This is a genomic window from Flavobacterium sp. HJSW_4 (assembly GCF_042436695.1).
In the GTDB taxonomy this organism is placed as follows: Bacteria; Bacteroidota; Bacteroidia; order Flavobacteriales; family Flavobacteriaceae; genus Flavobacterium.
The window spans coordinates 1-57,671 of the sequence record NZ_JBHNPP010000022.1 but is presented as its reverse complement, the minus strand read 5'-3'; the positions used below and the strand labels follow the sequence as shown (position 1 = coordinate 57,671).

Annotated in this window: 49 protein-coding genes and 1 tRNA gene (1 of these 50 running past the window's edge); 31 read left to right on the top strand and 19 right to left on the bottom strand. The window is 33.2% G+C overall.

The features are described 5' to 3' along the window. Positions 1-601: the 5' portion of a hypothetical protein gene (locus ACE01P_RS18375; protein ID WP_379700403.1), read on the bottom strand. It extends 695 nt beyond the left edge of the window; 601 of the gene's 1,296 nt are visible here — the first part of the coding sequence; its start codon is at positions 599-601; the stop codon falls past the left edge of the window. A gap of 257 nt (positions 602-858) precedes the next feature. On the opposite strand from ACE01P_RS18375, the gene ACE01P_RS18370 reads away from it, so the two are divergent. Beyond that, positions 859-1,920, top strand: coding sequence for a WD40/YVTN/BNR-like repeat-containing protein (locus tag ACE01P_RS18370; protein ID WP_379700402.1), 1,062 nt, complete (start codon positions 859-861; stop codon positions 1,918-1,920). 71 nt (positions 1,921-1,991) lie between these two features. On the opposite strand, the gene ACE01P_RS18365 is transcribed toward ACE01P_RS18370, so the two are convergent. The 4 genes from ACE01P_RS18365 to ACE01P_RS18350 form a co-directional block, all read right to left on the bottom strand. Continuing rightward, positions 1,992-2,450: a sensor of ECF-type sigma factor gene (locus tag ACE01P_RS18365; RefSeq protein ID WP_379700400.1), complete on the bottom strand. Its 459-nt coding sequence runs from the start codon at positions 2,448-2,450 to the stop codon at positions 1,992-1,994. 31 nt (positions 2,451-2,481) lie between these two features. After that, positions 2,482-2,901 carry a hypothetical protein gene (locus ACE01P_RS18360; RefSeq protein WP_379700398.1) on the bottom strand — a complete coding sequence of 140 codons (420 nt, stop codon included), beginning with the start codon at positions 2,899-2,901 and terminating at the stop codon, positions 2,482-2,484. Positions 2,902-2,934: 33 nt separating this feature from the next. Continuing rightward, positions 2,935-3,477 carry an RNA polymerase sigma factor gene (locus ACE01P_RS18355; RefSeq protein ID WP_379700396.1) on the bottom strand — a complete coding sequence of 181 codons (543 nt, stop codon included), beginning with the start codon at positions 3,475-3,477 and terminating at the stop codon, positions 2,935-2,937. 79 nt (positions 3,478-3,556) lie between these two features. Beyond that, positions 3,557-4,744: a transcriptional regulator gene (locus ACE01P_RS18350; RefSeq protein WP_379700394.1), complete on the bottom strand. Its 1,188-nt coding sequence runs from the start codon at positions 4,742-4,744 to the stop codon at positions 3,557-3,559. A 417-nt stretch (positions 4,745-5,161) separates the two neighbouring features. Between ACE01P_RS18350 and ACE01P_RS18345 the strand changes: the two genes are divergently transcribed. After that, positions 5,162-5,542 carry a nucleoside triphosphate pyrophosphohydrolase family protein gene (locus ACE01P_RS18345; protein WP_286968840.1) on the top strand — a complete coding sequence of 127 codons (381 nt, stop codon included), beginning with the start codon at positions 5,162-5,164 and terminating at the stop codon, positions 5,540-5,542. A 225-nt stretch (positions 5,543-5,767) separates the two neighbouring features. Here ACE01P_RS18345 and ACE01P_RS18340 read toward each other — a convergent pair whose 3' ends face one another. Continuing rightward, the gene (locus tag ACE01P_RS18340) at positions 5,768-6,838 is read right to left on the bottom strand and encodes a branched-chain amino acid aminotransferase (protein WP_379700392.1); all 1,071 of its coding nucleotides are present in this window, start codon (positions 6,836-6,838) and stop codon (positions 5,768-5,770) included. Positions 6,839-7,146: 308 nt separating this feature from the next. Here ACE01P_RS18340 and mnmD point away from each other — a divergent pair, with 308 nt between their 5' ends. Together mnmD and ACE01P_RS18330 are read left to right on the top strand one after the other, a co-directional pair. Then, entirely contained in the window at positions 7,147-7,809 is a 663-nt protein-coding gene (gene mnmD, locus ACE01P_RS18335; RefSeq protein WP_379700391.1) for a tRNA (5-methylaminomethyl-2-thiouridine)(34)-methyltransferase MnmD, read from the top strand. Positions 7,810-7,976: 167 nt separating this feature from the next. Continuing rightward, positions 7,977-8,174: a hypothetical protein gene (locus tag ACE01P_RS18330; protein WP_111379022.1), complete on the top strand. Its 198-nt coding sequence runs from the start codon at positions 7,977-7,979 to the stop codon at positions 8,172-8,174. A 27-nt stretch (positions 8,175-8,201) separates the two neighbouring features. Here ACE01P_RS18330 and ACE01P_RS18325 read toward each other — a convergent pair whose 3' ends face one another. Beyond that, on the bottom strand, positions 8,202-9,149 hold the full coding sequence (locus ACE01P_RS18325) for a LysR substrate-binding domain-containing protein (RefSeq protein WP_379700389.1): 948 nt from the start codon (positions 9,147-9,149) through the stop codon (positions 8,202-8,204). Between the two features lie 107 nt (positions 9,150-9,256). Between ACE01P_RS18325 and ACE01P_RS18320 the strand changes: the two genes are divergently transcribed. The 4 genes from ACE01P_RS18320 to can all read left to right on the top strand — a co-directional run bounded on the left by ACE01P_RS18320 (position 9,257) and on the right by can (position 12,619). Further along, the gene (locus ACE01P_RS18320; RefSeq protein WP_111288607.1) at positions 9,257-9,736 is read left to right on the top strand and encodes a Dps family protein; all 480 of its coding nucleotides are present in this window, start codon (positions 9,257-9,259) and stop codon (positions 9,734-9,736) included. 121 nt (positions 9,737-9,857) lie between these two features. Continuing rightward, the gene (locus ACE01P_RS18315; RefSeq protein WP_379700387.1) at positions 9,858-10,139 is read left to right on the top strand and encodes a hypothetical protein; all 282 of its coding nucleotides are present in this window, start codon (positions 9,858-9,860) and stop codon (positions 10,137-10,139) included. Between the two features lie 83 nt (positions 10,140-10,222). Beyond that, positions 10,223-11,869: a SulP family inorganic anion transporter gene (locus ACE01P_RS18310; RefSeq protein WP_379700385.1), complete on the top strand. Its 1,647-nt coding sequence runs from the start codon at positions 10,223-10,225 to the stop codon at positions 11,867-11,869. 114 nt (positions 11,870-11,983) lie between these two features. After that, on the top strand, positions 11,984-12,619 hold the full coding sequence (gene can / locus ACE01P_RS18305) for a carbonate dehydratase (RefSeq protein WP_379700383.1): 636 nt from the start codon (positions 11,984-11,986) through the stop codon (positions 12,617-12,619). Positions 12,620-12,660: 41 nt separating this feature from the next. On the opposite strand, the gene ACE01P_RS18300 is transcribed toward can, so the two are convergent. Continuing rightward, positions 12,661-13,863 carry an LETM1-related biofilm-associated protein gene (locus ACE01P_RS18300; RefSeq protein ID WP_379700382.1) on the bottom strand — a complete coding sequence of 401 codons (1,203 nt, stop codon included), beginning with the start codon at positions 13,861-13,863 and terminating at the stop codon, positions 12,661-12,663. Between the two features lie 109 nt (positions 13,864-13,972). Further along, a complete protein-coding gene (locus ACE01P_RS18295; protein WP_379700380.1) occupies positions 13,973-14,500 on the bottom strand; it encodes a superoxide dismutase family protein in 528 nt (175 codons plus the stop codon). Positions 14,501-14,713: 213 nt separating this feature from the next. Between ACE01P_RS18295 and ACE01P_RS18290 the strand changes: the two genes are divergently transcribed. The 4 genes from ACE01P_RS18290 to ACE01P_RS18275 all read left to right on the top strand — a co-directional run bounded on the left by ACE01P_RS18290 (position 14,714) and on the right by ACE01P_RS18275 (position 17,195). Beyond that, positions 14,714-15,142, top strand: a complete 429-nt coding sequence (locus ACE01P_RS18290) for an META domain-containing protein (RefSeq protein WP_379700378.1) — start codon at positions 14,714-14,716, stop codon at positions 15,140-15,142. Between the two features lie 4 nt (positions 15,143-15,146). Further along, complete coding sequence (locus ACE01P_RS18285; protein WP_379700376.1) at positions 15,147-15,665, top strand: DUF4251 domain-containing protein; 519 nt, start codon at positions 15,147-15,149, stop codon at positions 15,663-15,665. Positions 15,666-15,709: 44 nt separating this feature from the next. Next, a complete protein-coding gene (locus tag ACE01P_RS18280; RefSeq protein WP_379700374.1) occupies positions 15,710-16,627 on the top strand; it encodes a transporter in 918 nt (305 codons plus the stop codon). Between the two features lie 82 nt (positions 16,628-16,709). Next, a complete protein-coding gene (locus ACE01P_RS18275; protein ID WP_379700372.1) occupies positions 16,710-17,195 on the top strand; it encodes a hypothetical protein in 486 nt (161 codons plus the stop codon). 48 nt (positions 17,196-17,243) lie between these two features. Here ACE01P_RS18275 and ACE01P_RS18270 read toward each other — a convergent pair whose 3' ends face one another. The 7 genes from ACE01P_RS18270 to ACE01P_RS18240 form a co-directional block, all read right to left on the bottom strand. After that, a complete protein-coding gene (locus ACE01P_RS18270) occupies positions 17,244-18,338 on the bottom strand; it encodes a glycoside hydrolase family 18 protein (protein WP_379700370.1) in 1,095 nt (364 codons plus the stop codon). Between the two features lie 229 nt (positions 18,339-18,567). Continuing rightward, on the bottom strand, positions 18,568-20,373 hold the full coding sequence (locus ACE01P_RS18265; protein WP_379700369.1) for an acyl-CoA dehydrogenase family protein: 1,806 nt from the start codon (positions 20,371-20,373) through the stop codon (positions 18,568-18,570). Positions 20,374-20,546: 173 nt separating this feature from the next. Beyond that, on the bottom strand, positions 20,547-21,728 hold the full coding sequence (locus ACE01P_RS18260; protein ID WP_207295242.1) for an acetyl-CoA C-acyltransferase: 1,182 nt from the start codon (positions 21,726-21,728) through the stop codon (positions 20,547-20,549). 4 nt (positions 21,729-21,732) lie between these two features. Next, positions 21,733-24,123 carry a 3-hydroxyacyl-CoA dehydrogenase NAD-binding domain-containing protein gene (locus ACE01P_RS18255; RefSeq protein ID WP_379700366.1) on the bottom strand — a complete coding sequence of 797 codons (2,391 nt, stop codon included), beginning with the start codon at positions 24,121-24,123 and terminating at the stop codon, positions 21,733-21,735. 57 nt (positions 24,124-24,180) lie between these two features. Continuing rightward, on the bottom strand, positions 24,181-24,639 hold the full coding sequence (locus tag ACE01P_RS18250) for a MarR family winged helix-turn-helix transcriptional regulator (protein ID WP_379700364.1): 459 nt from the start codon (positions 24,637-24,639) through the stop codon (positions 24,181-24,183). A 208-nt stretch (positions 24,640-24,847) separates the two neighbouring features. Then, positions 24,848-25,897, bottom strand: a complete 1,050-nt coding sequence (locus tag ACE01P_RS18245) for a helix-turn-helix transcriptional regulator (RefSeq protein WP_379700362.1) — start codon at positions 25,895-25,897, stop codon at positions 24,848-24,850. A 204-nt stretch (positions 25,898-26,101) separates the two neighbouring features. Continuing rightward, positions 26,102-26,725: a hypothetical protein gene (locus ACE01P_RS18240; RefSeq protein ID WP_379700360.1), complete on the bottom strand. Its 624-nt coding sequence runs from the start codon at positions 26,723-26,725 to the stop codon at positions 26,102-26,104. A 280-nt stretch (positions 26,726-27,005) separates the two neighbouring features. On the opposite strand from ACE01P_RS18240, the gene ACE01P_RS18235 reads away from it, so the two are divergent. From ACE01P_RS18235 to ACE01P_RS18145, 19 genes are all read left to right on the top strand, one after another. Further along, positions 27,006-27,122, top strand: a tRNA-OTHER gene (locus ACE01P_RS18235). Between the two features lie 236 nt (positions 27,123-27,358). Then, positions 27,359-29,599: a hypothetical protein gene (locus tag ACE01P_RS18230; RefSeq protein WP_379700358.1), complete on the top strand. Its 2,241-nt coding sequence runs from the start codon at positions 27,359-27,361 to the stop codon at positions 29,597-29,599. Between the two features lie 220 nt (positions 29,600-29,819). Beyond that, positions 29,820-30,590, top strand: coding sequence for a hypothetical protein (locus ACE01P_RS18225; protein WP_379700357.1), 771 nt, complete (start codon positions 29,820-29,822; stop codon positions 30,588-30,590). Between the two features lie 3 nt (positions 30,591-30,593). After that, the gene (locus ACE01P_RS18220) at positions 30,594-31,322 is read left to right on the top strand and encodes a hypothetical protein (RefSeq protein ID WP_379700356.1); all 729 of its coding nucleotides are present in this window, start codon (positions 30,594-30,596) and stop codon (positions 31,320-31,322) included. A gap of 55 nt (positions 31,323-31,377) precedes the next feature. Further along, entirely contained in the window at positions 31,378-32,394 is a 1,017-nt protein-coding gene (locus tag ACE01P_RS18215) for an RNA ligase (RefSeq protein WP_379700355.1), read from the top strand. A 1-nt stretch (position 32,395) separates the two neighbouring features. Beyond that, a complete protein-coding gene (locus ACE01P_RS18210) occupies positions 32,396-33,268 on the top strand; it encodes an AAA family ATPase (protein WP_379700353.1) in 873 nt (290 codons plus the stop codon). Positions 33,269-33,676: 408 nt separating this feature from the next. Further along, positions 33,677-34,474 (top strand): TatD family hydrolase, encoded by a 798-nt coding sequence (locus ACE01P_RS18205; RefSeq protein ID WP_379700352.1) that lies wholly within the window; start codon positions 33,677-33,679, stop codon positions 34,472-34,474. 12 nt (positions 34,475-34,486) lie between these two features. Continuing rightward, the gene (locus tag ACE01P_RS18200) at positions 34,487-35,044 is read left to right on the top strand and encodes a hypothetical protein (protein WP_379700350.1); all 558 of its coding nucleotides are present in this window, start codon (positions 34,487-34,489) and stop codon (positions 35,042-35,044) included. Between the two features lie 38 nt (positions 35,045-35,082). Beyond that, positions 35,083-35,799, top strand: a complete 717-nt coding sequence (locus ACE01P_RS18195) for a DUF434 domain-containing protein (RefSeq protein WP_379700349.1) — start codon at positions 35,083-35,085, stop codon at positions 35,797-35,799. Between the two features lie 2 nt (positions 35,800-35,801). Beyond that, positions 35,802-36,485: a hypothetical protein gene (locus ACE01P_RS18190; RefSeq protein WP_379700347.1), complete on the top strand. Its 684-nt coding sequence runs from the start codon at positions 35,802-35,804 to the stop codon at positions 36,483-36,485. A gap of 103 nt (positions 36,486-36,588) precedes the next feature. After that, positions 36,589-37,335 (top strand): DNA polymerase beta superfamily protein, encoded by a 747-nt coding sequence (locus tag ACE01P_RS18185; protein WP_379700346.1) that lies wholly within the window; start codon positions 36,589-36,591, stop codon positions 37,333-37,335. 7 nt (positions 37,336-37,342) lie between these two features. Then, positions 37,343-39,340 carry an AAA family ATPase gene (locus ACE01P_RS18180; protein WP_379700344.1) on the top strand — a complete coding sequence of 666 codons (1,998 nt, stop codon included), beginning with the start codon at positions 37,343-37,345 and terminating at the stop codon, positions 39,338-39,340. Then, positions 39,337-40,395, top strand: a complete 1,059-nt coding sequence (locus ACE01P_RS18175) for a DNA polymerase beta superfamily protein (protein WP_379700342.1) — start codon at positions 39,337-39,339, stop codon at positions 40,393-40,395. Before ACE01P_RS18180 ends, ACE01P_RS18175 begins: the two co-directional genes overlap by 4 nt. Before the next feature lie 271 nt (positions 40,396-40,666). Continuing rightward, positions 40,667-40,945 carry a hypothetical protein gene (locus ACE01P_RS18170; protein ID WP_379700340.1) on the top strand — a complete coding sequence of 93 codons (279 nt, stop codon included), beginning with the start codon at positions 40,667-40,669 and terminating at the stop codon, positions 40,943-40,945. A gap of 157 nt (positions 40,946-41,102) precedes the next feature. Beyond that, positions 41,103-41,537, top strand: a complete 435-nt coding sequence (locus ACE01P_RS18165; protein WP_379700339.1) for a hypothetical protein — start codon at positions 41,103-41,105, stop codon at positions 41,535-41,537. A gap of 136 nt (positions 41,538-41,673) precedes the next feature. Further along, positions 41,674-46,740, top strand: a complete 5,067-nt coding sequence (locus ACE01P_RS18160; RefSeq protein WP_379700337.1) for a DUF4132 domain-containing protein — start codon at positions 41,674-41,676, stop codon at positions 46,738-46,740. Positions 46,741-46,884: 144 nt separating this feature from the next. Continuing rightward, entirely contained in the window at positions 46,885-49,989 is a 3,105-nt protein-coding gene (locus ACE01P_RS18155; RefSeq protein ID WP_379700335.1) for a DUF6493 family protein, read from the top strand. 5 nt (positions 49,990-49,994) lie between these two features. Further along, positions 49,995-51,323 carry an SWIM zinc finger family protein gene (locus ACE01P_RS18150; RefSeq protein WP_379700333.1) on the top strand — a complete coding sequence of 443 codons (1,329 nt, stop codon included), beginning with the start codon at positions 49,995-49,997 and terminating at the stop codon, positions 51,321-51,323. Positions 51,324-51,357: 34 nt separating this feature from the next. Continuing rightward, on the top strand, positions 51,358-52,236 hold the full coding sequence (locus tag ACE01P_RS18145) for a hypothetical protein (RefSeq protein WP_379700331.1): 879 nt from the start codon (positions 51,358-51,360) through the stop codon (positions 52,234-52,236). Between the two features lie 85 nt (positions 52,237-52,321). On the opposite strand, the gene ACE01P_RS18140 is transcribed toward ACE01P_RS18145, so the two are convergent. The 3 genes from ACE01P_RS18140 to ACE01P_RS18130 form a co-directional block, all read right to left on the bottom strand. Next, complete coding sequence (locus tag ACE01P_RS18140) at positions 52,322-53,968, bottom strand: SWIM zinc finger family protein (protein WP_379700330.1); 1,647 nt, start codon at positions 53,966-53,968, stop codon at positions 52,322-52,324. Positions 53,969-53,971: 3 nt separating this feature from the next. Beyond that, the gene (locus ACE01P_RS18135; RefSeq protein WP_379700328.1) at positions 53,972-57,259 is read right to left on the bottom strand and encodes a WGR domain-containing protein; all 3,288 of its coding nucleotides are present in this window, start codon (positions 57,257-57,259) and stop codon (positions 53,972-53,974) included. Positions 57,260-57,277: 18 nt separating this feature from the next. Further along, a partial coding sequence (locus ACE01P_RS18130; protein WP_379700326.1) for a hypothetical protein occupies positions 57,278-57,671 on the bottom strand: 394 nt, incomplete at its 5' end.

Here is a 57,671-nt window from a genome sequence, read left to right as displayed (position 1 = left end):
TAACATAGTTGTAATGGTTATTTACATTAATGTAAACATTTACATTGTTTCTATATCTGTAAACTGGGTAAGGATTCCACGCTCTGTAATAAGTTGGATAATAACCCCAATACCAAGTTGAACAGTATGGTCTGTAATTTGTAACCCAGAAAGAAGTATAGATAACAGGAACTACGCTATAAACAGGCTCATAAATATAATTTGCTCCATATAAATAACTGTTACCTACAACCTGAACGCTTACTTTGTTGTAATTGTCTCTCTCAATATCGATAGTTGCAATGTCTTGGTAAACATCACGATCTAAAACCGCTTGAATAATAACAACGTGCGTTCTGTTTTCAACACTCTCAATAACACGAAGATAATCTACTTCGTTATCGCCATTAAGATCTAAGTTTGAAATTTGATATTTAGGATCATTTAAACGTCTTTCAAAATCTTGAAGGTTCGCTGATTCTCCAAACATCGAAGCAACAGCTCTTAAATCTAAGTTATCGCTTATATCTGAGTTTTTTGCATAAACAGTAGTCTGACCTTGTACAGCGCAAGAACTAATTCCTAATGCAAATAGGGCTAATAAAAGTATTTTCGCTTTCATGATAAAATCATATTGAAGATTAATATTCTGAGATATCCAATTACTGTGCCACAAAATTTAAATGCTTTAATGTGGTTTTTAAAACACTGTAGGATAGTGATTTACATTGTTTTGTTTTTTAATTTAGTTGAATTTATAATCTCGTCTTGTGTAAAGAACTGGAAATGAAATGTTAAATAATCTTCTCGAAAAAAATAGAAAATTAATTTTCCATGTTGGAATTAATTGTATTTTAGCAACACCCTAAATTTATTTATATGAGAAAAGTAACGCTGTTTTTTTGCATGTTTGTTTTGTTTGTATCCTTTAAAACATTCACAAATAAGAATAAAGCAAATTTTGAAAATGGTTTTATAGCAATTCAGGTTGATACTTTGTTTCAGGAGAAAATTAGCATTCGTGCCATCGTAATCGATAAAAACAAAGTTTGGTACGGAGGTGATAATTCTCGTTTTGGGAGTTTTGATTTAGAAAAAAAAGAAAAATTCGAAGAGCATATTTATAGAGATACTTTAAAATTAGAATTTAGAAGTATTGCTCAGAACTCAAAAAATATATTTCTTTTAAGTGTTGGAAATCCTGCATTATTATATCAGGTTTCTAAGAAAACCAATAAAGCAAAATTGGTTTACAAAGAAGTTCATCCAAAAGTGTTTTATGATAGCATGCAGTTTTGGAATGATAAAGAAGGAATTGCAATTGGAGACCCAACTGAAGATGCATTTTCGGTTATTATTACAAGAGATGGTGGAGAAACATGGACAAAAGTGTTGTCTCATAAACTTCCAACAAATGCTCAAGGCGAAGCAGCTTTTGCAGCAAGTAATTCAAATGTAGTAATTAAAGGAAATGATACTTGGATCGTTTCTGGCGGAAAAAGATCTCGTGTCTTTTATTCTGGCGATAAAGGTAAAACATGGAAAGCGGTAGAAACTCCAATCGTGCAAGGAAAAGAAATGACGGGTATTTTTACAGCCGATTTCTACGATTCTAAACATGGTTTTGCGGCAGGAGGAGATTATGAATCGCCAATGCTAAAAACAGATAATAAAATCGTAACTAAAGACGGAGGAAAAACTTGGGAATTAGTTGGTCAGAACCAAGGTTTTGGATATGCTTCTTGCGTTCAATATGTGCCTGGCGGTGGCGGAAAAGAATTGGTTTGTGTAGGTTCTGGCGGAATTCAATATTCTCAAAATGGCGGAGAAACTTGGACAATGATGTCAAAAGACGATAAACTTTTTACCATTCGTTTTATCAATAGAAATACTGCAATTGCGGCTGGTTATAATAAAATGATTCGCATTCACTTTAGATAAAAAAATAAGAACCCTAAATAATAAAGTAAGTATTATTATATAGGGTTCTTATCGCTGTTGTTTCTTTAAGCTTAATCTTTATTGCCTTTGTCGCGATATTGTTGCAATAATTTTCGATTAAAATCGTCTTCAGATTTTTTTAGCAACAATATTTTCTTTGCGGGAAGTACTTTTTTCAGATTGCTCATGTATTTTTCGCGAAGCTGATATATTTCCTTATCTGTGCTTTCTATTTGAGATAATAAAGTCGCAGCTTCTTTATCTGAAAGGTTTTTAAGACTGTCATCTTTTAGCTGTTTCAGATAAGTTTTCATTTTCAAATACTTTAATTCATATTGCTTGTCATCATAAGCATTATAAATAGGCCAGAATTTTTCTGCTTCGGTTGAAGTTAATTCTAATTCTGTTGTTAAAAACGACACTTTAAAAGCTTTAATTTTTTCTCGCTTTTCATCAATTTTTCCATTTTGTGCAAAAATTGAAAAAGTTGTCAGAAAGAGCAATAGCGGTAAAATGTTTTTTATTTTCATTGTTAAGCTAAGTTGTTGAGTTAAGTTTGATTTAATTTTGTTCTGAAATTAAGTGTTCTATGTTTGGACTTGCAGCTAAAATGTCTTCTAGTGTTTCGTCTTCTAGAGTAACATCGTTGCCTAATTTTTCAATATCACTGTCGTCTAAGGTTTGGATTAAATCGTATTGGCTGATATTAGAGTGATATGATAAGTAATTTTCTAAAGTAGCTTCATCAAGTTCGTTTGAATTGGCTTTGTAATTGTTTACAATCGGAATTAATAATGCAAAAACAATTACTGCTGCGGCCGCTAGTGTAAATGTTTTTTTGCGTTTGTAAAAAGGAATTACTTTAACTTCTTTTTCGTTTAATTGCTGTAAAACCTTTCCTGAAAAATCATCAAAATAATTGTCTGGAGCTTTAAAGCCAGATTTTATTTTGGGTTCGTTTTCTAATTTAAATGTTTTCATAATACTTATAAGATAGTTTTAGTTACAAAAGGTTTAATTTGATGTAACATATAATTCAATTTTTTTTACTGCGTGATGATAAGATGCTTTTAAGGCTCCAACAGATGTTCCTAAGATTTCTGCGATTTCTTCATATTTTAATTCTTCAAAATATTTCATTTTGAAAACCAATTGCTGTTTTTCTGGAAGCGTCACAATTGCCTTTTGAAGTTTGATCTGAATTTCGTCTCCATCAAAATAAAGATCGGCTTTTAAATTATCGATCGTTTTGTTTTGAAGGTCTTCAGATGAAATACCGCTTAATTTTGCTTTTTGCGATAAAAAAGTCAAAGCTTCGTTTGTGGCAATACGATACATCCAGGAAAAAAGTTTACTTTCTCCTTTAAAGTTTTTAAGATTTTGAAAGACTTTTACAAAAGTGTTCTGTAAAACATCGTCTGCATCATCATGATTCAAAACAATGTTTCGAATATGAGAATACAAAGGCCTCTGATAATCAGACAAGAGTTTTTGAAACGCAGTATTTTGCGTTTCATGACTTAATAATTGTTTTATAAATTCTTTCTCGTCTATCAAACTTTTTGTTTTGTAAACTTTCTTTAATAGAAGTAAGACAGAATTTAACGCAAAAGGTTTAATGCGCCTTTGAAATTATTTAAAATTCTGAATCTTCTTCTTTTGCAGGTGTTTGCGTTGGAGCAGGTGCAGGAGCAGCTGGTTTGCGTTTTACGGGCTCTGTACGTGGCTGTTCTGTACGAGGTTCGCTTGTTGTTTCGCCAGTGTTTTCTGGAGCATAAACAGGCTCAGGAGTAACAGGAATTACTTTTGGTTTTATCGGAAAATAAATTTCAGTTACCAATTTAGATGAAGCTTTTACATCCAATTTGCTCAACGTCAAGATTTCAAGATGTGACCAGCTTAAATCTGGAATGATCTTTTCATTGTTGATGTAAGCAGTTGTCTTAGCAATTGCTTCATTTCTATGAGAGTAATCTCCGTTAAGAGTTGTTTTTACAGCATCAAAACCATTTAATTTTCCAGATAAAATATCACTTCCGGCACTAGTTGAAATCTCTCTATTAATAGGTAAACAAATGGAAATTTTAGCCAAACCAGTTTTAGTGTCATAGGTATGATAAATAATGAATGGTTTTCCAATTGCAGATAAACCATTTGTTTCACTAAACTGAATAAGTTTCGGAATTACAATTCTAGCATTTTTACTTACTTTGGCAATCTCGCTTGTAAAAGTCTGTTTGATGTAAGGAGTTTCTGTTTTCTTAACAACGCCATCTACTTTAACTGCATAAGTTTTGGTTTCGTAATCTAAGTTTTTGTCAATATTTGCTAAACTTTTTTCGTAGATCGTTCCAATAACGCGGTCAGAACCTCCGTGTAAAGCAGTGTAGATTTTAAATAGAAAGCTCATAGTTCCTTTTCCTTTCCAAGTAACTTTTGTTTTTCCGTTTAAAGTATCTTTTAAAGTCCAATTTACATCTGCTTCAGTGCCGTCAAATTGCATTTTTTGGTCAATGCTTTCTCCATCTTTTGTTTTAAGAATGATAGAATTTCCTTTTCCGTCAGCACCATCCCAATAAAATGTAGCGCCATTTCCACTAGTTTTATTAGCGTAGGTCATTTTTATAGAAGGATCTTCAACAGACCATGATTCAAAATCTTCGTAATTTCTAAAGTCGTTTAAGTAGTTATAAACCGTTGTGCGTGGAGAATTGATAACTTTACTTCTTTCTACAGAAAAATCGCCTCTCTGAGTAGCAACAAAAACAGTAAGAGCGACAAAACTTAATAAGGCGAAAAGAAATAAATACTTTAGAATTTTCATGGCAGATTGTTTGGTTTCGGTAAAGTTATAAATTTTATGTGAGTGTTACTAATAACCCATAATTATTAGGTTTTATTTTATTGTAACGAGAATAATTTATCGTTTTAAAAATATTTTAATGACAAACAAAAGAGCGATGAAAAGCAGAAAGGCAAGCAGTACTTTGTAATTTCCTTTGTAAAAGACTCTGTGTAATTTTAAATCTTTTCGATAAGCAAATATCATAATGATTACAAAAGCGATAAAAAAACAGATTCCAAATTGTATTTGACCTTGACTGAACATAGTTATAAAAATTTTTAGCAAATTTAGAGATTTGTAAACGATTTGCTGCTAAATTGCCTTTTCATTTCGTTCAATAAATTTTCAGATTTATGAGAAAGTGACTTAAATTAGCAAAAAAAAGAAAACTACTATATGAAAAAACAACTTGATGCCGTAACAGAATTTCACACTGCTTTTAGAATTGGCCACAGCACTACACCAAAGGCCGATGTAGGAGCAGAGAAAAAATTACTTCGTTATAATTTAATGAAAGAAGAAAACGAGGAATATTATGAAGCGGTTCAGAATAATGATTTAGTTGAAATTGCAGACGCTCTTGGAGATATGATGTACATCTTATGCGGAACAATTATCGAGCACGGACTTCAAGATAAAATTGAAGCTGTTTTTGATGAAATTCAACGTAGTAATATGAGTAAATTAGGAGAAGATGGTCAGCCAATTTACCGCGAAGACGGAAAAGTAATGAAAGGGCCAAATTACTTTAAGCCTGATTTTTCAAAATTATTATAAAAAATATTTAAACACATAGAAACATAGTCTCAGGAGTGAGCAAAAGGCGTTTCACTTGTATTAGTACACATAGCTATGTGTTAAGAAACGTGTTTCTTTTTAGCTCTCTTTCTTACATTGCGAGATCTATGACTCTATGTGTTTAAAATTAATTTTTAATATTAAAAAAATAAAAAACCCGATAAAACTTAATTTATCGGGTTTCTTTTGTAATATGGTTTTGGATTATTGAACTTTAACTGTCCATCCGTAAGTATCTTCAGAAAGTTTGTTTTGAAGACTTGTCAGTTTTTCTTTTAAGAAAGAAGCATAAGAATTTTCAATAGGAGTCATTTCGAAGTATTCATCTTTATAAGAGAATCCTTTGATAACGCTAATAACTGCTGCGGTTCCTGCTCCGAAGATTTCTTTCAAAGATCCGTTTTTAGCTGCTTCAACCAATTCAGTAACAATTACTGGACGAACTTCTACATTTAATCCTTCTTTTTCAGCCATTGCGATCAAACTTTTTCTAGTTACACCATCTAAAATTCTTTCGCTTGTTGGAGCTGTCAATAAAGTATCGTTGATTCTGAAGAAAACGTTCATTGTTCCAGCTTCTTCTAGTTTTGTGTGCGTTGCATCATCTGTCCAGATAACTTGTTGGAAACCATCTTTGTTTGCCAAGTTAGTTGGGTAAAATTGAGCAGCGTAGTTTCCAGCAGCTTTTGCAGCTCCAATTCCACCATTTGCAGCTCTACTGAAATGCTCAGCAATGATAACTTTTACTTCGCCTCCGTAATATGCTTTTGCAGGAGAAAGTAAAATCATAAATTTATATTCATCAGAAGGATTTGCGATAACTCCAGGACCTGTAGCAATCATAAAAGGACGGATGTACATACTTGCACCGTTTCCTCTTTGAATCCATTCTTGATCAATTTTCAATAATTCATTTAAACCATCCATAAAAATAGATTCTGGAACTTCTGGCATAGCCATACGGACAGCAGAATTATTAAAACGTTTGTAGTTTTCATCTGGTCTAAACAACCAAATATCACTGTTTTCGTCTTTATAAGCTTTCATTCCCTCAAAAATCGCTTGTCCGTAATGGAAGACTTTTGAAGATGGATCCATCAAAATTGGAGCATAAGGCTTAATGACAGGATTTTGCCATTGCCCGTTTTTAAAATCGCATTCGAATAAATGGTCTGTAAATACAGCACCAAAACTTAAGTTGTCAAAATCTACTTCGTTGATCTTTGTAGAAGTAGCTTTAATGATTTCAATTTTGCTCGTTTGAGTTGTACTCATAGTTATGTAAGTTTTTTGTGAGATATTTTTCACTATCAGAAAACTAAAGTGATGATATCGTGTAAAATAGAATATATTGAATGCAAAATTACGTAAAAATCTCTAAAACATTTAGTGAAAATTCATTATTTAATGGTTTTGACTGAGATTTATTTATCCTATAATAAACTCAAATATTTAATTGATTTTTATAAAGAATTTATGAAAAAAGTATCGTTTTTTAAGGCTTTACGCATTTGTTTTGACTAAATTTGAATATTAAAATGGCTTGAAAATCAATAAAAAGCCATTATTAAATTCTTAAAAAGGTGAAAAGAGAAATAATTAAAACGCTAGATGGTTCAACTACAATTCGTTTACCAGAATGGGACGAATGCTACCATTCTAAGCACGGAGCAATTCAGGAAGCGAAACATGTTTTTATAAAAAATGGACTTTCTTTATTTGAGAATCCTATAAGTATATTAGAAATAGGTTTTGGTACAGGGTTAAATGCTTTTATCACTTTTTTAGAATCTGAGAGAAAGAAGCAGACAATTGATTATGTTGGAGTAGAAGCGTATCCTGTAGATGCAGAAGAGATTTTGGAAATGAATTACGCCGAAGAATTGGAAGCATCGGAATTTTATAACATTTTTGAAAAAATGCATAAATCAAAATGGGACGAAAAAATAGAAATTTGCGATCAGTTCTCCTTAACCAAAAGAAAACAATTTTTTCATGAAATAAACGATTTTGAAATTTTTGATTTGATTTATTTTGACGCCTTTGGTTATCGAGTGCAACCAGAACTTTGGAGTACCGAAATTTTTCAGAAAATGTACAACAGTCTAAAGCCAAATGGAGTTCTTGTTACATACGCAGCTCGAGGAGTTGTTAAAAGAAGCATGATCGAAGTCGGATTTACTGTAGAAAAATTGGCAGGGCCTCCAGGGAAGAGAGAAATGTTTAGAGCCTTTAAAAACACTTAGAAATGAGTTATTTAGAATAATTCTACATTGATTTATATGTTTTAAGAAAACGTATTCGTTGCTAAAGTTTTTAAAATAATAAGTTAAAAATAGTAATTATGTTAGTTATTTGTTTAAATTTGGCTCGAGTTTAAAAAATAGATAACCCCCGAAAATCTTATTTTATTATGTCAAAAATGATGTTTGATTACACGAAATCAATACTTGAAAGAGTTAGTTTCGATCCGGTACTTTTCTGTAAAGAATTAGAGAAAGCTATCAAAACACTGTTACCTTACGAAATGGAGCAATTGCAAGAATGGTTACTTAATTTCGTAGTCGGAAAACCAGAATTAAAACCAAGTCTACAGCTAATTAAAGTATAAAAGAAAGGAGCCAAATTGGCTCCTTTTTTATTGCGCTTTCTTTTGTAACGGACTAATGATTTGAACATTCTGAAAAACAATTGCGCCTTTTACAACACCTGCAATTGTAGATCTAAGTGCGTCAATGATTTGCATTTTTAATTCGCTCTTTGGGTAAATTAAACTTACCTCTCGAGCAGGTTTTGGCTCCTTAAAATTACGGAGCTTCAGTTTGTCGGATTCTTTTAAGTCTAAAGTGTGCAAGTACGGAAGTAACGTTGTGCCAAGGCCTTCGTCTGCCAATTTAATTAAGGTTTCAAAACTACCGCTTTGAATCTGGAAATTAGTTTGATCGGCGTCTGAGACATTTTTGCACAAATTCAAAATTCCATCTCTAAAGCAATGTCCGTCTTGTAATAATAGAATTTCGTTCAGATTTAAGTCGGCAACTTCAATTTCTTCTTTTTGAAAACTTGCATGATGCTCAGGAATATACGCTACGAATGGCTCAAAATACAAAACAATTTCTTTGATTTTTTCGTCTTCAAGCGGAGTTGCAGCAATTGCAGCATCCAAATGTCCGTTTTTCAGTTTTAGAATAATTTCCTCTGTATTCAACTCTTCAATTAAGAGTTTTACTTTCGGATATTTTTTAATGAAATTATTCAAAAACATTGGTAGAAGCGTAGGCATAATCGTTGGAATAATTCCTAAACGAAATTCACCTCCAATAAAACCTTTCTGTTGTTCTACAATATCTTTTATACGATCGGCTTCGTTTACGATATTCTTTGCCTGATTTACAATTTTTTGTCCAATATCAGTAAGCTGGATCGGTTTTTTACTTCTGTCGAAAATTAAAATGTTAAGCTCTTCTTCGATTTTTTGTATTTGCATACTTAAAGTCGGCTGTGTTACGAAGCATTTTTCAGCAGCAAGCGTGAAGTTTTTATGCTCAGCAACCGCTAACACATATTGCAATTGAGTTATAGTCATGTTGATAGTAATTTGTGATGCAAAAATAAGAAAATATAATTTTTATTTATGTTTATTTTGGTAAAGTTACTCTAAATTTGTAGTAAATTAGTGTAAAAAATCAGATTATGAAGACAAATATTTTAGGACTCCCTGTAAAAGAATCAGAATTATTAGTAAAAGAACTGAATGTATTATTGTCAAATTTTCAAGTATATTATCAAAACTTGAGAGGAATTCACTGGAACATTCGCGGAAAGCGTTTCTTTGATTTACATGTAAAATTCGAAGAATTATATACAGACGCGCAATTAAAAATAGATATGATAGCTGAAAGAGTTTTGACAATTGGAGGAACACCTTTGCATACTTTTGAAGACTATATTAAAAACAATAAATTAACAGTTGGGAAAAATATTTCTAACGATGAAAAAGCGGTTCAATTAATTGTTCATTCTCTATCTGATTTATTAAAAATCGAAAGAGAAATATTGAACAAATCTGACGAAATCAATGATGAAGGAACCAATTCTATGATGAGTGATTTCATTTCTGAACAAGAAAAAACGATTTGGATGATGAATGCTTGGTTAGAAGAAACTTTGTAAATAATTGTTTTTTAAAGAATTAAAAGCAGAATGGAATGAAAATTGCATTCTGCTTTTTTATTTTTGTTAAATTTCTATCAAATCTCTTTGATTTTATTTGTTTAACGCTATTTTTGTTTCGATGAAATATATAGCTCGCATATTATTATTCATATTTATTGCCTTCTTATCGACCCCAACAATTGTTCAGGCGTTAAAGAAAGGGAATAATACGGCTATATCTTTTAGTATCGCTGAAGAAGAAGTGCATAAAGAACTTAAAAATGTTATGCATCCAACTATTCTTGAGCACGAAGTTTTGATTCCGGTTTGCATCGAGAAAAAAACAATCATTTCTGAAAACATTGTCAAATTAGACAACATATCTCCGAGCATCTTCGCTCCACCGCCTAACGTAGCATAATACTTCCGATTATTTTGAACTTTAGCCTCATTTCTGCCGAGATGTGGTAAATCTTTAATGAATAATTTTTTTAGTATTATATTATGACAAAAAAAATCAATCTTTTTGCCAACCTTAAATCTGATTTTGCTTCAGGTTTAGTGGTTTTCTTGGTGGCTCTTCCGTTGTGTTTAGGTATTGCAATGGCTTCTGGAGCACCATTATTTTCTGGAATTATCGCTGGTGTTGTGGGTGGTATCGTTGTAGGATACTTAAGCCAATCGCACATTAGTGTATCAGGTCCAGCTGCTGGGTTAACAGCTATCATTTTAACCGCAATTACCGATTTAGGAGCTTTCGATGTATTTTTAATGTCTGTTTTTATTGCTGGATTAATTCAATTAGCATTAGGATTTTTAAAAGCTGGAAGTATATCAAACTATTTTCCGACAAACGTAATTGAGGGAATGTTAGCGGGTATCGGAATTATTATCATTTTAAAACAAATACCGCACGCTTTTGGTTATGATGCAGATTTCGAAGGAGATCAGGCTTTTATTCAAAATGATGGAAGCAATTCATTTTCATTTCTGTTTGATCTTTTAAATCATATTCATTTAGGGGCTGTAGTAGTTTCTGCAGTTTCATTGGTGATTTTATTGGCTTGGGATAAAGTTTCTTTCTTAAAAAGAATAAAACTAGTTCCTGGAGCTTTGGTTGCTGTTATTGCGGGAGTTGTTTTGAACGAAATATTTGTCTCAACAGGAAGCACTTTGGCAATTGCGAAAGAACATTTGGTTTCTTTGCCAGTTCCAAAATCTTTTGATGACTTTAAATCAATTATAATTACACCTGACTTCACTGCTGTTACAAATCCGCAAGTTTGGGTGGTTGCTATTACGATTGCCATTGTCGCTTCTATTGAAACGCTTTTATGTATTGAAGCTACAGATAGAATGGATGTGCAAAAACGTTACACTAACACTAATGTAGAGCTTAGAGCGCAAGGTGTTGGTAACATTATAAGCTCTCTTTTAGGAGGTTTGCCAATGACTTCTGTAGTAGTAAGATCTTCTGCAAATAACAATGCAGGAGCAAAATCTAAAATGTCTGCTATCATTCATGGTGTGCTTTTATTGATAAGTGTATTAGCGGTACCAGTAATTTTAAACAAAATTCCGTTGGCTACATTGGCAACCGTTTTAATTTTGGTCGGATATAAATTAGCAAAACCAGCAGCCTTTATGCATTTCTGGAAAAAGGGGAAATACCAGTTTGTCCCTTTCATTGCAACTTTGGTCTTTGTCGTTGCGACAGATTTGCTAAAAGGTGTTGCGCTGGGAATTGTTATTAGTATCATTTTCGTTTTAAGAGGAAACTTAAAAAGAGCTTACAACTTCAAAAAAGAAGAATATGAAGATGGAGACATTATTCATATCGATTTAGCGCAAGAGGTTTCGTTCTTGAATAAAGCGGCGATTAAACAAACGTTAGCTGAAATTCCAGAAAACTCTAAAGTTATCATTAATGCTCATGATACAGAATACATTTCACATGATGTTTTAGATTTAATTCGTGAATTTAAAGAAACTAGAGCAATAGACGAAAATATAAAAGTGAAGCTTAAAGGTTTTAAAGAAGCATACGAATTAGAAAATACACCCGAAAACCATAATCATGTTACAATAGAACATTATTATGATGTGGCTAAAAGGGAAGTGGTTCAAAAAGAAGTTGTTAGAGGAGAATAATTAAAAATAGGTATTTTTAAAGCCCTAGAAATGTCAAATTTTAGGTAACTTTACATTCAAGTTCTTTTTTGAGACATTCCTAGAATTAGAAATTACCACACAAAAAATAAAGAAATGAGAAAATTTTATGAGCAGTTATTAGAAAATAATAAAAAATGGGTTGAGACTTCATTAGCAAAAGACCCTAATTATTTTGCTGATTTGGCAAAAGGGCAACAGCCACCTTTGTTATGGATTGGATGTTCTGACAGCCGTGTTCCTGCAAACGAAATTGTTGGTGCAAAACCAGGTGAAGTTTTTGTTCACAGAAACATCGCTAATATGGTTGTTCACTCTGATATGAACATGCTGAGTGTACTGGATTATGCAGTAAATGTTTTGAAAATAAAACATATTATTGTTTGCGGACACTACGGATGCGGAGGTGTAAAAGCGGCAATGGGGAATCAGTCAGTTGGAATTATTGATAACTGGATTCGTCACATTAAAGATGAGTACCGTTTGCACGACAAATACTTGAATTCAATTGAAGACGAAACAGAACGTTTTAATGCTTTTGTTGAAATCAATGCTAAAGAGCAAGTTTATAATTTAGCTAAAACATCAATTGTTCAAGGAGCTTGGAAAAATGGTCAAGACCTCATGCTTCACGGCTGGGTTTACGGATTAAATTCTGGTTTCGTTACAGACTTAAATGTTACAATCAGTTCGAATGCTGAACTTGACAGTGTTTATCAATTAGATCTTTAATAGTAAGGAATAGAAATCGCCCTCAAAAAGGGCGATTTTTTTTATTCGTTTTCGTCTAAATTCTCATTAAATGCTGAAGGCAACATTGTCGGAATAAACTTGATTAATATCGGTAATAATAAACTTCCGCCTGGAAGTAAGAATATGGTTAGCGAAGGAATGGTTTTACAGATATCCAAAAGCTGTTTTTTTACCTTTTTCTTTTCTTTCGCATCCAAATCTCGCGTTGTCGAATAGGCGAGAAGTACCATTAATTCTTTACTCTGAACTATTTCTTTAATTAATCTGTTTTTATTTCTAATGATTAATTTGACCACACTATGAGTCATTTGATCATAAAAATGTTTAACAGGATTCGAATAATTAAAGTACGGAATCTTTTTTTTGTGAGTCGTAATAAAAGTATTGGTAGTGTCCATGCTTTTTGTCACAAAATCGTCAGAAACTCCCATTGTTGAACCTAAAGCATAGAGAAAATAAGATTCTTCATTTTCTACAACTCCGTCACTCCATAAAGCCATTCCGGCCATATCGATTAAATAATATTGTTCAAGTCTGTTTGTGAAATATTCCAGATTTAAAGTTTCTAAAGTCTCAACGGTAACTTTTGAAAATTTAGAATAACGTATAGAAGCTTCAAAAAGTTTGATTAAAAGATCATCGTGCTGCGATTTTGATGTTTTGGTTTTTAAAGCCAAACCAACAATTCCCAGTACAGTTTCTTCGATTCTTTTTAAATATTTTTCAGGGATTTCGCCATGCTCCAAATATTGTCTAAAAGCCAGAACATCAATAAACAATAGAGCATTGGTTACCAAATGCGAAAAATTTTTACTAATGATGCTGTCATTGGTCTGAACTCTCTGATCAATAATGTTTTCAAGAGACAGGGAAGGAGTGTCTTTAGGCAATAAAATTTTAAACAAATTAAATCCTTCAGGATTCATTTGCTTGTAAAACTTTAAAACTTCAGAAATAAAATGTATAGGTTCCGAATTTCTTTTCTCTAAACAAAAAACATGATAGAGTGTATTTAGTAGGGCTACTTTAGAAATTTCGGTTTTAAACCAGCCTTTTATCGGAATCGGAATTTGAGAATCTATAGCAATTATATGTCCATAGATAAATCCCGTTTCTCTCACTTTATAGTAAAACGAATCTACAGTTTCAAAAGGTATAGCTTCTGAAAACTTCTGTTCACTAAAAAACTTGTCGATCCAGCCTGGTGCTGATGGGTTAATCATTGACTTAATTTTGCTGATGCAAAGCTATGTCTTTTTCTTGTTTTAGAATTCATTTTAAAATGAAATAACCGCTAGATTTTGTTAAAAATAGCGGTTATTCAAATTTTTCTTATTTAATGATTCCTGCGCAAGCAACTCTTCCTCCTGCATTTCCTGTTGGTTGAGTTGTAAAATCATCAGTTCCTGCGTGTACGATTAAGCCTTTTCCTAGAACATCTTTGTTAGCATCTCCACAACCAATACACCATTCGTCAGTGGTTAAAGTGATAGATCCGTTACCTTTTGCGTCAGCAGTAAAGTTTCCGATATCACCTTTGTGATATTCTGCAACTCCCCATTTTCCATGTTTTTTGAAAGTCGGATTCCAGTGTCCTCCAGCAGAACTTCCGTCTGCAGAGCTACAATCTGCTTTTTCATGAATGTGGATCGCGTGAACTCCTGGCTCTAATCCTGTTATTTTTGCTGTGAAAGTTACTTTGCCATTTTTTTCTACAAAAGTAGCAGTTCCGGCAACTTTACTGTTGCTTTTTGGCTCTAATGCAACAGTCAGAGTTTTAGCATCATTTGATTTGTTATTTGTTTTACAACCAACGATTAAGGCTGTAATTATAGCGAAAGAAACAATTAGTTTTTTCATATCTACGGGCATTTTTAATTAAAGATTAAGTAAATTTAACATAAAATAACGGAATTGATTGACTCTAAAAGTTAAAAAAAAGTCAAACTATACTTTATAATTTGATATTGATTGAGTTAAAAACCGAAAATATTGTTTAAATTCGTATAGGTTTTTAACGAAAAAATTCTGAAAACCATTTATCTAATTCGCTCACATTTAAGTCTTAATGTTATGATGAAAAAGATTTTTACCCTCGTTTTTTTTAGTTCGTTTTTAATTTCTTGCAAATGCGCAAAAACCGATGCAGTTTTTAAACTGGACGGAACTTGGGAGCTGAATTATATTTCTGGTCCGCGAATTACTTTTGATGGATTATATCCAAATAAAAAACCAACTATAAAATTTGATACTAAAGCAAATCAGGTTTCTGGTAATGCGAGCTGTAATTCATACACAGGAAAATTGGTTGTTGATGGCAATAAAATAGATTTTACCCAACCAATGGCAGTAACTAAAATGATGTGCTTGGACGGATTGCAAGGTGAACAAACTTATTTGAGCACATTGCAAAAGATAACTTCTTACGATATTACAGATGATGGTAAGACTTTAAACTTTATTTCTGGAGATATTGCCATGATGCGTTTTACTAAAAAATGATGCCATGAAAACCACATTATCGATTTTGCTGTTGCTGATAAATGTTGTAGGTTTTTCAGTTTCTGCACAAGAAAAAACAAAAAAAGAGCTCAAACAAGAAAGAGAATTAAAAAAACAGAATGAAATCAAAGCGCTTATTGATTCTCAGAATTTTGTTTTTGAAGCTCAAAAAGCAACGCCTCAAGGCGGCAGATTACTTCAGTTGGACTATAATACTTATTTCTTAAAGTTTAAAGCTGATAGTACAACTTGCGATCTCCCTTTCTTTGGACGAGCTTACAATATTGGATATAATGGTGATGGCGGAATAAAATTTGAGGGCAAGCCTGAAAATGTTAAAGTCGAAACCAAAAAGAATAGTACAATTCTCAAAGCGACAGTAAAGGGTAAGAGTGATGTATATGATTTACTGTTTTCTATTTATTATAATGGAAGTACAACGCTTTCTGTTTCTAGTAATAACAGGGCTCCAATTAATTACGATGGAATAATATATGCTCCAAAAACAGCGGAGAAAAAATAGCATAATTCATTTTAGCAAACTTGTCACAAATTCGTCTGAATAATATGGTAAGAAAGTTTTTTTGGTTATTAAAGTGGCAGTTTTCGGTTTTGTTTTTCTCCTTTGGTACGTTCGCCATGTTTGGTCAGGATTTGGAGCCTCGAGCTTATGCTAATGTTCCCAAAGATCTGAATGTAATTGCGGCTGGATATGTTTTTATGAATGGAAATGTACTCACAGATCCGTCTTTGCCTATCGCCGATTTTACGCTTCGAAGTCATAATTTGGCTGTAAACTATGTTAGAACATTTGGTTTGTACGATAAACTGGCTCGTATTCAGGTAGCGCTTCCTTATTCTTTTATGGATGGCGAAGTAACGCGTACAAGCGGAGATATTCTAACAGGATCGAGAACTGGTTTTGCAGATATGAAAATTAGACTTGGTATTAATCTTTTGGGATCTCCCGCTTTGGATAAATCAGAATTTAGATCCTTTCAGCAGAAAACAATTCTTGGAGTAAGTTTGGTTACTTCTGTTCCAACAGGAAGATATTACGAAGATAAACAAGTTAATATTGGCACAAACCGTTGGGGATTTAAACCAGAAATTGGCGTTTCCAAATTATTTAAGCATGTTTACGCTGAAGCGTACGCTGGGGTTTGGTTTTATACCGATAATAATGATTACATGGGGAAAAAATTAGAACAGAAATCTACATATAGTTTGCAAGCTCATGCCAGTTATTATTTTAAAAATCAGATGTGGCTGGGTTTTAATACCACTTGGTTTTTTGGAGGAAAAACAATTATTGATGGCGTTCCTGATGACAGTCAGATTGATAATTGGAGAGTAGGAGGAACTTTTTCTACTCCAATCGCTAAAGGCCAGTCGATCAGATTACAATATCATATCGGGGCGTATACCAACAACGGACTAAATTATTATGCTTTATCAGCGGTTTATCAATATTCCTTTTTTTAGAAATTGATTGTAAGGTAATATGTTTAAAATCAGAATATTTGGAATGCATATATTTTTAAAAAACAAATTTAAAATTAAAACTATGAAAAAATTAGGTCTTATTCTTATCATGGCGGCAGCCTCGTTTTCATCTTATGCACAGTCTTCATATAAAGAAGATTTAGAAGTAGTACAAAGTATTTACGGAAAAACTAAAAGTGATCTTGTAAAACAATACATGAATTTATCTGACGCGCAAGCAACAGCTTTTACAAAAGTTTATGATGATTATGAAGTGTCACGCAAAGCTTTGGGACAGACAAAGTTTAAATTAATAAATGATTATGCAGCGAATTATGAAACTTTAACAGATGCGAAAGCTGATGAATTAGCAAAAGCTACTTTGAAAAATCATATTGATTATGAGAAACTTTACTCTAAAACGTATAATCAGGCGAAAAAAGCAATTGGTTCAATAAATGCCGCAAAATTTATTCAGCTTGAGGTTTATCTTCAAACCATAATTAGAAGTGAAATTTTAGAAGCAATTCCGTTTATTGGCGAAATGGATAAGACTAAAGTGATGTAAAATAATACTTAGCAATAAAAAAGGGAATCAATTTGATTCCCTTCATTATTATTTTTCTGTTTTAACTTTGTAAATTTCATTTACCATTCCGTCACGGAAACTGTCTAAAGTAAGTTCCCAGAACATAATTCCACCTAATTTTTTAGCTTTTGCATATTCTGCTTTTGCTTTAATAGATTTTAAATCATCTGATGTTGCAAAAGTTTTTGTGCCAGCATTGTACCAATATGGAGCTTGCGCTTTTTCATCATAAAAATATTTCCAGCCATTTGCTTCGGTATAAGTTGTAGCAAAGTTTTTAAAATCAACTCCTTGAATGTGTTCACCGGCTTGGTATAATCCGTTATTGACGTTTTCTACATTTTTCCATGTTCTAGAATAAAATGCACCACCAATAACTAATTTTTCAGCAGGAACACCAGCTTTCAATAAAAACTCAACAGCTCTATCTGTAGATTCTTCTTTAGGATTTGTGCTGTAAATAGGAGTGTGGTGTCCCGTAACTTTAGAATATCCGTTTACTAAATCATAGCTCATGATATTGATTCTGTTAACTAATGGAGTAACTGCTTTCCAGTCGATAGACTCGTCTAAGTATTTTTGGAATCCTCCAGCAGCAAAACTTAACTCATATTTTTTGCCTAATGTCGAACGAAGGATTTTTATTAATTCAGTAAAGTTTGGTTTGTCAACTGCTTGATACAAATGTCCAGGAAGTCCTTCAATTGCAGGATATTCCCAATCTAAATCTAATCCGTCAACTTTATAAGAATCACTTAATTCTTTTACTGATGTTGCAAATTTTAAGCGTCCTTCAGCTGTAGAAAAAGCTTCAGAACAAGGTTCGCAACCGCCCCAACCTCCAAGCGATAAAATAATTTTAAGCTGCGGATTTTTCGCTTTAAGCGAAACTAAATGCTTAATAGTATTAGAATCTTTATCTGAATCAACAGTTAATTTTCCGTCTTTTAAGTGACAAAAACTGAAGATGATTTGGTTTAATTTGCTAACTTCATATTTGTCAATGAGTTCTGAATCGCCAGTATAATAGGCAATAATATCCATTTTTTTATTTTTTTGCGCGAAAGTTGAAGTGATACCAAAGCACAATAAAAAGGATGCGATTAGAGTAATTTGTTTCATTATTTTGTTTTTTATAGTTTTTAGAATTGTTAAATATACTGTAATACATTTGATATTTAACTATGCTATAAGTCTCAGAAGGCTAATTTTAACGAATATTTTGCAAATAGTTGCAAAATAATTGCGTCTTGTAAGTGATGTCTTTCAGAGATGAAATCAAAAAATAAACCCGCACAGTTTCGGACTTGTGCGGGTTTAAACAAATTAAAAGCTAAAAACTATTTTGAGATTAGAAGCAGTATGAATTTTCTGCAACTAATTTTTCTGCAATTTTTTCTCTCAATGCCACAACATTTGGCAAGTTTGTATATTTAGTGAAACGTTTAAGTCCCATTAACATCATACGTTGTTCGTCTCCTTCAGAGAATGAAGCAATTCCTTCTTTTCCTCTTAAGTTTACAATATCTACAGCTTTGTACAAGTATAATTTTGCCATTGCAATTTGCTCTTGTACTTTATCTTCACCTTGAGATTTTGCTAATTTCTCTGTTCTCAAGATTGTACTTTCTGCCATGTAGATTTCGATTAAGATATCAGCAGCAGCCATTAATAACTGTTGGTGAGAATCTAAATCTGGACCGTATTTTTGAACAGCACTTCCTGCAACCATTAAGAAAACTTTTTTCAAGTTAGCCACGATTACTTTTTCTTCTGAGAATAATTCAGAGAAATCTGGAGTATCAAAAGATGGAATTCCCATTAATTCTTCTTGAACTTTCATTGCTGGCCCAAGTAAATCAACGTGTCCTTTCATTGCTTTTTTGATCAACATACCTACAGAAAGCATTCTGTTGATTTCGTTTGTACCTTCGTAGATACGCGCGATACGAGCATCTCTCCAAGCACTTTCCATCGGAGTATCTTCAGAGAATCCCATTCCACCAAAAACTTGAATTCCTTCGTCAGAACAGTTTTGAACGTCTTCAGAAACGGCAACTTTCAAGATAGAACATTCGATAGCGTATTCTTCAACACCTTTTAATTCTGCTTCTTGGTGAGAAGTTCCTTCCGCTTCACGAGCAGCGATTCTGTCTTCGATGTCTTTTGCAGCACGGTAAGAAGCACTTTCTCCAGCGTAAGCGTTAGTTGCCATTTCAGCCAATTTAGAACGGATAGCTCCAAAAGATGAAATAGAAGTATTGAACTGAATTCTTTCGTTAGCATATTTTACAGCGCCAGAAGTAACTCTTCTTTGTGCATCTAAACAAGCTGCTGCCAATTTAATACGTCCAACATTTAAAGCATTCATAGCGATTTTGAAACCGTTTCCTCTTTCAGATAGCATGTTTTCAACCGGAACTTTTGTTTCGTTGAAGAAAACCTGACGAGTAGAAGAAGCACGGATTCCTAATTTATGCTCTTCTTCATTCATAGAAATTCCGTTTGAAGGATCGTTTTCTACGATGAAACCTGTAATATTTTTATCATCTCCAATACGAGCAAAAACGATGAAAACGCTACAGAAACCTGCATTCGAAATCCACATTTTTTGACCTGTGATAGAGTAGTATTTTCCGTCATCAGATAAAACTGCTTTAGTTTTTCCTGAGTTAGCATCAGATCCTGCGCCTGGCTCAGTTAAACAATAAGCACCAAACCATTCTCCAGAAGCTAATTTTGGAACGTATTTTTTCTTTTGTTCCTCAGTTCCGTAAAGTGTAATTGGCATAGTTCCAATTCCGGTATGAGCACCAAAAGCTGTAGAGAAAGATCCAGTTGCTCCAGAAATGTAGTCGCAAACTAACATTGTAGAAACGAATCCCATTCCTAATCCGCCGTATTCTTCTGGAACCGCAACTCCTAAAAGTCCCAATTCACCTGCTTTACGCATTGAAGATTCTGTATAAGCGTAATCTTTCTTTTCAAAACGATCTTTATGCGCCCATAATTCTTTGTCTACGAACTCTTTTACAGAGTCACGCATCATTAACTGTTCTTCTGAGAAATCTTCTGGAGTAAAGATATCTTCACATTTTGTTTCTTTAACCAAAAACTGACCACCACGAGTCACGTTTTTTTCGATTGTATCTGCCATGATTATGTTTTTTTATATATTTTGTTTTTGCTCAATTTTTGTCATTTCGACGAAGGAGAAATCTCCGCGACGATTATCCGCATAGTATTCCAATCTTTGTCGAGCCACTTACGGAGATTTCTCCTTCGTCGAAATGACAAATTGAACGTATATACTTTACTTAATAATACTTCTTACAATACTTCGTAGATTCCAGCAGAACCTTGTCCAGTACCTACGCACATGCTTACAATTCCGTACTTATTACCACGACGTTTCATTTCATCAAATAACTGAACTGAAAGTTTTGCGCCTGTACAGCCTAGAGGGTGTCCTAACGAAATTGCTCCACCGTTTACGTTTACGATATCCGGATTTAAACCTAATTCGCGAGTTACTGCTAAAGCTTGTGATGCAAAAGCCTCGTTTAATTCAATTAATTCGATATCGTTCAAAGTTAAACCAGCTTGTTTCAACGCTTTCGGAATTGCTTTTACAGGTCCGATACCCATAATTCTTGGCTCAACACCAGAAGAAGCAAAGTTTACCAAACGTGCAATTGGCTCAAGGTTTAATTCTTTTACCATGTCTTCGCTCATAATTAAAACGAAAGCAGCACCGTCACTCATTTGAGAAGAGTTACCAGCAGTTACACTTCCGTCAGCAGCAAAAACGGGTCTTAAACCTGCTAAAGCTTCTTTAGAAGTTCCAGCTCTTGGTCCTTCATCTTTATTCACTACGTATGATTTCGTTTCTTTTTTGCCATTTTCATTGATGAAAGTTTGCTCAACAGTAATTGGAACGATTTGTTTATCGAATTTTCCTTCTGCTTGCGCTTTTAAAGCTTTCATGTGAGAATTGTAAGCAAACTCATCCTGATCTTCTCTAGAAACGTTGTATTGTTTAGCAACCGCCTCCGCAGTTAAACCCATTCCCCAGTAGTAATCTTCGTGACCTGCAGCCGCAACTTTATAATCTGGAGTTGGTTTGTAACCTCCCATTGGAATATAACTCATACTTTCTGCACCACCAGCAATGATACAATCTGCCATTCCAGATTGGATTTTAGCAGTCGCCATTCCGATAGTTTCTAATCCAGATGCGCAGTAACGGTTTACTGTAACTCCAGGAACGTCTTCTACTTTTAATCCCATTAAAGAGATTAAACGACCAACGTTAAGTCCTTGTTCTGCTTCTGGCATTGCATTTCCAACCATAACGTCGTCAATACGTTTTTTGTCAAAATCAGGCAGTTCATTCATCATAAACTGAATGGTTTCAGCAGCTAATTCATCAGGTCTTTTAAATCTAAAAACACCTTTTGGAGCTTTTCCAACTGCTGTTCTATATGCTTTTACTATATATGCTGTTTTCATTTGATTAATTTCTTAGAGGTTTCCCTTTAGTTAACATGTATTGAATTCTCTCCAAAGTTTTTCTTTCTGTACAAAGAGATAAGAAAGCCTCTCTTTCAATATCTAATAAATATTGTTCAGATACTAAAGTTGCTTCAGATAAATCACCACCAGCCATTACGTAAGCCAGTTTGTTAGCGATTTTCTTGTCGTGTTCAGAAATGTATTTTCCAGCTTCCATTTGATCCGTTCCAACCAAGAACATACCCAAAGCTTGTTTTCCTAAAACTTTAATATCATTTCTTCTAATTGGCTGCGTGTAACCCGCTTCTGCCATTAATAAGGCATGTTTCTTAGCTTCAGCAATCTGACGATCTTTGTTTACTACGATAATATCTTTACCGTGTTGTAAAAGTCCAGTATCAAAAGCTTCGTAACCAGAAGTTGAAACTTTTGCCATAGCGATAGTCAAGAAATACTCTTGAAGGACGTTCAATTCCACATCGTTTTTGCGGAATAAATCCGAAGCTCTTAAAGTCAATTCTTTAGAACCACCACCACCAGGGATAACTCCAACACCAAATTCAACTAATCCCATGTATGTTTCTGCAGCAGCTACAACTTTATCAGCGTGTAAACTCATTTCGCATCCACCACCAAAAGTCATTCCGTGAGGTGCAACGATTACTGGAATTGAAGAATAACGAACACGCATCATCGTATCTTGGAACAATTTAATTGCCATATTCAATTCGTCGTATTCCTGCTCAACTGCCATCATGAAAATCATTCCAATATTAGCTCCAACAGAGAAATTCGCAGCTTGGTTTCCAATAACAAGACCTTGGTGTTCTTTTTCAGCTAATTCAATCGCTTTATTGATTGCAGAAAGAACATCGCCGCCAATCGTATTCATTTTAGATTGAAACTCTAAGTTTAAGATTCCGTCTCCTAAATCTTGGATAATAGCTCCACTGTTGCTCCAAACTTTTTTGCTTTCGCGGATGTTGTTCAGAATAATAAATGAATCTTGTCCAGGAACTTTTACTTGAGATTTTGTTGGAAGGTTGTAGAAGAAAGTTGCTCCTTCTTTTACAGTATAGAAACTGTCGCTTCCAGATGCCAACATTTCGTTTACCCATGCAGCAGGCTCTAAACCTTCTGCTTTCATGATTTCGATTCCTTTTGCAACACCGATAGCATCCCAGATTTCGAATGGACCATTTTCCCATCCAAAACCAGCTTTCATAGCGTCGTCAATTTTGTATAATTCGTCTGAAATTTCAGGAATTCTGTTTGAAACATAAGCAAACATTCCAGCGAAACTCTTACGGTAGAATTCTCCCGCTTTGTCTGTTCCTTTTACTAAAACTTTAAAACGATTAATAGGTTTGTCGATAGTTTTAGTTAATTCTAAAGTTGCAAAATTTGCTTTTTTTGCAGCGCGGTATTCTAATGTATCTAAGTCAAGAGAAAGAATATCTTTATCTACTTTTTTGTAGAAACCTTGTCCAGTTTTGCTTCCTAACCAATTATTTTCCATCATTTTGTTGATGAAATCAGGAAGTTTGAACAATTCGTGTTGTTCGTCAGTTGGGCAGTTTTCGTAAATACCGTTGGCAACGTGTACCAAAGTATCCAAACCAACAACGTCAACAGTACGGAAAGTAGCCGATTTTGGACGACCAATTACTGGTCCTGTCAACTTATCAACTTCTTCAATCGTTAATCCCATTTCTTTAACTAAATGGAACAAACTCTGAATTCCGTAAATACCAATTCTGTTTCCAATAAATGCTGGAGTATCTTTAGCAACAACCGAAGTTTTTCCTAAGAATTTAGAACCGTATTCGTTTAAGAAATCCAATACTTCATTTGAAGTTTTTGGACCAGGAATAATTTCAAATAATTTTAAGTAACGCGCAGGGTTAAAAAAGTGTGTTCCGCAGAAGTGTTGTTGGAAATCTTCGCTTCTTCCTTCGCTCATAAAATGAATTGGAATACCAGAAGTATTAGAAGTAACTAAAGTTCCCGGTTTGCGGAATTTCTCGATTTGTTCAAAAACCAATTTCTTGATATCCAAACGCTCCACTACCACCTCGATAATCCAGTCAACATTAGCAATTTTTGCCATGTCATCAGTAGTATTTCCAGTTGTAATTCTGCTTGCGAATTTCTGGCTGTAAATAGGAGATGGTTTTGATTTTAATGAATTCGCCAAATGCTCGTTTACCACACGGTTGCGAACGGCTTTACTTTCAAGCGTTAATCCTTTTTTAGCTTCAGCTTCTGTCAACTCGCGAGGAACGATGTCAAGCAGTAAAACTTCAACACCAATGTTGGCAAAATGACAAGCTATACCTGAACCCATAATTCCGGATCCAATTACAGCAACTTTTTTAATTGTGCGTTTCATAATTTGTTACTTGTTTGTTTTTTGCAGTTTTCGAATTATTTCTTGTCTCGCGAAATGCTATTCGTTTTCTGCGTTTTCTGTTTGATTAAATATGTTTTTGTCGTGAATCAATTCATTAATGATTTCCGAAACTTCGATAAAATGACTCAGCTTTTCGTCTGAAACATGTTTTCTAACGGTTTCATTAAACTTCAGGACAGTATTTTTAGATAATTCTCTTTTTTCTTTTCCAAAATCCGTCAGATAGATTAAAACACCTCTTCCGTCGCTTGGGTTCTTTTTTCGCACAATCAAACCTTTGTCTTCCATCGATTTTAATGTCCTTGTTAAGCTTGTGGCTTCCATTCCCATTCTTGGCCCTAAAGCGGTCGATGGAGTTCCTTCTTCCTTGTCAATACTTAACAGAGCAAATCCCGTTGCCATTGTAGCATCGTATTTTGCAGCCTCTTCATTATACATTCTTGAAACAGCCTGCCATGTTGCTCTCAAAATATAATCTATCGTTTTGTCTTTCATAGGTAACTATATCGATTTCAAATATAATCAAAAAATACTATGCATGCATATTATTTTTTCATAAATTTTTGGTTAGTTAAAAAATAACCCTGATTTATAGGGTTTTGTGATGGTTTTGATTTGAAATATACTATTCTTTTTTTAGATTTTAACAATTTATGTATTGTAAAAATCTTTTTCTGGTATTTATTTTGGCTTTAATTTTGGATTATTCAAAAAACGATGTATTATTTTCAGTTGTTTCTGGAGTGTCATATCTCGAAATTGCTCGTTGTAAAATCTTTTTCATACGATTTCTCAGACTTTCGGGACGTAAAATTTCAATAGAATCTCCGAAACCTAACAATAGCCTTTCCATTTCATAATTAGGAGAAATATACAAATGGACAATAATGCTTCCGTCTTCGTTTTCCTTAATTACACGTTGAGAGGAATGCAGCGGTTTTGTAATCACGTAGGGCGCATTTGAAGCATCAATCCAAAGTTCGATGCGTCGCGGCTGTAAACCAGAATTGACGGTTACACCTATAATATCTTTGTAATAAGATTCGGCATCAAAATCTTCTTCTATATAAGGAAGGTTAAAATCGTAATCAATAGAAACGATTCTGTCCAAAGCTAAATTGGTAATGGGCTGAGATGCTTTTTTCTTTCCAATTAAAAACCAGCGGTTGTTGAATTCCTTCAATATAAAAGGATGAAAATGAAATTTCGTTTCTTCTTGAGATTTAAAAGATTTATAAGTAATTATCAGAACCATTTTTTTGATAATCGCTTGATAGATTTCATCTAAATAATGAAGTCCTTTCAGCTTTTCGTTTTTATCTAAATAAATGACAGGTTTGGTATGTGATTTTTCAGAATAGATTTTATCTTCCAATCGTTGTAAAATATCAGATACATCATTAAATAAAGAGAAATCTTTGAATTGTTTCAACATCGAAACAGTTTCTGTCAAAACATTCATATCGGTTTCCGTCAGCGGAATATCGGTTATCGAAAAATCGTCGTCTTCATATTTATAATACTTTTTATCGTAAACGACAATTGGAGCATTATAACCCAACTTTTCACTTCGCATTAGCTGAATATCCATTTGAATTGTTCGTTTACTAATAGGAATATCTCGGCCTTCATATTCAGACAAAGCTTCAGAACAACATTCGATTAAATCTTCAAGTGTCCATTGTCTGTATTTATTCTGAAGACATTTGTCGATTATCTTGTATCGAATTAAGGCGTTTTTGTTTTGTGACATACTGTGTGTGGTTTTTGCTCGCAAAGTCGCGAAGGCGCAAAGTTTTTTTTAATAAAGATTATTGAGATTGTTTCACGCAGATTAAAAATGATTTAGGCAGATTCAACAGATTATTTGAAAAAAATAAAAATCTTTTTAAATCTGCTCAAATCTGTAGAATCTGCGTGAAATAAAAAAACTTTGCGTCTTAGCGGCTTTGCGAGATTATTTTTTGCTTTCTAAATAACTTATCTCTTCTTCAATATTTCGTCTGGCGCGATCTTCATACAAATTCCGAAATTCATTGGTTTGAAAAATAAATTCATATTCCAGAAAATGTTTTAATGCTTTGGCTCTTCCAGGTTTGTATAGAAAATCAGGATAAATGCGATATTCTTTTCTGATTTGTTCAAAATAGATTTTGTAATCGTCCCAATCTTTGGCAAGGATTTTCAAATCAAAATCAATTAACCAATTAATATCTTCGTTTGTGTTATGTGCGTGAAGCTGTGTTGCGCAGATGGCATCAAAAACTAATTGCTTATTTAAAAGGTGTTTTTCATCTAAAATCGATAAAGCAAACTCGGCACTTTTCAATTCATTATCTTTTTTTGAAGCTGAATAGACAAAATCATGATAAAAAATAGAAAATAATATTTCGTTCGGATTTTGAAGACGATAGCGATAGGTTTCAAAACTCTCAATCATTTCTTTTAAATGCGTCAGATTATGATAATGCCTTGATTTCTTGGAATATGCTTTTTCTAAATCAGTCCAGTTTTGCTGAATTTCATTAGCTGAGAAACCAATGTTTAGAAGTAAATCGGTGTAGATTTTATTCAAATTCATCTTGTTTTTTACTCAAATTTAAAATTTCTTTTTTACTGCGCAAAATAATTGCGTAGTGGTTTTGAAATCTTTGCTCAAGAAATAAAACAAATAGTATTTCTTTAAAATGAAACAAAAATTTTACTACGCAGAATAATTGCGCACTAGTTTAGAAATCTTTGTTCAGAAATAAAAACAAACGTTCATAGAAATAAAAAATTGAAAAAAATAGGTCAAGTTTGAGTTACTTCGAAACACTTTCCACGTACTACTTAGACAATTACCTTTTTATTCAATATTTGAAGCAGTAGCTCAGCGGTAGAGCAGGTAGTTTTGAAATTATCCTTAAAAGGTCAATCTAAACTTACTTCGTACACTTCTAATGTCCATGTCGTGGGTTCGAATCCCATCTGCTTCACTATTAATGGTCAATTAAAACTTACGTCTAGAAAATTGGTACTCCGGTTCGAGTCCGGCAAGTTTTAAAATCATCATTAATAAAAACGAGGGTCAAGATTAACTTACTTCTACCAATCCGATATTTTGTTAGTTAATCCATTACACTCGAATTTAAGGTCAAGTGCTTCTTACTTCAAACACTCTTTTAGGTAGAACTCAGAAGCACAATTATCTAAATTTTAAAAATTAAAAAAAATGAAAACAAAAGAATTATTAAAAATCAGTTTACGTCAAAATGCTATTTTCATTCCATCAGAAATGATTGCGAGTGATAACAAGAATTTGTCAGGAATAACATCGGTTTTCGCAGCCAATATTTCAAAATTGGGTTATACATTTTCTGAAACGTTACTGCATGCTTTAAATAACGTTAGCCCAAATTATAAAATCGAGGTTTTAGAAGTGCTAAGAGAAGTTTTAGGAACAGATAAAAACTGGACGCCATTGGTGAAAGAATGGAATGTACCAACAAATGAATCTGTTATCGATCATATTATCACGTTTTTTGGAAATGTTTTCCAAACTAAAAACGGAACAGCTTTAGAATGCGGACATACAATTCCAGATAACACTTTTCCATTAGAAAGATATAACGGTTGTCCTTTCTGCGGTACTCCGTTTGAATTTGGTAAACTGGAAAAAATCGGTCAAGGAAGCAAATTGAAAGTCCTTGAATTGTGGAATGAAAAAGATTTAGAGAACTTCTATATCTCGTTATTACAGTCAAAAACTGCTTTAGACGCTACTCAGGTAGATAGTTTAAAAATGGCGATGAAATATTTGGCTTTGCCTAAAACAGAAGTTGCAATGAAGGAAACTTTAATGCTGGTGATCGATCTTTTGATTGAAAACGGTAATGAAGATTTGGCTTCGCAGTTTTTGAAAACGCCAACAGATATTTTGCGTTATTTATGGTATAAAAATACTGGAATGTTGCAGATTATCGAACCAAAAACGATTATCAAAAGAGCGACTAAAAACGGTCAGCATTTTCATAATTCATTAGATACAAGCGCGCAAGCAAGAATTGCATCTAAAAAAGATTTGAAACTAAAATATTCTCGAAAAGAATGTTTGATGGTGGCAAATTGGTTAAATAACATGAATTTGGATGTGGAAGCAATGTGCGAAATCATGCATCCAAAAAGAGGAATGTGGGTTCGTTTTATCCGAGCGTTACGTTTGGCAGAATACAGCAAAAGAAAAGGATTCGAGAAATTGAATTTTTTAATGGATGTATTCTACAACCAAGTGTACGATGTTTGGCAAAGCAAAGTGAATTCGTCAAGATTGAAATTTGACGCCGATAAAACATTTGGATTGTTGAAACAACGTCCAGGTTTGTTTGCTCGTTCGTTATTTTCGAATATGCTTTGGTTTGGAGCCGACGAAACAATCGCTCATTTCGAAGAAGTTATCGATAAAGTTCCAGCGAGATTGGTGTTTACGTTAAACATGTATGCGCAAAATTATTTCGATGTTAACATGCAGAGAAGTGTGAAACCTTTGGGTGGAACAAACAAACGTGTAGGATCAAATCAGTTGTTGAAGTTGTACGATGATAATCAGTTGGGAACAATGAAAAATCAAATCGAAGACTTGACTATTTTGGCGATGAAAAAACGATTTGCGTCGGTTTCAAATTCAAATAAGACAATTTATATCGATCCGCAATTGTTTAATATGCCGGTTTCTATTGGAGATAGAAGCGATACCGTTCAAGATTTACCAGTTGCTTTAATGGGAACACGTTTCCCAGTTGAAGGAAACGAAGTGCGATTGTTTATGCAATGGGGTGCAGCTTTGCCAGCGCAACATTTAGATATGGATTTGAGCTGTCATATCGCATACGAAGACCGTTCAGATATTTGTTCTTTCAGCCGATTGACAACTACAGGTTGTCAGCATAGTGGTGATATCAGAAGTATTCCGAATAAAATTGGAACTGCTGAATATATCAATATCAACATCGACGAATTAGCGAAAGCGAAAGCGAAATTTGTGACTTTTACTTGTAATGCGTACAGCAACGGAAGTATTACGCCAAATTTGGTTGTAGGTTGGATGAATAGCAAACATCCGATGAAAATTTCGGAGAAAACTGGTGTTGCGTACGATCCGTCGTGTGTAGATCATCAGGTTCGTGTGACGCAAAATGTTGCCAAAGGTTTGGTTTTTGGAGTGTTGGATGTAGCCAAAAGAGAAATCGTTTGGTTGGAGATGACTTTCGGAGGTCAGGTTGTGGGTGGTTTGGATTTCAAAGGAGTTCAGGCGTTATTGGCAAAATTGAACAGCAAATTGAATATTGGTAATTTATTACAATTAAAAGCGGAAGCTCAAGGTTTAACAATTACTGAAAATGAAATCGCTGATGAGGTGTACACAGCGCAATGGGCGATGAACCCAGCGGTGGTGACGCAATTGTTGATTGACTAGATAAAGGGACAGAGGCTCAAAGGAGCAAAGGTTCAGAGGTTATTTTCACGCAGATTTAAAAAGATTTCAGCAGATTAGCGCAGATTATTTATTAAAAAAATCTTTTTAGATCTGCTCAAATCAGCAAAATCTGCGTGAAATAAAATTTACAAAAATAATTACGCAGAAAAAACTTTGAATCTATGAACCTATGAACCTTTGTCCCTTAAAAAACAAAAATATGAAAACAACTTTTCCTTACCCGTATTATGTTTATGGTTCTGATGATTCTACAGATTTAGATGTAATTATCGTTATTTCAAAAGAAGAAATGCCTGAAAAACAAGAGGACAGAAAAAATAAAGTATTGGCACTTTTGAGAGAATATGATTTGAATTGGAATGCAACTTTTGCGGTAATTGAAAACGGAAGAATTTCAGATACAATTTTTACTAAATCATGGATTGATTCACTTAATAATGCATTGCTAGAAACGTATTCATTACATCAACAAAAGCATGAATTATTAGTAACAGAAAAACATCTTCGAAATAAAACTTTAGCCATTTATAAAGCAGTTCGTACTGTTTTGACAATGCTAACCAGAACGGAATATAGAACTCAGATTCGTCCAATTTTAAAAGGGATTCATGATTTTAATTTAAAACTAGAAGCGCTTAAGAATATAGATTTTGTTTCGATTTCTCAGTTCAATCAGAAGAATACTGATGATATTGATATTTGGAAAATCATTGCTTTTTATGTTGGACAAAATATTGCTTTAATTGAAAATGATATTGAAATATATACCAAGAAAAAATTAGTACATCATTTCAAAGAATTGGAACCTTTTATTTATAGAAAAGCAATTCTAGAGGAGGATAAAAAAGTATTGCAAAATTATATCAGCCATTGGTTGTCGCTGATTCATAATTTTGGACCGTTTCAATCAGAAAATGGTTTTTTGACTTGTAAAAATGAATGCATAGATATGTTGAATGAAAAGTTTTAAGAAATGAAATTACCCATTTATCAAATATTCGGTTCTGAAAATTCCCTCGATCTCGATTTGGTTTTCTTTATTGAAGAAATGCCCGAAACGATAGCAGAAAAACTTTCATTATCTAAAGAATTTAGCCAATCCGTAATTTCGTTTTTCCCTGAAAAGGAAATCAATGCTAATCTTGCTGTGCAACGAAATGGTCATTTGGTTGAGGTTTACAAAGGAACAACAGACGAATTGAATAATGCATTGTTTTATACGTATCAAAATCATCATCAGAAATTCGGCAATCAAATTACAAAACTTTTGGTTAGAGATGTTGATTTGAAATTTTTGAGAAGCGCCCGAATGATTTTATCTTTTTTGAGCAAAACAGAATATCGTTCAATGATAAAAAGTGCTTTAAAAGGAGATTTAGACGAAAAGATTGAGGCATTAGAAAAAATCGATTTGGAACAACTTTCCTCTTTTGGAAAAAACACGAATCTTTTGGATATTCAAAAATCGATTGCATTTCAGTTAGGACAAGCAATTTCACTTCATGAAGGGAAAGAATTGTACACCAAAAATGAAATCGCAAATGCATTTCCAGATTTGAAAAAATATCTTTCTAGAGAAGAAAATACAGATTTTGAGAATCTGCAAAAATGGCTTTTCAGTTTTATAACGATTCTCAAAAACAGAAGCTCCAAAATGAAAAATAAATCGGAGTATAAATATGAAGATGAAAATAAAATTTAACTGCGCAGAATGATTGCGCAGTTATTTTTGAATATTTGTTCAAAGAAAAGAACTAATGAATACAATCTTATTAAAAGAAATGATTTCGCAGAATTATGTCAAGGTAAACAAACACCCTGAACACGATTTGTATATTTACAACTATACTCAAAATGCACAATTTGAGAGAGTTTGGAACGAAATTACAATTGGCTGTCGAGGAATTATCTTAGATGGAAATAATAATGTTATAGCAAGACCTTTTCCTAAATTTTTTAATTTGGGTGAAATGGAAAATCAAGTTCTTCCTGATACCACTTTTGAAGTTTTTGATAAAATGGACGGTTCGTTAGGGATTTTGTATTGGATGAATGGCGTTCCTTTTATTGCAAGCCGCGGTTCATTTTCAAGCGATCAATCGGATAAAGGAAATGAAATGCTTCACGGAAAATATAAAGATTCGTGGGCATTGCTGGACAAATCGAAAACCTATTTGTTTGAAATTATTTATCCAGAAAACCGAATAGTTTTAGATTATGGAGTAGCGGAAGAATTGGTTTTGCTTGCCATTGTTGATACGCTTTCAGGTGAAGAATTTCCTCTTGAAGATATTGGGTTTCCGATAGTTCAGAAGTTTGACGGAGTAAAAGATATCAAAACTTTATCGGCATTAAATCAGAATAATAAAGAAGGTTTTGTGATTAAATACGCCAATAATTTTCGGGTAAAAATTAAATTTGAAGAATATCTTCGTTTGCACCGAATCATTACTCAGGTTTCTAATTTGAATATTTGGGAATATTTAAAAACAAATCAGTCATTTGAAGAAATTCTGGAACGTGTTCCTGATGAATTTTTTGCTTGGGTGAAACAAACCAAAACAGATTTAGAAAATGATTATAAAGCAATCGAAAATCAATGTAAATTAGATTTCAAAGAATTGGAATCTCGTAAAGAAACCGCATTGTATTTTCAGACTTGCAAATATCCAGGTGTTTTGTTTTCTATGCTTGATGATAAAAAACATTCAGAAGTTATTTGGAGAATGATTCGTCCAAAATTTGAAAAACCTTTTAATAGAGAAGAAGAATAAAATGAGAAAAGTAATTTTAATGAAAGGATTGCCGGGAAGCGGAAAATCTACTTTAGCAAAAAAGATAATTGCAGAAAATCCGGAAACTTACAAAAGAATCAACAGAGACGACCTGCGTGCCATGTTTGATAACGGAATTACGACTCAAAGCAATGAGAAATTCGTTAAAAAAGTGCGTGATTTATTAATTGTAAAATCTCTTGAAGAAGGAAAAAGTATTGTAATTGATGATACCAATTTGTCTGAAACGAACCTTAGACGTGTTTCGCAATTGGTTCAAGAATACAATGTAAAATTTAACGAAAAAGTTGAGGTTGAAGTGATCGAAGTCAATACAGATTTGGCTGTTTGTATAGAAAGAGATGCCTTGAGAGAAAAGCCAGTGGGAGAAAAAGTAATCAGAAAAATGCACCGTCAGTTTTTTAAAGATTCTCCTGAATATTGTACTCAAAATTCAGATTTGCCAAAAGCAATTATCTGCGATCTTGACGGAACATTGGCTTTGATGAACGGAAGAAATCCGTTTGATGCAAGCAAATGCGATGAAGACGAAATCAATAATCCAGTGGCAAATGTGTTGAGAAATTACAAGAAACTAGGATATGAAATTTTGTTGGTTTCTGGTAGAGAAGACCGATACAAAGAACCAACATTGCGTTTCCTTCAAAAACATGAAATCGAGTATGACGATCTGATCATGCGTAAAACTAAAGACAGCCGAAAAGATTCCATCATCAAAACCGAAATCTATAACGAATTTATAAAAGATAAATATTTCGTAGAATTTGTGTTAGACGATAGAAACCAAGTGGTAGATACTTGGAGAAATGATCTGAAACTGCCTTGCTTCCAAGTGTATTACGGAGATTTTTAGTTTTTGAGGTTCAAAGGGGCAGAGGTTCAAAGGGGCAAAGGTTTTTTCTCATCTTATGTCATTTCGACGTTAGGAGAAATCTCCGCAAGTAGCTCCGCAACGCATGTCCAATTCTTTGTAGAGTTTCTCACGGAGATTTCTCCTCCGTCGAAATGACAAACTTTGCGCAAACTTTGTTTCACGCTCCCGATAGCTATCGGGATTAAAAAGATTTAAGCAGATCGTCACAGATTAGTTAAAAAAAAATCTAATTAAATCTGCTAGAATCTGCCGAATCTGCGTGAAATAAAAAACTTTGCGAGAACAAAATAAAGCCCTAGCGGCAAAAAAAATAAAAAATAACAATAAGGCTCAAAGAGAAGAAACCTTTGTCCCTCTGAACCTTTGAGCCTTTGTAACTTAAAAAAAATGACATATATAGATATCGGAATTAATTTGACCAACAAACAATTCCAAAACGACATAGACGATGTTGTACAAGACGCAGTAGACGCAGACGTATCACAAATGATACTCACAGGTACGAGCGTACGAAATAGCGATGAATCGGCTAAAATTGCGCGACAATACCCAGGCGTGTTGTATGCAACGGCAGGAATTCACCCGCATGATGCGAAGAGTTTTGATGCGCAGAGCATTTCGAAACTGAAGAATTTATTACAGCAGAAACACGTAGTTTCTGTTGGCGAATGCGGACTCGATTTTGATCGTGATTTTTCGCCCCGAAACAAACAGGAAGAATGTTATAGAGCGCAGTTAGAATTGGCGATTGAAGTTCAGAAACCTTTGTTTTTGCATGAGAGAGCCGCTTTTAGTTCTTTTATGAATATCACAAAAGACTATCTGCCGAAACTGCCGAAAGGCGTTGTGCATTGTTTTACAGGAACGCTGCAAGAAGCTAAAACCTATCTCGATAACGGATTTTATCTGGGTTTTACGGGAGCGATTTCAGATGCCAAACGTTTCGGTCATTTAAAAGAAGTCATTCAGTACGTACCGCTCGACCGAATGATGATTGAAACCGATGCGCCTTTTATGCTTCCTAAAAACGTCCCGAACAGCCTTTTGAAGAAATACCACGAACGACGATGCGAGCCGTCTTTTCTGCCGTATGTAGCGGGAACAATCGCACAGTTTAAAGGTATTGCTTTGGATAAAGTTGCAGAGGAAACGACGAGGAATGCTAAAGTTTTTTTTGGGATTTAAAATTCTAAAAGTTTGTATAGATTTACAGAAAAAGCAGTAATGGAACAAGGAAATGAAGATTTTAAAATACTCACGGATTATATATTGTCAATTAAATTTATGCAAGGATTTGATTTTATTGACTTTATTGATTTTGATTCAATTGAAGATTGGGCAATACAATTAATCAATTTAGGATGTGAGAATGAAGCTCTTTATACCTTAGCTGCTTTTTATAAGCCTATTAATCCTGATGAAATTATGCCTTATTTAAAGCGTACTTTTTTAGAATTGAATTTAAAAGAAAAGGAAGGAGATGAAGCGGAAATATGTTATGCACGATATCATCTTGCTAAAGTTGTAAAGGGAGAAGATGTGAAGACAAATTTATATTATGCTATTCCATTCTGTGATGGAGATGGTAGAAAATCACATCCAGAAACGGAACTTAATTTTGGAGTTCTTAGTGAAATTTGGCTTGATATGAAATATGATTCTGACTATTGGTATAGAGGAGTTAATATTAGCAATATTGAACAAAAAGTTATTGAAAAAGCTAAATGGTGGTTAAAAAATAATCCTATAAATTAAAATATTTAAGACTCAATTGAAATAGAAAAGTTTTATCAATGACAAATCCCAAAAACCGAGGAAAAGAAGCAAGCGACGACGCTTTGTTTGGAACTGAGAAAATGCAGTTCAAACTAAAAGAAGCCGTAACCGATATGCATTATTTTTTAAGCCGAGGTTATGGCGAAAAATCGACATTAGTTTTAGTTGGAAACCGTTATCGTTTAAATGCGCGTCAGCAGCAGGCGGTTCGCGGAATGAGCGCTTCTCAAGAACAGATTGATAATCGAAAATCAAAAGAAATTGAAAGTCAGGATCTGGAAGGAAAAGAGATTTGTTTTGACAGATTTAATGTTCTCATTTTACTTGAAAGTATTTTGTCAAACGCTTATGTTTTTAAAGGACAAGACGGTTTTATCCGTGATTTGTCGAGTGTGTATGGAACTTATAAAAAAGTAAAACAGACTTCTGAGGCCATTGAATTGATAGGGGATTTTTTTAGAAACGAAAAAATTAAAAAGGCACTTTGGTTATTTGACAAACCCGTTTCAAACAGCGGAAAATTAAAGCAAATGATAGAAGAAATTGCCTTCGAGAATAATTTCAATTGGGAAGTACAATTAGTAAACAACCCCGATAAAGCAATTGCCGAAAGTAATTACATAGCGGTAACTTCAGACGCTTGGATTTTGGATAACGCTTATGCTAATTTCAATTTAATGAAATACATACTGTCGCAAATGAGTGTAAAAGAAACTGTAATTTGCCTTGAATAAAAATGAAACACAATCTCTTTAACGAAATTAAATCGGTAATTCCAGATCTTGATAAAGAATGGAAAGAAAAATATGCTTTGTTTTTGACAGATGAAAATCTAAGGCTTTTTTCAGAAAACTTGATTTTATTTCATAATCAGAAAGCAGAAATTTCGAGACTTCCTTATTTTAAAGATGAAATTGTAGTTTCGTTGCAAGATGCTGTTTTTTATTTTAAAGCTGTTTTAGAAGATTTAGGAAACGATTCAAACCACTTTCGTCAAAGTTTAATTCAGACATTTCAAGAAACGCCATTTGAAAACGTATTGCTTATTTTAGGACAACGTTTAACTTCGGCTAGCCAGCGTGATGAAAACGGAATTCCACCAGCGAAAGAAATTCTTTTAGAAAGCTGTTTTGAACCTTTCAATAAAGAAATTTCAATTGCAGCAAGAGCTTGGGAAAAACATGTTGGTAGAAAAAAGGACAGTATTTTTGGAGAAATAAAAGGAAATACAATCCAGAAAAAAGAGAAAGTTGAAGAACTGATTTATTACATTATAAGTTACAAAACATGGTGGAATATTTTCTATCATTATAAACATGGTTTGGTGTACGAAATAAGAGTGCAAAATGGCCAAGGATTAAGATGGTCTGCAGATGGAAAAAAGTTCATTGGGTTTTTAGAAGATTTTCTGGAAGAGTAATTTTTAAATAATTAATGCCTTTATGGCAAAAAAATGTTAGCTTTTAAATCAGTGGTTTGTACTTGGTTTGAAGGCTTCTTGATTAAATATATTTGGTGCAATCATGAAAGAAAAAATACTTGAAAAATTAAAAGAAATAGAGAAACAAAAAGATATAGAAATACTTTTTGCTGCTGAATCAGGAAGTCGTGCATGGGGATTTGCTTCTCCTGATAGCGACTATGATATTCGTTTTATATACAAACACAAACTTGATTATTATTTGTCTCTTTGGGAAAAACCAGATGTAATAGAATTCATGACCGAAGAAGATTTTGATGGTTCTGGTTGGGATTTACGAAAATCCGTAAGATTATTAGCAAAATCAAGTGCATCTTTGATAGAATGGTTGTATTCGCCAATTGTATATTATGAAAATGAAGATTTTGTAAAACAAATGCGTGAGATAGCTAAAGAATGTTTTTCGCCTATAGCGGTTTTACACCACTATTTGGGGACAACGAAGAATTTTATGGAAGTCTGCGAAATGGAAGAAGTGAAACTAAAAAGTTATTTCTATGCTTTGCGTACTGCATTAGCTGGAAAATGGATTATAGAAAACAGAACTTTTCCACCTGTAGCTTTTGCTGATTTATTGCCAATTGCACCAAAAAATATACAGGAAAAAATACTGGAATTGCAAGAAATAAAAGCTACTCACGACGAAAAATATCTGCATCCAAAAGAAAATTTGATAACTGATTTTTTATTGGAAACAGTAAAATTTAACCATGAAAACGCAAGTAATTTATTAGGTGGGAAGAAGTTGAGTGAGGAGTTAGATTTGTTTTTTAGGGAGATAATAAAATAAAAAAAATATGAAAGGTTCTTTTGATTTAATTATAGAAGATACAAAAAAAAATAGAGATTATTTTTTAGGTGAAGAAGAAAAATTTATGTCCTTCCTTCCAAAGTTTAGTACAATTAATATAATAGTTGGAGCAAATAATAGTGGTAAAAGTAGATTCATTAGGAATTTAATGACTTTTAAAAATTTTAATGCTGTTGATGATCTTTTGAAAATTAGAGAATTTGTTCCTGTTTATAATATGGAGGTAGAGGAAACGAATGTAAAAATTTACAATAGAATATCAAGGAATCAGCAAAGAGCAGTTAATACGTATTATGCAGAATCAGAGTCTTATAAGAGAAATGTAAAAACTCTGCTTGCTAACAAATTAAAAAATTTAGAAATGACTTCATTAGACAATTTTGTGACAGTTGTAAATGGGAACATTTCAAATCTTCAAAATCTAAAACATCTTGGTGTAGAAAATGATTATTTATGCAATTTTAATGAAATCGATGGAAATTTTCATAAAGAATATAAAAATTTTAAAAGTTATTATATTCCTACTTTAAGATCCGCTCATTCCATATTTAATTTTGAGCCAGATTTAAATAAATATTCTAAGATTGAAGATGACGTTTATTTACATACTTATTTAAAGAATTATAAAATAAGTAATGATGTTGAAATATTTACTGGTTTACATTTATATAGAGAAATTCTAAATGCAAGAAATTCTAAAAGAGAAACAAGAAATAAATTTGAAAAATTTCAAGACTTTGTTGGAGAGAATTTCTTTGATGGAAAAAAAATAGATATTGTTGCAGAATTTAAGAAAGAATATAATCTTGATGGAAAAAATGATAATGAAATAATAAGTATTGATATTGAAGGTGAAATAAAATCGAGGGATCTTTGTGATTTGGGAGATGGAATTCAAGCATTAATAATTTTAATGTATAAGATTTTTATGGCTGAAGATAATTCATTTATGTATATTGATGAACCTGAATTAAATCTTCATCCAGGAATGCAAAGGTTATTTTTAGAGCAAATTACAAATAACAAGGATTTAAAAAAGAAAAATCTAACTTATATTATAACAACACATTCTAATCATTTTTTAGATTTGACAATTGAAAAAGAAGATGTTTCTATTTATTCATTTTCTCAAAAAAAATCAGATATCGGTGAGACACAATTTATAATTAAAAATGTAAATAGAGGAGATAACAAATTGCTTAAGGAATTGGGTGTGAATAATTCATCTGTTTTCATGGCAAATTGTAGTATTTGGGTTGAAGGAATATCAGATAGGAATTATATAAAAGCATTTTTAAAATCATACTGTGATTCAATTGGAAAATCATATCCCAAAGAGGATATAGATTTTGCATTTTTTGAATATGCAGGTTCTAATATTGATCATTATATTTTCGAAGACGAAATAGAAAATGAAAAAAAAGAATTCGTTATTAATGATATTAAAGCTCTATCCCTTAGTAACAAGATATTTTTACTAGCAGATTCAGATGCAGTAACAAGAACGAAAAATAAACAAAAGTTTGAAAGATTAGAAGCTTTAAAAAATGCCGAATCGGATAATTTTAGACCTAAAATTATTTGGGATGTTAGAGAAATTGAAAATCTGCTTACCAATGACATTTGGAAAAAGGTTTTGATTAATTTCTGTAATGAAAAATTAGTAAATCAATACGAAATTGAAATTCAAAATAAAATAGAATTAGCACTAGCGAAAATTGATGCTAATAAATTTAAAAAAAAATATATAGGTAATTTTTTATATAATTTGAGAGAAGAAATTAGCAAGAAAGGAAATGTTTATATTCTTAATAAATCATTTTATGAAACTAAAAAAAATGGTACTTATGGTACTATTATAGATAAAAGAGGATTAAGTGAAAAAGTATTAGAAGCAGATTTTCCTTGGATCGTTTTTTCTAAAAATAAAGAAATTAAAAACTTAACAATTGAAATTTACGATTTCATCACCAAAAAAACATGACCATCCAAAACCTAAAATCCCAAAAACTAATTCTTTTCGAAGTTATTTCGGGAAGCAGGTCTTTTGGTTTAAATACACCAACTTCTGATACTGATATAAAAGGTGTGTATTACTTACCAAAAGAAAAATTCTTTGGGTTAGATTATATTCCACAAGTTAGTAATGAAACCAATGATGAGGTGTATTATGAAATTGGTCGTTTTGTAGAACTATTGCTCAAAAACAATCCAAATATTTTGGAGATTTTGGCTTCGCCAGAAGATTGTATTTTGTACAAACATCCGTTGATGGAGCAGTTAAAAATTGAAGATTTCTTGTCGAAACTCTGTAAAGATTCTTTTGCGGGTTATGCTGTAACGCAAATTAAAAAGGCGAGAGGTTTAAATAAGAAAATCGTAAATCCGTTGCCAAAGGAAAAGAAAAGTCTTCTGGATTTTTGTTACGTTTTGAAAGATTATAAAACAGTTTCGGTTTCAGAATTTTTAGACGAAAATAATTTGAAGCAAGAACATATTGGTTTGGTTGATTTGCCAAATTCAAAAGGAATGTTTGCAATGTTTTATGATCAAGAAAAAACATTGGGTTATAAAGGAATTATTAAAAAGGAAAACTCAAATGAAGTTTCACTCTCATCGATTCCAAAAAACGAAAAACTAATCGGTTATTTATCTTGCAATCAAGATGGTTATTCAAAATATTGTAAAGAATATACAGAATATTGGGATTGGATTGAAAAGCGAAATGAAGATCGTTATAATACCAACCAAAAGCATGGAAAAAATTACGATAGTAAAAATATGATGCATACTATCAGACTTTTGCAAACGGCTGAACAAATTCTTTCAACGGGAAAGTTAAATATTAGAGTTTCAAATCGGGAGGAGTTATTAGACATAAAAGCAGGAAACAGAGAATATGATGACTTACTCGAAATGGCAGATAATTTAATTGCTTCAATAGAAAATCATTATCAAAGAACAATTCTTCCTGAAAAACCAGATGAACAGAAAGCAATTCAAACTTTGATTGAAATTAGAGAAGAATTATACCGCTAATAATAATTTCTATCTTTGTTTTTCCTTTTGATTTAGAATTATATTTCGAAAAATTAAAAAGTAGGTTTTTTCTTTCTTTTTGAAATAAAAAATATATCTTTGTTATCGACAAAACATTTATCGGTAACAGAGAACTTTGAAACTTTATAAGTTAACATAAGCGAAGCCCTCATTCACGTTGCTGGAGCTAGTGATAGCCCTAATCTCATTCGATAGAATGTTTTGTCACAACCGAAGATGAGGGTTTCGTGCGTTTAATATTTTCAGAAAAATGACAAAAGAAAATCAAAAACCAACACATCGTGATGTAGTGCCATCCGTGATTAATTTCCTTTCAGACGAAATGTTTGATGGAGATTACAAAGAACAGCCAATGTATTTGCAGGAAATCTTCGAGCTCCTCATGCATACAGAATTTGGCGATGATATTTTGTTAAGGCAAAAAATGCTAAGCTGTTTACGAACAAGCAGAAATCTGGCAGAAACTTTAGCTCCGTTTTCAGACAATCAAATTCATAAGGCTTGCGCCAGTTTAAAAATAAACCAATAAAAACCCAAACCCTGCCAATACCAATTGGTGGGGTATTTTTTTGCAATCAAATTGTACTTTTAATTCGCGAAATTTTTTAACACTTAAAAGATGTTCTTTTAAGGAAAACTTGCTGTAAAATTCTTATTTTACAGCTTCAAAATAAAAGCCAGTAAAGATGAATATAAGCATCTCAGTTAAACAATTAGGAAAAAAACATCCGCTTCTTCAGGAGAAGAATATCGCTTTGGCGATAGAAAATCCTGTCATTACCACACAAAAACTCATAGAATCGATTGTTGATCATCAGGTACAATTGTTCCGTTCTGCTTCATTTGAGTTTGAAGACGAAGACAAAATCCATCTTCCAAAAGAAAATTATTTGCCCATTCTTACCGATACCGGAAAAGTGGGTTTCGGCGCGCTTTACAATCACAATCAAGTAGATTTGGCCAAAGCGCAGGAAAATGCCATTCAAGCTTTCGAAGACGGAATGTACGCGGTTTTCTATGGAGACGATCAGCTAGAAACGCTAACCGAACAAATTGATTTATCTCAAAATAAAAACCTCACTTTTATCAGGCTGACTTTCTTAGCGGGAAGTTATTGGTAGTCAATATCAAATGTCAATGATAAATAATATCAATTTCAAAAATCAATTAAAAATTAGTTGAGGTACTGTGGATATGTGCTTATTTCAGCAACACAGAACTCATAAATTATAATTCATAACTCATAATTTCACAATCATGACGATAGAAGATCTTTTAAAAAGTAAAGTAATTGAAAATCCAATTAAGAGATTTAAAAAAGAACTGGAAGAAATTGTAAACAGCAATCTGGTTACGAAATTATTTTCTGGAACAAAACTAAAAAAAGAAGTGGCGGAGTTTGGTCTAGAACTCTTAAAACTTCAAGACAATTATTATAGCACTTATATTACTCTAGGTTCTGAAGCGGCAGAAAAGTTTGCAACTTTGGTCAAAGAGAATATGTGGGAAGATAAAGAGTATTACGCGCTTTTGCTTTTCTTTTTTGGCGAAGAAAATGCTGTGTACGTAAAAGAAGCTTGGAGCAGATTGCCTCAAAAAATGTATCAGAATGGTTATACGCGAAGAGCATTTAGAGCACCCAATCATAAAAGTTATTTGCTTGTAAATCAGATTAATTTTCTGCGTTCTTTGTTAAACGGACCTTATAAATACCATTATCAAAACAGCAGTACTTTATATTATAATTTAAGTATCGAAGACGAAATTCGTTACGATAGCGAGATTTCAAATACCATTAATAAATTCATGGTTTGGTCTGCCGCTTTAGATTCTGGCAAAGAAGGACTTTATCAATTATTTGAAGATATTATTTTCAATAAAGATGCTCACGGAAAAGTGTCTAGAAATATCATCAAAGCACTTTTAAACAGCGAAAAACAACAAAACTGGGAGTTGGTAGAAAAACTGCTTCTTGCAGCTCAGCGTCAGGAAGGTTTGCGCCAGACTATTTTAGAAGCTTTAGACGAAACAAGTATCGGAGCTTTGCAATACATGATTAAAGTTTTGATCGACAATAAACTAACTCGTTTTTCATCAGTTGTCAGAGCGATTGATACGTGGACAGGTTTGGGTTGGGATTCTGAAAAAGAAACGGTTGTTCGTAATATCATCGAGTTGGCTTCGGGTTATTTTACCAAACCAGAAACGATTCCGACTGGCATTAAAAGCAAAAACAACAACGAAGTTTATATGGCACTTTGGGTTCAAGGTGTTTTAGATGTGGAGAAAGCAGTTCCGTATCTGCATGAATTATTAGAAAAAGGTTCGGCTGAAAAGAAATCTTTGGCATTAAAATTTGCTGGAGAAACTCACGATCCTTATATCGAAATGCCACTTTATTTTAAGGCATTAGAAGATGAAAATCTACAAGTTTTAGCATTCGCAGTTCCGAGAATGAATTCTTTGTTGGAAGCCAATACAAAATCGAAGTTTTATATTGAAAATGCAGATTACCCGAACTTCTTTGATAAAGTTTACAATCTGGCGCAAAGCATTACCGAGAAAGAAAAATCTTTTGAAGGAAAAGTATTTTCATGGCTGAATGCGAAGTTTGAAAGAGATACGCTTTATGCCGCAGCGATTAATTTGGTTGGCGATAACAACGAAAGATTAGAAGCGGTTTTACAGCATTTTGAAGGTTTTTCGATCAATTTAAGAGAGAAACTGACGAGAAATTTATTAGGAGGTTTTTACAGTTATTCATACTATAGCAATCAAAACAATCAAACCAAAACAGAGCCGACTGAATTTCAGAGAAATTTTGCCTTACGTATTTTAAAAGATAGGGGAGAATCTCTTGTGGCTTCGGCGGTTAATGTTTTAAAAGATTTGAGTTTAACGGAAGACGAATTGGCGATTTTTCAGGAATTATTTAAACGTAAAAATTCTAATTTAAAGAAAAATCTAACGGCAATTTTGATCAAGCAAGAAGATCAAAAAGTAATCAATTTCGTTGATCAGACTGTAGAAAAAGGCGATTTAGAACAACGTATGTCTATGTTGGATGTTATGTTGCAGCTTCAAAAAAATAATAAACTGACAGATAAAGTTAATGATTGGGTTCAAGATTATCTGAAAAGACCAAAAATTACCGAGAAAGAAACCAAGTTTATTGAGCAGTTAGAACCTTCAAAAAAGCAAGATCTTTTAAGCGCAGAAAACGGTTACGGATTTTTTACGCCAAACGAAATTTCGGCTTACGAACTTCCAAAACCAAAAGCAGATTCTCTGTATGCAAAATCGATAAAAGAACAGCAATACGGTTTCTCAAAATCGATAACGCATATTAAAGACGAAATTGCGAAGCTTTATAAATTGTTTGAAGAAAATAGAAATTACGAATACGAAATTGAAAACTACGATAACAGCAGATCGACTGTTTTATTGGGGAATTCTTTTAGAGAATTAAAAAATCTGAAAGACGAAAAGAATTCAGAATTGGCGGCTACCAATTATCCGTTGTATGAAGTTTGGGAAGAATGGTTTACAAAATCTGGTCTTGCCAATAGAGATTTGTTTTTGATCACAATGATAAACAATTGCGATCGAAAAATCTGGAGAGATTTTCTAGAAAAGCATGTTTTTTACTTTAAAGAATTATTGCCTCACCCAAACAAAAGAGGTTACGATTGGGATAATCCGATCTTGAATATTCTAAATGCGTTAAAGATAAAATATGCTTTTGAAGAGAAAACAGATTTCTTAATTGACGCTTGCAGCACTTTGTACGCAGATCTTCCAGATTCTGTAAAAGAGTTTGAATATGTGCCAGGTAAAAATGAGTACTATTACAATAATAATAACGGAAACGGCTGGCAGAATCAAGGTTTCTTTGATATTTATTTGAATAAAATCGAGATGCTTAATTTAACAGATGAACAAAATGCTAAGGTTTGGCATTTGTACAGATGGAGACAATTGAACGGATTGGATAAAAATAGATCTTTTTCTAAACCGCCAATTCACTTGTTTTGCATTGCGTTTGAGCAAAAATTAATTACCGAAGGCGAATTGTACGAAGGTATTTTAGAAAGCGAAAGAATTTCTGTTTTAACAAGCGAAACCAAACATTATAGACATTTCGGAAGCGAAGATTTAATTAAAAAGTTTCCGTTCCTAGTTCCGATGATTGATAAAATCAGAGAAACGTTTTTGGATGTTGAGGTGAAACGAGGAGATTCTAATACGACGGTAACACATTTGGTACAAAGTTTCCAGAAGATTTTTGGTGCCAACCGCTTAGTCGAATTGATTACGGCACTTGGAAAAGCAAGTTTATACAAAGGTTATATTTATTCTTGGAGTTACACTGATTTAACGAAACAGAAATTATTTAGTTTCTTATTGAAAAGATGTTATCCGTTAGCGACAGATACGCAAGAAAGTTTTAATGCTTTAATTAAAAAAGCCAAAATCTCTGAAGAAAGATTGATTCAGACTGCGATTTACGCGCCGCAATGGCAAAAGTTCATCAGCAGTTATTTGGATTGGAATGGATTGGATGAAGGAATCTGGTGGTTTCATGCGCATACTAAAACAGCATCTTACAATGCTGCAAATTCAGAATTAGAAAGTGAAGCAGCGAGATTTTCAACTTTAGATTTACAAGATTTTAAAGATGGAGCTGTCGATAAAGATTGGTTTACATCGGCTTACAAAAAATTAGGAAGAGCAAAATGGGAACTTTTATACGAATCTTCGAAATACGTAACAGACGGAAACGGTCACAGACGTGCGAGATTGTACGCTGATACGATTACAGGAGATTTGAAAATTAGAGAAGTTACTGCGAAAGTAAAAGACAAACGTGACCAAGACTACTTAAGAGTTTACGGCTTGGTTCCGTTGAGTAAAGCAAGTCCAGAAAAAGATATTTTGGCGCGTTACGAATATTTGCAACAGTTTAAAAAGGAAAGTAAAGAATTCGGTTCGATGAAACAGGCGAGCGAAGCTTTGGCGATTCGTGTTGCGTTAGAAAATTTAGCAAGAAATGCAGGTTATCCAGATCCAGTTCGTTTGACTTGGGCAATGGAAACAAAGCAAGTTCAGAATATTTTATCAAAAGAAACCGAAGTGGTTTTAGACGATGTTACGATTAATTTGGTCATCAATAATGAAGGAAAAGCTGATTTGGTTACGTATAAAGCAGGAAAAGAATTAAAATCGATTCCGCCAAAATACAAAAAAGACAAAGGCATTCTGGAATTAACAAACTACAGAAAAACCATGCGCGAACAATGGACGCGTTCGAGAAAAGGTTTAGAAGAAAGTATGATTCGTGGCGACGAGTTTTTATTCGCAGAAATGCAAAACCTTTTTGAACATCCAATTATTTCGAAACATCTGGAGAAATTAGTTTTTATTTCGAATGACGATAAAATTGGTTTTTATGTCGATGGAAGTTTGGTGACTGGTTTAGGAGAAATGATTTCGTTAAACGAAAAACAAACTTTTAGAATTGCGCACTGTTTTGATTTGCATAAAAATAATGTTTGGGTTGATTACCAGAAATATTGTTTTGACAACAAACTGCAACAGCCATTCAAACAAGTTTTCAGAGAATTGTATGTTCCAACGCCAGACGAATTGAAAGAGAAATCTATTTCAAGACGTTACGCAGGACATCAAGTGCAGCCGAACCAAACTTTGGCTTTATTGAAAACAAGAGGTTGGAAAGTTGATTACGAAGAAGGATTGCAGAAAGTTTTCCATAAAGAAGGCTATCAGGTAAAAATGTATGCGATGGCCGATTGGTTTTCGCCAGCAGACGTTGAAAGTCCGACTTTAGAAACGATCGAATTCCATTCTTTAAAAGATTATAAAAACATTTCTTTTGAAGATATCAATCCGAGGATTTTCTCAGAAGTAATGCGCGATATTGATTTGGTGGTAAGCGTTGCCCATGTTGGTGGCGTAGATCCAGAAGCAAGTCATTCTTCTATCGAAATGAGAGGTGTTTTATTGAGAGAAACATTGAGATTGTTTAAAGTGAAAAATGTTGAAATCAAAGAAAATCATGCGATCATAAAAGGAAAACTAGCCGATTACAGCGTGCATTTAGGAAGTGCGGTTGTGCATCAGCTTCCTGGTAAATATTTATCGGTTCTGCCAATTCATTCGCAGCACAGAGGACGTTTGTTCCTTCCATTTGCAGATGAAGATCCGAAATCGGCTGAGGTAATGTCTAAAGTTTTATTGTTTGCTAAAGACGATGAAATTCAAGATCCAACGATTTTGAGCCAGATTGATAAGACGTATGCATAAAACCAAATATTACGTTTCCCACGGTTGAAACCGTGGGCAATGTTTTTTTTTAAACCGTTAAAATTTGCGCTTTCGCGAAAGCGAATCCGAAAAATCTGCGTCTAAATTTTACGCGTTTTAAACCTGTCCCACAAAAAGAAAAGAATGAAAAAAACTTTAAAATATATCGATGGAAATTCAGATAAATTCTGGGAAATCAATGTAACAGGATTTGAATTTACAGTTACTTACGGCAAAAATGGAACATCAGGAACTTCGCAAACCAAAAGTTTCAGTACCGATGAAGAATGCATGAAAATGGCCGAAAAACTAGTGAGCGAAAAACTGAAAAAAGGATATTCTGAAAGCGGAGAAGTTACTGTAACTGCAAAACCAAAAACGGCTAAAGGTGCAAGCGCTGCAGCTGTTTTACAGGAATACGACGATATTATAAAAGGAAAAGATATTAAACTTTTACTGCCATTTTTAAAAGAAAATTCAAAAGGCAATATTGAAGCTTTAAAAAAACAGATCAAGAAAAATAAAAGATATTGGACTCAATACATCGATTTATCAAAAGAGCCAGAATTTCTTAAAAAGAATAAAACCGGTAATAACTGGGGATCTTCCTGGGGAACAAGAGGTGATTTTCAGCAAAAAGAAATTATCACATTAAGTGCCATCGCATTATTTGATAAAGCTGATATCAATTCATGGGATGAAGCGCTTCAATTATTAGATGAAACGAATACTAAACCTTATGTTTTAGAAACGCTTCAATGGGCAAAACCAAACTGGCTGGAAACTTTTATTCTAGAAAAAGTAAGAAGAGAAGATTGGCGAAGCTTTAATTACTATACTTTGCGTCAGTTTGAAGAACTAGGTTTGATGCAATTCAACCCAGAACTGTTTGCTTTGTGTTTGGCCAATACCAACGAGTGGCATGCTAAAATGAAATCCAGAGTTTTTATTGCAAAAGTTTTAGAAGATAAAATAACCTATCAACGAGATATTCCTGAGGTATTCAATTATGAAACAGGGCTTCACAATATTTCTTTTAGGGATAATGATAAGCAAAGCCACGATGAGTTTAGTACTTGGGCGATTATTTACAAGTCATTGTTGGATGAGAAAAAAATGGATCGTGCTTTCTTTTTTGAAAATGCGATTCAGATTCAGACCAAAGAATGGAACAATAATATCAAATCGTTTTTTAGAAAAAGAATCGAAGAATTCAATGCCACAGAAGACGAGCTGATTGTATATCAGGAAAATATATTTTCGCTTTTACACAATGCGTATCCGCCAATTACAAGTTACGGAGTCGAATTGGTTAAGAAAATATATACGCACCCAAAATTTAAAACCAAATCATTTTTAGAATGGCTGGAGCCGATGATGATGCGAAGCGACTGCAAAGCGGGAATCAAAAGTGTATTGCCAGTTTTAGAGAAAATAAGCAAAGCCAATCCGAAATTAAACAATCAGATTGCTGCAATTATAGCCGATATTTTTGTAATTGCCGATTTGACTTTACAAGAGCGCGCAAGCAAATTAGTATTGAAAATAGGTTCTGCGAAGGATAAAGTGTTGAAAGAAAAACTGTCTTCGTATGCGACTTTAATGCAAGGAAATATCAAATCGGGTTTGGCTCAGTTTATGGATGAAGATTCATTAGCTGTAGATGATGCTGGTTTTGAAGAATATCAATTCGAAACTAAAAAAGAATTGTTATTGACAGAAGAAGTGCAGTTGCCGCAAGATTGGAACGAGATTTTGTTTCAGTTTGGAAATTTCATTGCTTCAGAAGAAGTTCTCGATACCGAAATCTTAATGAATACTTATATTCAGCAAAGAGATTTATTTCCAGATGATTACAGTAAACAATTACAGCCGTACGAAAAACAGCTGAACAAACATTATTTTGAAAGTGTTCATAAGAACTACATGAAATTATTTTTGTCTCAGAAAATTGCCAACATCAACAATAAATTTGATGCGAGAAATGGCCATTATCTAAAAATAAACACGCTGACTTTAATCAAACCTTTGTTGGAAAAAGTACAGGAGAAAATCGAATCCAATTCGAAATTGCCAATGCTTTCTTTTCCAACCCATAAACCATATTGGGTGGCTCCAAAAGTTTTGTTAGAAAGAATAATTGCGTATCAAAAAGCAAATGAAGAAATAGATTCTCTAGATTTAGCCATTGCAATTGCCAGAATGCCAAGAGAAAATGCCGAAGAAGCAATTCCGTTATTGACTCAGATAGAAGGCGAATTGAAATCCTTAATGTCATTTGCTTTAGGAGCAGAAGACAAACTGACGATCGATTCTACGTCATTAGTTTCAAAACTTTTGGCTACAATGGGCAAAACGACTAAAGAAACCGGAAATTTATCTTTATGGGTGGTAGCAGCAAGAACTTTTTATCCAGACAATACATTTGCAGAATTTGAAAATACGTATTTGAAAGAAGTTCCGTTTGTGGTTTCTCCTTTCCAAACTGAGTTTTCATTCAAAGAAAAATGGAACGAATGGAAACATTATCAAACTGGAGTAAGAGAAAGATCTCCATCGTGGTACGAACTTCGTTTAGAATTGCCTCAATACATTAAAACGCCAAATTATCTGCTTTATAGTCTTGATATTTACAAGAGATCAAACAGCTGGGATTATAATCTAAATTACGCTGGAAATACGTTTTATTGGCACAGTTTAACGCCGCAAAACTCAGATGCTTTGGCGATGACTTTGCTGAACAACTGTATGCTTCCAGATGGTTCGAAACCTGAGTTAAGAGGATTTATCGATGTAATGAACAGACCAGAATTTAGATTTTCTGAAAATGTTTTGTTTTTATTCGCGCTTTGTTTCTTCCAAGAAAAGAAAGAACTGCGTTTATTGGCGTCAGAAACGTTAATTAATTTGATCGAAAAACAAGTTATAGATATTGAAAAATTTGCTGAAAAAGCAGCCTTTACAGCAACAGGAAAATATGGTGCTTTTTCTAGATTAACAGACGGAATTATCGCTTTAAAAGATATTTCGCCTTTGCATAACAGTGCATTGCTTCTGTTTTTTAATACTTTCTTTGCTAATTTGGATGTACAAGAAAAACTGCCAACGAATTTTAAGAAAATGGTAGAAAACTATGTCGATGTTTTAATTAAAACGAATCAGAAACCATCAGAAAAAGCGATTGCCTTTTTCGAAAAATGGAAAGATAATGCTTCGCTTAAATCATTGATTAAGCAAATTTTAAAATAAAGAAAATGACAGATTTAGAATATAACTATAAAGGAATTTCGACTTACAGCAAAACAAAAGGAATTAATAATCTTGTTTTGGCGCATCAAACTGAAATCGAGGAAGTAAATAATATTCCGTGTTTTTTCTGGGGAAGTTTGACTGATCCTTATGTTACAGCAAAATGTTGGAGTACGATTGCCAAAGTAGTTCGTTCGAGTTTTGGACCTATTCCGCCAAGTCTTCGAGACCCGATTGTTTCTGCGGGTTCAGAAAGATTGCGTTTTGAGGGATTTTCTTCTTGTAACGGAGTTTACGTTAGATTAGATATGAAGCCAGAAGCAGTAGACGGAGAATTTATTGCCAACGGAACAACCAATGTAGATTTCAACGATCCAATGCTGAATGCTTTGAACGCCATTCAGAAAAATGAAAAAGTAACTTTAGCTGTTGGACAGCAAGATGTTCAGGTTATAACTAGCAAAGCAAAAGTAGTAGAGAAAAAAGTGACGTTGCCAATGCGTTGGATAAAAGGTCTAACCAGCGTTCAATTGTATTTGGCCGATATGGATTTGAAATTCGAATTGAATAAAATCCAAACCATTCAGCTATTTCAAAGTTTGCCAAAAGGAAGCGTAAAAGGTGATTTCTTTATTACCAAAAGAGCTGGAAAATTTATGTTTTCGACTTTGGCTACAGCAGACAGTGTGCGAATAGGAGGTGTACAAAGATTACGACTGTTAGAAGGAATTCTTTCTATAGTAGATAAAATCTTCGTTTATGAATCATCAGACAAACAAACGTGTTCGATTGTATGCGAATTTGGAAAAATGCAATTATTAATGGCGTTTTCTCCAGATTCATACCGCGGATTTTCAGGAGAAGGAAACGTGTTGGAAACCATGACTGAAAACCTTCCAATGGAATGGGTTTACGGTTTGAATAGTTTATTAAAGTCAAATGAAATGTTTGATCCAACAATGCTTTCGATAGAAAATGATATCGACTTTGGAACCATGGACAACTTGACTTCTAATTTATCTTCAATGGGATTATTAGGTTATGATTTAAGCGAAAAAGCACATTTTTACAGACGTCTTCCGTTTAAAACGGAAAGAATTCTTTCTTTAAATCCAAGACTTAAAAATGCCAAAAAGTTAATCGATAATGAAGAAGTAGAAATCACAGAACGCAGAGCCAATTATATTGAAGCTAAAGTAAAAGGTTCGGGCGTGGTTCATAAAGTAATAATTGATAATAATTCACAGAAATGTACTTGTGATTGGTTTACAGCTTATCAAGGAAAAAGAGGAATCTGTAAGCATATTTTAGCGGTAAAAATGACAATCTCTTAGTATTATGGTTCGATTCTTCTATAAAAATGATTCTATGAATAATTCTTTAGCTAATTTTAGAAAAGCTATTTACAGCATTTTTCTTTGTCTAGTGTTTTCAAGTTGTTTTTTGCAGACGCAGAAAACCAATGATCCTATAAATGATGCCAATGATATTATCTTAAAAAAAGTATTTTCTGAAGAAATCATTTTTCCAGATTATAAAACATTGAAAAATACGAAAGAAGTTTATGCAGAGTATACAGAAGGCTCATGGAAAGGCAGAAATTATACTTTTGAATATGATAAGCAACAGCGCCTTATTTCTTATAAAACAAAAATAAATGATGATATTGATACGTATAAAATAGAATATCTTGAAAATGGAACAATAAAACAAATTGATCATATGAATGAAAGAATCGATTTTAAATTGAAATCCTATGATACGATATTGTTTAAAAGACCAGATTCACTTACTTTACAGGTATTGGAGCGCTTTGGTAAAGATCATGTTAGCTCTTATAATTTTTACTACGACAATTTACATCAATTGAAAGAAATGAAAGTAAAATCAGATGGTAAAGAAAATAATAATATAAAATATTATTATGAAAATAAAAACCTCAAAAAGACGGTAAGTACAGTTTTTGATGTGAATATGAATACTGTATTGACTTACTCTTACACTTACAGCTATAATAATAAAAATGAAGTCATAGCTTACCTTTATAATAGTATTTTTACGTTTGAAGGAATAAAAAAAGTAGAAAGTAGCAGTTATGTTGTATCGCCTGAAGAAATAAGAGAAATTGGAAAGGGTAAAAAGCAAGTAATTAGTTATAAGTATGACCAACAAGGAAGAAAAATACTTACCACAGATACAAGCATATATTTTCCTTATAAAATGGAATATACTTACAAGGATTTTTGATTACGAAAATAACGTTATCTAAAAAACTGCCCCAAATACTTGATTAAGTTTTTGGGGCAGTTTTTCTATTAGTAAATTTTAAAATCTATACTGGCACTTTTTCGTTTAATGCCATTCTTGTAGCTAGAATATGTTCGCAAGGACCTTTTCGCAATTGATTCGATTTGTAGAAAGAGCACTCGCATTTGCCTTCAATTAGTCGGTTGTCTTTGTCTAAAACTGCCAAAGTTGAATAAATGTACTCTTTATCAGTAACTCTTCCTTTTATCTGTAATTGATCGGCTTTTACAGCAGTATCAATTTTTACGCGGTTTTGCGTAATGTATGCGTTTGCAACCTCTTCTTGTGGACTTGCAAAACGTAAGGTTTTCATATTCAGTGGTTCTTGAGTCAATTCTCTTACGCGATACAGACCTAAATTTAAATCGTAAATCACGCGTCCCGCTTGCGTATATGCTGTCAAAGATGCCGAAACTGTCGACGGATCGAGATTTAGTTTTTTAGCCAAATTATCAGAGGTATCAAACCAATTTTCTTTTAAGGCATTAAAAACTTTTTCCTGCGTAAATAAATCGACATTGGTTCTTGGCGCCATTAAATCAAAGTTTCCAGCGGTGCTCCAATCATTTTTTGTCCAGCCCGAAAGTCCGAGCGTATAAGACATATCACCAAGATCGGCAATAAAAAATGAAGGCAAACCAGATCCTAATAATACGACTTTAAAGTTTCTGGCTACTGGAATTAGTCTTTCCAATATCAATAAACGGCGTCTTCCCCAAATACGAATTGTTTTGGCTTCATTTCCTTGAAAAAGAGAACGATGAAAAGTTAATTCGTCATAAGAAGGTTCGAAAACCGCTTTTATAGGTTTGTCTGGTTCGAGTACAAATCGTAAAGCTCTTGGTCCTTTCTTTTCTTTAAAACGGCGTAAATATTGGCACAAACTAAAGATATCCATAGGATGCAAATCGAGCACTGTAGCCGGAAGCGTCATTGCCGAACTTACCTGCAAAAATCCTCTAACCCAAGAATCGGGCAAATCGATTTTTACTTCTTTATAAACTTCTTCGTTTGTAGTTTTAGCCTCAAAACCAGAAGGATCGATTTTGAACTCAGTTTCTTTGTAATTTCTTATTTTTTGAAATTCGTTGTACAATCCTTCAGAGTAATCAATATTGGTTGTACCACATTTAAAATCACTGATTTCAGTAAATATATTATAGTTGCAACTCAACTTTCCATAAGAGGATTCATCTTTACTGAAACATTCAAAGAATACTTCGTCTGGATGCACCGTAATTACAGGATCGAGAACAAACCAAGCATCTTTGTCATTTTTATATAAATAATCAAAATAAGCAGACTTGGCTTTATTGAAAGGTCCCATAACCGTCGCTTTTTCTTTATGAACGGCGCTCAATTGTTCTTTCAATTCCTGAATACGCGCACGCACATTTTCGATTTGGAAATCGGCCATATATTCGCTCAGCCAGATTTTCTCCTGCTCGGCGGCCCATAATTTGTATTGTTCTTTGTCCTTTGGAAAAAAACGTAAATCTGAAATCACCACATCGTGCAATGCAGAAATAGCTTCTCTAAAAGCGATTTTCTGATTTAGTTTTCCAACAAAAAAAGTCGGTTCTCGCAATGTATCTGGCGAAAAACTCATGCCCGTACTATTGGAAGTGTTATTTACAATCGTGCTGCCACTGTATTTATAATCAAATAACATAACTTAGTTTTTAAGGATTAAATGGGTATTCAAATTTGGATAAAGCGTTTTTAAATCGGTAAGGATTTCAATGCAGTTCGCTTTGTCTTGAATGGCAACCGTTGCCGAAATTTCGTCCAAAATTTCAGTTACAAAGATGGCTGCTTCTTCATTTTTTCTGCCTTCGCTTTGCAAAAATTGAAACACACGTTGTTTGGCAATTCTAGCTTTATGCACTCTAGTTAAAACAGAACGGAAATAAAAATCAAGTTCTCTTAATTTAGGCACATTATCAACAGCATACGTGTTGAGGTAATTGGTCACAAAAAGCTGAATGTTTACGCTCGGGTGCTGACTTAATTTGGTTAAATACGTAACACCGTCGTTTGGGTTAAAGTATCGGGTAATCATTTCTTTTCCAAACTGTTCTACAGCCGGAAGCACAGAATCTGTAATACTGATTAGACAATCTAAATCCCAATCACTCTCATCAAATTCGGTTTTAAAGAAATTAAAAGCAAAAGCTCTTGTGTCATCCCAAGTGGTATCTAAAATGGCCAAAACATTGTTTCTTTCGGCGCGCATTCTTTCTTTATTGGCCATAAAATAATTCCAAGCCCATTGTCTTATCGCCAAAATCTCGTGATTGGCTAAGGCGATAATCTGCGGTATTGTAAATTCAGAAGTACGAGAATATTTTTTCAATATTTCATAACCTGTTAATTGGCTTTCTCTGTAATTAGCGTAAATTAATTTAATAACATCACGCGGTTTTAAAGCCGTGTTCCAATGATTCGGTGTTTCTTCAAGAATGAATTTTTTAAAGAACGAATGAGCGCCTTCAAATTTTTCTTTTCTAATCATTGCATAAACCGCACTTGGAAGCGCAATATTGAAAAAGTCAGCATCAGATTTTCCTAATTTGTTGATGCAATCCAAAGCAGCCGAAAGAACATCTTGAAACGGATTATGGAATAGACTTAGCAGTAATTCATTATTTGCCAGTAAATAATCTGGCTGGTAATTTTGGAATAATTGAACTCCATTTTTTCTAATTTCAAGATTTTCATCTTCTAGAAAAAGTGTAATCAATGAAAACGGAATTTCTTTCGAATCTACTTTTTTAGATTTCAAAATTAAAATCGTACTTGCCAGAAGATTATTTGTCTTCAAATCAGAAGAAACTAAACTTGCTACAATATCCCAGCTTAATTGTTCCAGTTGAGGTGTAGCGATTATTTTAAGTTTTTCGATAGCAATTGCAGCCAGATCGTTATTTTCTGGAGATTCTTCAAGCGTAAGCAATTCGACAATAACTTTTCCGGTTATAACTTTGACTTTGTCTTCGGTAAACGTAAAATTTCCTAAAGCAGAAGCAATCCAGTTTTTTAAATCTGGAATTTCATTAAAAATAAGTTTTACAACATAATCGTTGTCATTAAAAAACAAAGGAATGTTAGCTTCAATCTGTTTTTTTGCCCAATTCCTTGCCGACTCCGTTTTAGAGTTTAATACTTCAGCAACAAAACCAATTTGAGAGGCAAGCGCATCATTTTTTAGAAGTATGGTTTCGAATCCTAAATTATTTGGTATCGCAAAATCACTATTTAAGAGATATAGAATATTAGTCTCGTCAAAACGCTCAATTAAAGTATTAAAATCGTTTCTTACTTTTAAATTATTATAAGCAAATTGATGAATGATATTCATCTGCGTTTCCATAATTAACTGAATGTAAGCTTCTGGAAAAGCATCCCAATGTTCTGGAAATAATTCTAGACGGTTTGAGACTTTGCTTTCAACACTATTTTCTTCTTCCTTAACAATAATAGTTTCTGGCTTTTTTTCTTCTTCTTTTTTTCCAAAAAATGTAGAAAATACTTTTTTAGCAGTATCTAAAACAGAACCAGAATTTTCGCTCTTAGGAATATCATTTGTTTTTATTTCCTGACTTGGCTTCTGATCAATTCTCGTCGGATCATTTGGTGAGTAGTAATAATTTTTAGTTGAGAAAACTTCCTGACCATAAATGAATCTCATTTTTGAATTTAAAATTCGTTTTTTATCATTCCCAAATAAAATAGTCGTCAGTAAAACTAGATTAGTACCTTCTGCATATTCTATTTCCGTATAATAATATCTTTTATCCGTATAATTATATTGTCCATACCCGCTTAAAAGAGATTTGAATTTGTTGCCATAGTCAGATTCTGTATATCTTGATAAGATAGAGACAGCAAATTTCAAGTATTTCTTTGCATCTTTTTCCTCATTCAGCCCTTTTAAGAAATTAAGGCTATTCTTTTGAAAATAAAATTTTGTAAAGTTTGAAAATGCAATTTTGGTGTCTTCTTTTTTAAGTTCTTTTCGTAAAGAAGCATTACTGTTAAACTTTGGATTTTCAAGTTCAAAACGATAGGAAAGAACAGCAACGACTTCAGCATCATTTCTTAAATGCGCTAGTTTATAAATAGCTCTGACATGTTTAAAATACGGAGGTTTGAAAGGAACAGCTTCTAATAAAAACACTACGATTTCGTACAGTTTCGCATCAAATTTTGCCACTAAATACAAAGCAGTCAGATAGGTAATCGCATTATTCTCTAATTCTTCTTTGAGGAAATTAACTAGCGAATCAAAATCTTTTTTATCAATATAATATCTTGCTTCCTGCGGAATAGTTTCTAGAATTACAGTAATATGCTGTTGTAATTCAGACTCTTTTAAGATTTCTAAAAGTCCTTCATGTGAAAGATTTCGGATATATTCTTTTTGTTTTCCTTGAAAAGCATTGGATTTAAAAACCTCTTTACCAGCTTCTGCTTTTAGTTTTGTTAAAGCCCAAATAGCAGCGTAAGTTTGGAAATCATCTCCTTTTGAAGCCAATTTAATTATATAAGGAATAGCTTCTTGAATGTTCAATAAACCAGCTTTCCAAATAACACGACTCGTTTTCCAATTGGTTTTAAAAGTGTTTTTGCCCGTTACAGCATCTTGAAGACGCTGTAGAATAACGCCATTTACGCTATTTGGTTCTACACTTTCTAATGAAGGAAGATCTATAAGTGTTTCTATTTCTGAAGCATAACCTTTAGATTTTTTTTCATTTTCGAGCTTATCAAAAATAACCTGTGCTTTTTCTTCAGATACGTATTCGGGAGTTTTTGTGCCGTCTTTTAATGCAGCGCCTCTTCTTCCGTATCTAAAATTTACCACAAAATTGGTGTCGTCAATAGCGCATAAGTCTATTTCGTATACTTTATCTGAATTTCCTTCTTTATAGAAAAGTTTAATCTGTTTAATTAATTTCATAAATCAAAAGGCTCTTAATTAAAAAATATTCCACCAGTTTTCTGGCTTTTGCTCTATTGTTACTTCTTCTTTTTCCTCTACAACAGGAATAACTATAGGAGTTTCTTCTTTTGGAATACTTATTTTTTCTATGTACGGTAAGCCGTGAAGCTTTATAATGTTTTTCAAGTTTTGTTTAAATGCAGCTCCTTTTTCAGGATTTACCATATTGATATAATTGATATAACCTTCTATGGCATTAATTACATGAATAGCTTTTCCCCATTTCTGGTCTTTCCAGCCATTTTTTTCGATATTATGAAGAAGGGCGCGAAATTTTCGTAACTGATTTCGATCAACATTAAGTTTTTCGTTTACAACGATTCCGGTTACTTTTTGCTGCATTCCTTTTCGCATCACATGAATTTTTTCA

Excerpts from the sequence above, each read along its gene's own strand:
- ACE01P_RS18215 (WP_379700355.1), top strand. The coding sequence starts at position 31,378 with ATGAATACAATCTTATTAAAAGAAATGATTTCGCAGAATTATGTCAAG.
- ACE01P_RS18195 (WP_379700349.1), top strand. The coding sequence starts at position 35,083 with ATGACAAATCCCAAAAACCGAGGAAAAGAAGCAAGCGACGACGCTTTG.
- can (WP_379700383.1), top strand. The coding sequence starts at position 11,984 with ATGAGAAAATTTTATGAGCAGTTATTAGAAAATAATAAAAAATGGGTT.
- ACE01P_RS18340 (WP_379700392.1), bottom strand. The coding sequence starts at position 6,838 with ATGAGTACAACTCAAACGAGCAAAATTGAAATCATTAAAGCTACTTCT.
- ACE01P_RS18360 (WP_379700398.1), bottom strand. The coding sequence starts at position 2,901 with ATGAAAACATTTAAATTAGAAAACGAACCCAAAATAAAATCTGGCTTT.
- ACE01P_RS18220 (WP_379700356.1), top strand. The coding sequence starts at position 30,594 with ATGAAATTACCCATTTATCAAATATTCGGTTCTGAAAATTCCCTCGAT.
- ACE01P_RS18330 (WP_111379022.1), top strand. The coding sequence starts at position 7,977 with ATGTCAAAAATGATGTTTGATTACACGAAATCAATACTTGAAAGAGTT.
- ACE01P_RS18155 (WP_379700335.1), top strand. The coding sequence starts at position 46,885 with ATGAAAAAAACTTTAAAATATATCGATGGAAATTCAGATAAATTCTGG.
- ACE01P_RS18180 (WP_379700344.1), top strand. The coding sequence starts at position 37,343 with ATGAAAGGTTCTTTTGATTTAATTATAGAAGATACAAAAAAAAATAGA.
- ACE01P_RS18150 (WP_379700333.1), top strand. The coding sequence starts at position 49,995 with ATGACAGATTTAGAATATAACTATAAAGGAATTTCGACTTACAGCAAA.
- ACE01P_RS18170 (WP_379700340.1), top strand. The coding sequence starts at position 40,667 with ATGACAAAAGAAAATCAAAAACCAACACATCGTGATGTAGTGCCATCC.
- ACE01P_RS18135 (WP_379700328.1), bottom strand. The coding sequence starts at position 57,259 with ATGAAATTAATTAAACAGATTAAACTTTTCTATAAAGAAGGAAATTCA.
- ACE01P_RS18275 (WP_379700372.1), top strand. The coding sequence starts at position 16,710 with ATGAAAAAATTAGGTCTTATTCTTATCATGGCGGCAGCCTCGTTTTCA.
- ACE01P_RS18270 (WP_379700370.1), bottom strand. The coding sequence starts at position 18,338 with ATGAAACAAATTACTCTAATCGCATCCTTTTTATTGTGCTTTGGTATC.
- ACE01P_RS18165 (WP_379700339.1), top strand. The coding sequence starts at position 41,103 with ATGAATATAAGCATCTCAGTTAAACAATTAGGAAAAAAACATCCGCTT.
- ACE01P_RS18290 (WP_379700378.1), top strand. The coding sequence starts at position 14,714 with ATGATGAAAAAGATTTTTACCCTCGTTTTTTTTAGTTCGTTTTTAATT.
- ACE01P_RS18240 (WP_379700360.1), bottom strand. The coding sequence starts at position 26,725 with ATGAATTTGAATAAAATCTACACCGATTTACTTCTAAACATTGGTTTC.
- ACE01P_RS18160 (WP_379700337.1), top strand. The coding sequence starts at position 41,674 with ATGACGATAGAAGATCTTTTAAAAAGTAAAGTAATTGAAAATCCAATT.
- ACE01P_RS18370 (WP_379700402.1), top strand. The coding sequence starts at position 859 with ATGAGAAAAGTAACGCTGTTTTTTTGCATGTTTGTTTTGTTTGTATCC.
- ACE01P_RS18285 (WP_379700376.1), top strand. The coding sequence starts at position 15,147 with ATGAAAACCACATTATCGATTTTGCTGTTGCTGATAAATGTTGTAGGT.
- ACE01P_RS18345 (WP_286968840.1), top strand. The coding sequence starts at position 5,162 with ATGAAAAAACAACTTGATGCCGTAACAGAATTTCACACTGCTTTTAGA.
- ACE01P_RS18265 (WP_379700369.1), bottom strand. The coding sequence starts at position 20,373 with ATGGCAGATACAATCGAAAAAAACGTGACTCGTGGTGGTCAGTTTTTG.
- ACE01P_RS18185 (WP_379700346.1), top strand. The coding sequence starts at position 36,589 with ATGAAAGAAAAAATACTTGAAAAATTAAAAGAAATAGAGAAACAAAAA.
- ACE01P_RS18365 (WP_379700400.1), bottom strand. The coding sequence starts at position 2,450 with ATGAAAATAAAAAACATTTTACCGCTATTGCTCTTTCTGACAACTTTT.
- ACE01P_RS18230 (WP_379700358.1), top strand. The coding sequence starts at position 27,359 with ATGAAAACAAAAGAATTATTAAAAATCAGTTTACGTCAAAATGCTATT.
- ACE01P_RS18320 (WP_111288607.1), top strand. The coding sequence starts at position 9,257 with ATGAAGACAAATATTTTAGGACTCCCTGTAAAAGAATCAGAATTATTA.
- ACE01P_RS18295 (WP_379700380.1), bottom strand. The coding sequence starts at position 14,500 with ATGAAAAAACTAATTGTTTCTTTCGCTATAATTACAGCCTTAATCGTT.
- ACE01P_RS18255 (WP_379700366.1), bottom strand. The coding sequence starts at position 24,123 with ATGAAACGCACAATTAAAAAAGTTGCTGTAATTGGATCCGGAATTATG.
- ACE01P_RS18145 (WP_379700331.1), top strand. The coding sequence starts at position 51,358 with ATGAATAATTCTTTAGCTAATTTTAGAAAAGCTATTTACAGCATTTTT.
- ACE01P_RS18190 (WP_379700347.1), top strand. The coding sequence starts at position 35,802 with ATGAAACACAATCTCTTTAACGAAATTAAATCGGTAATTCCAGATCTT.
- ACE01P_RS18140 (WP_379700330.1), bottom strand. The coding sequence starts at position 53,968 with ATGTTATTTGATTATAAATACAGTGGCAGCACGATTGTAAATAACACT.
- ACE01P_RS18245 (WP_379700362.1), bottom strand. The coding sequence starts at position 25,897 with ATGTCACAAAACAAAAACGCCTTAATTCGATACAAGATAATCGACAAA.
- ACE01P_RS18250 (WP_379700364.1), bottom strand. The coding sequence starts at position 24,639 with ATGAAAGACAAAACGATAGATTATATTTTGAGAGCAACATGGCAGGCT.
- ACE01P_RS18210 (WP_379700353.1), top strand. The coding sequence starts at position 32,396 with ATGAGAAAAGTAATTTTAATGAAAGGATTGCCGGGAAGCGGAAAATCT.
- ACE01P_RS18280 (WP_379700374.1), top strand. The coding sequence starts at position 15,710 with ATGGTAAGAAAGTTTTTTTGGTTATTAAAGTGGCAGTTTTCGGTTTTG.
- ACE01P_RS18350 (WP_379700394.1), bottom strand. The coding sequence starts at position 4,744 with ATGAAAATTCTAAAGTATTTATTTCTTTTCGCCTTATTAAGTTTTGTC.
- ACE01P_RS18175 (WP_379700342.1), top strand. The coding sequence starts at position 39,337 with ATGACCATCCAAAACCTAAAATCCCAAAAACTAATTCTTTTCGAAGTT.
- ACE01P_RS18205 (WP_379700352.1), top strand. The coding sequence starts at position 33,677 with ATGACATATATAGATATCGGAATTAATTTGACCAACAAACAATTCCAA.
- ACE01P_RS18315 (WP_379700387.1), top strand. The coding sequence starts at position 9,858 with ATGAAATATATAGCTCGCATATTATTATTCATATTTATTGCCTTCTTA.
- ACE01P_RS18260 (WP_207295242.1), bottom strand. The coding sequence starts at position 21,728 with ATGAAAACAGCATATATAGTAAAAGCATATAGAACAGCAGTTGGAAAA.
- ACE01P_RS18225 (WP_379700357.1), top strand. The coding sequence starts at position 29,820 with ATGAAAACAACTTTTCCTTACCCGTATTATGTTTATGGTTCTGATGAT.
- ACE01P_RS18300 (WP_379700382.1), bottom strand. The coding sequence starts at position 13,863 with ATGATTAACCCATCAGCACCAGGCTGGATCGACAAGTTTTTTAGTGAA.
- ACE01P_RS18310 (WP_379700385.1), top strand. The coding sequence starts at position 10,223 with ATGACAAAAAAAATCAATCTTTTTGCCAACCTTAAATCTGATTTTGCT.
- ACE01P_RS18325 (WP_379700389.1), bottom strand. The coding sequence starts at position 9,149 with ATGACTATAACTCAATTGCAATATGTGTTAGCGGTTGCTGAGCATAAA.